The 53662-nt window shown below is 60.9% G+C and carries 58 protein-coding genes and 2 pseudogenes (2 of these 60 only partly in view); 28 read left to right on the top strand and 32 right to left on the bottom strand.

Translation table 11 applies throughout. The features are described 5' to 3' along the window. Nucleotides 1-739, top strand: partial view of a thiazole synthase gene (locus Q1K29_RS06715; RefSeq protein WP_350213432.1) — the 3' portion only. 35 nt of this gene lie to the left of the window's left edge; the window shows 739 of its 774 coding nt (coding positions 36-774); its start codon lies off the left edge, out of view; the stop codon is at nucleotides 737-739. A 3-nt stretch (nucleotides 740-742) separates the two neighbouring features. Here the strand turns inward: Q1K29_RS06715 and Q1K29_RS06710 are convergent, their stop codons facing one another. The 5 genes from Q1K29_RS06710 to Q1K29_RS06690 all read right to left on the bottom strand — a co-directional run bounded on the left by Q1K29_RS06710 (nucleotide 743) and on the right by Q1K29_RS06690 (nucleotide 6782). Continuing rightward, nucleotides 743-1489 (bottom strand): thioredoxin domain-containing protein, encoded by a 747-nt coding sequence (locus tag Q1K29_RS06710; RefSeq protein ID WP_300392336.1) that lies wholly within the window; start codon nucleotides 1487-1489, stop codon nucleotides 743-745. A gap of 116 nt (nucleotides 1490-1605) precedes the next feature. After that, nucleotides 1606-2967: a M48 family metalloprotease gene (locus Q1K29_RS06705; RefSeq protein WP_300392333.1), complete on the bottom strand. Its 1362-nt coding sequence runs from the start codon at nucleotides 2965-2967 to the stop codon at nucleotides 1606-1608. 83 nt (nucleotides 2968-3050) lie between these two features. Continuing rightward, nucleotides 3051-4067 (bottom strand): ABC transporter ATP-binding protein, encoded by a 1017-nt coding sequence (locus Q1K29_RS06700; RefSeq protein WP_300392330.1) that lies wholly within the window; start codon nucleotides 4065-4067, stop codon nucleotides 3051-3053. After that, the gene (locus Q1K29_RS06695; protein WP_300392327.1) at nucleotides 4064-5686 is read right to left on the bottom strand and encodes an iron ABC transporter permease; all 1623 of its coding nucleotides are present in this window, start codon (nucleotides 5684-5686) and stop codon (nucleotides 4064-4066) included. Before Q1K29_RS06695 ends, Q1K29_RS06700 begins: the two co-directional genes overlap by 4 nt. A 7-nt stretch (nucleotides 5687-5693) precedes the next feature. Continuing rightward, the gene (locus Q1K29_RS06690) at nucleotides 5694-6782 is read right to left on the bottom strand and encodes an extracellular solute-binding protein (protein WP_300392324.1); all 1089 of its coding nucleotides are present in this window, start codon (nucleotides 6780-6782) and stop codon (nucleotides 5694-5696) included. A 129-nt stretch (nucleotides 6783-6911) separates the two neighbouring features. Between Q1K29_RS06690 and Q1K29_RS06685 the strand changes: the two genes are divergently transcribed. Then, complete coding sequence (locus Q1K29_RS06685; RefSeq protein ID WP_300392321.1) at nucleotides 6912-7997, top strand: FAD-dependent oxidoreductase; 1086 nt, start codon at nucleotides 6912-6914, stop codon at nucleotides 7995-7997. Between the two features lie 66 nt (nucleotides 7998-8063). Beyond that, complete coding sequence (locus Q1K29_RS06680; RefSeq protein ID WP_300392319.1) at nucleotides 8064-9236, top strand: acyl-CoA dehydrogenase family protein; 1173 nt, start codon at nucleotides 8064-8066, stop codon at nucleotides 9234-9236. Between the two features lie 8 nt (nucleotides 9237-9244). Here the strand turns inward: Q1K29_RS06680 and Q1K29_RS06675 are convergent, their stop codons facing one another. From Q1K29_RS06675 to Q1K29_RS06665, 3 genes are all read right to left on the bottom strand, one after another. Next, nucleotides 9245-9871: a sulfotransferase family protein gene (locus tag Q1K29_RS06675; protein ID WP_300392316.1), complete on the bottom strand. Its 627-nt coding sequence runs from the start codon at nucleotides 9869-9871 to the stop codon at nucleotides 9245-9247. Between the two features lie 86 nt (nucleotides 9872-9957). After that, the gene (locus Q1K29_RS06670) at nucleotides 9958-10605 is read right to left on the bottom strand and encodes a hypothetical protein (RefSeq protein ID WP_300392313.1); all 648 of its coding nucleotides are present in this window, start codon (nucleotides 10603-10605) and stop codon (nucleotides 9958-9960) included. A gap of 45 nt (nucleotides 10606-10650) precedes the next feature. After that, nucleotides 10651-11082, bottom strand: a complete 432-nt coding sequence (locus tag Q1K29_RS06665) for a PaaI family thioesterase (protein ID WP_300392310.1) — start codon at nucleotides 11080-11082, stop codon at nucleotides 10651-10653. A gap of 131 nt (nucleotides 11083-11213) precedes the next feature. Here Q1K29_RS06665 and Q1K29_RS06660 point away from each other — a divergent pair, with 131 nt between their 5' ends. The 3 genes and pseudogenes from Q1K29_RS06660 to Q1K29_RS18485 all read left to right on the top strand — a co-directional run. After that, a complete protein-coding gene (locus tag Q1K29_RS06660; RefSeq protein WP_300392307.1) occupies nucleotides 11214-12374 on the top strand; it encodes an acyl-CoA dehydrogenase family protein in 1161 nt (386 codons plus the stop codon). A gap of 34 nt (nucleotides 12375-12408) precedes the next feature. Further along, complete coding sequence (locus Q1K29_RS06655; RefSeq protein WP_300392304.1) at nucleotides 12409-13644, top strand: serine hydrolase domain-containing protein; 1236 nt, start codon at nucleotides 12409-12411, stop codon at nucleotides 13642-13644. Between the two features lie 48 nt (nucleotides 13645-13692). Next, nucleotides 13693-13761 (top strand): annotated as a pseudogene (locus Q1K29_RS18485) (DUF3253 domain-containing protein); the annotation flags it as partial. A 10-nt stretch (nucleotides 13762-13771) separates the two neighbouring features. Here the strand turns inward: Q1K29_RS18485 and Q1K29_RS06650 are convergent. After that, the gene (locus Q1K29_RS06650) at nucleotides 13772-14560 is read right to left on the bottom strand and encodes an enoyl-CoA hydratase/isomerase (protein ID WP_300392301.1); all 789 of its coding nucleotides are present in this window, start codon (nucleotides 14558-14560) and stop codon (nucleotides 13772-13774) included. A 140-nt stretch (nucleotides 14561-14700) separates the two neighbouring features. On the opposite strand from Q1K29_RS06650, the gene Q1K29_RS06645 reads away from it, so the two are divergent. Next, nucleotides 14701-16137: a coniferyl aldehyde dehydrogenase gene (locus Q1K29_RS06645; RefSeq protein ID WP_300392298.1), complete on the top strand. Its 1437-nt coding sequence runs from the start codon at nucleotides 14701-14703 to the stop codon at nucleotides 16135-16137. A gap of 88 nt (nucleotides 16138-16225) precedes the next feature. Here the strand turns inward: Q1K29_RS06645 and Q1K29_RS06640 are convergent, their stop codons facing one another. Together Q1K29_RS06640 and Q1K29_RS06635 are read right to left on the bottom strand one after the other, a co-directional pair. After that, nucleotides 16226-17770, bottom strand: coding sequence for a DEAD/DEAH box helicase (locus Q1K29_RS06640; protein WP_300392295.1), 1545 nt, complete (start codon nucleotides 17768-17770; stop codon nucleotides 16226-16228). 227 nt (nucleotides 17771-17997) lie between these two features. Next, entirely contained in the window at nucleotides 17998-18603 is a 606-nt protein-coding gene (locus Q1K29_RS06635; RefSeq protein WP_300392293.1) for a superoxide dismutase, read from the bottom strand. A gap of 62 nt (nucleotides 18604-18665) precedes the next feature. Between Q1K29_RS06635 and Q1K29_RS06630 the strand changes: the two genes are divergently transcribed. The 3 genes from Q1K29_RS06630 (at nucleotide 18666) to Q1K29_RS06620 (ending at nucleotide 20138) form a co-directional block, all read left to right on the top strand. Further along, on the top strand, nucleotides 18666-19316 hold the full coding sequence (locus Q1K29_RS06630) for a squalene/phytoene synthase family protein (RefSeq protein WP_300392290.1): 651 nt from the start codon (nucleotides 18666-18668) through the stop codon (nucleotides 19314-19316). 74 nt (nucleotides 19317-19390) lie between these two features. After that, nucleotides 19391-19726, top strand: coding sequence for a metalloregulator ArsR/SmtB family transcription factor (locus tag Q1K29_RS06625; protein ID WP_300392288.1), 336 nt, complete (start codon nucleotides 19391-19393; stop codon nucleotides 19724-19726). Next, the gene (locus Q1K29_RS06620) at nucleotides 19719-20138 is read left to right on the top strand and encodes an SRPBCC domain-containing protein (RefSeq protein WP_300392285.1); all 420 of its coding nucleotides are present in this window, start codon (nucleotides 19719-19721) and stop codon (nucleotides 20136-20138) included. The genes Q1K29_RS06625 and Q1K29_RS06620 overlap by 8 nt, the downstream gene beginning before the upstream one ends. Before the next feature lie 21 nt (nucleotides 20139-20159). On the opposite strand, the gene Q1K29_RS06615 is transcribed toward Q1K29_RS06620, so the two are convergent. From Q1K29_RS06615 to Q1K29_RS06595, 5 genes are all read right to left on the bottom strand, one after another. After that, nucleotides 20160-21053 carry a CHAD domain-containing protein gene (locus Q1K29_RS06615; RefSeq protein ID WP_300392282.1) on the bottom strand — a complete coding sequence of 298 codons (894 nt, stop codon included), beginning with the start codon at nucleotides 21051-21053 and terminating at the stop codon, nucleotides 20160-20162. Between the two features lie 42 nt (nucleotides 21054-21095). Beyond that, entirely contained in the window at nucleotides 21096-22778 is a 1683-nt protein-coding gene (locus Q1K29_RS06610) for a DHA2 family efflux MFS transporter permease subunit (protein WP_300392279.1), read from the bottom strand. A gap of 9 nt (nucleotides 22779-22787) precedes the next feature. Further along, a complete protein-coding gene (locus Q1K29_RS06605; protein ID WP_300392276.1) occupies nucleotides 22788-23957 on the bottom strand; it encodes an HlyD family secretion protein in 1170 nt (389 codons plus the stop codon). Nucleotides 23958-24111: 154 nt separating this feature from the next. Next, entirely contained in the window at nucleotides 24112-24597 is a 486-nt protein-coding gene (locus Q1K29_RS06600) for a gamma-glutamylcyclotransferase family protein (RefSeq protein ID WP_300392274.1), read from the bottom strand. Continuing rightward, on the bottom strand, nucleotides 24587-25090 hold the full coding sequence (locus tag Q1K29_RS06595; protein ID WP_300392271.1) for a hypothetical protein: 504 nt from the start codon (nucleotides 25088-25090) through the stop codon (nucleotides 24587-24589). The genes Q1K29_RS06600 and Q1K29_RS06595 overlap by 11 nt, the downstream gene beginning before the upstream one ends. 156 nt (nucleotides 25091-25246) lie before the next feature. Between Q1K29_RS06595 and Q1K29_RS06590 the strand changes: the two genes are divergently transcribed. After that, nucleotides 25247-25639: a DUF983 domain-containing protein gene (locus Q1K29_RS06590; protein ID WP_300392267.1), complete on the top strand. Its 393-nt coding sequence runs from the start codon at nucleotides 25247-25249 to the stop codon at nucleotides 25637-25639. On the opposite strand, the gene Q1K29_RS06585 is transcribed toward Q1K29_RS06590, so the two are convergent. Next, entirely contained in the window at nucleotides 25636-26313 is a 678-nt protein-coding gene (locus tag Q1K29_RS06585; RefSeq protein WP_300392264.1) for a nitroreductase, read from the bottom strand. The genes Q1K29_RS06590 and Q1K29_RS06585 overlap by 4 nt on opposite strands. 138 nt (nucleotides 26314-26451) lie before the next feature. Between Q1K29_RS06585 and Q1K29_RS06580 the strand changes: the two genes are divergently transcribed. Further along, entirely contained in the window at nucleotides 26452-26853 is a 402-nt protein-coding gene (locus Q1K29_RS06580) for a DUF983 domain-containing protein (RefSeq protein ID WP_300392261.1), read from the top strand. 109 nt (nucleotides 26854-26962) lie between these two features. On the opposite strand, the gene Q1K29_RS06575 is transcribed toward Q1K29_RS06580, so the two are convergent. The 10 genes from Q1K29_RS06575 to Q1K29_RS06535 form a co-directional block, all read right to left on the bottom strand. Further along, nucleotides 26963-27340: a hypothetical protein gene (locus Q1K29_RS06575; RefSeq protein ID WP_300392258.1), complete on the bottom strand. Its 378-nt coding sequence runs from the start codon at nucleotides 27338-27340 to the stop codon at nucleotides 26963-26965. A gap of 48 nt (nucleotides 27341-27388) precedes the next feature. Continuing rightward, on the bottom strand, nucleotides 27389-28717 hold the full coding sequence (locus Q1K29_RS06570) for an SIR2 family protein (RefSeq protein WP_300392256.1): 1329 nt from the start codon (nucleotides 28715-28717) through the stop codon (nucleotides 27389-27391). Between the two features lie 212 nt (nucleotides 28718-28929). Then, nucleotides 28930-29310, bottom strand: coding sequence for a type II toxin-antitoxin system PemK/MazF family toxin (locus tag Q1K29_RS18480; protein ID WP_366524176.1), 381 nt, complete (start codon nucleotides 29308-29310; stop codon nucleotides 28930-28932). Nucleotides 29311-29334: 24 nt separating this feature from the next. Next, entirely contained in the window at nucleotides 29335-30213 is an 879-nt protein-coding gene (locus Q1K29_RS06565; protein WP_300392253.1) for an IS1 family transposase, read from the bottom strand. 253 nt (nucleotides 30214-30466) lie between these two features. Further along, nucleotides 30467-31330, bottom strand: a complete 864-nt coding sequence (locus tag Q1K29_RS06560; protein WP_300392250.1) for a hypothetical protein — start codon at nucleotides 31328-31330, stop codon at nucleotides 30467-30469. A gap of 79 nt (nucleotides 31331-31409) precedes the next feature. Beyond that, entirely contained in the window at nucleotides 31410-31640 is a 231-nt protein-coding gene (locus tag Q1K29_RS06555; protein ID WP_300392247.1) for a hypothetical protein, read from the bottom strand. 388 nt (nucleotides 31641-32028) lie between these two features. Beyond that, nucleotides 32029-33072 (bottom strand): PAS domain-containing sensor histidine kinase, encoded by a 1044-nt coding sequence (locus Q1K29_RS06550; protein ID WP_300392245.1) that lies wholly within the window; start codon nucleotides 33070-33072, stop codon nucleotides 32029-32031. Nucleotides 33073-33198: 126 nt separating this feature from the next. Next, nucleotides 33199-34008 carry a DUF4198 domain-containing protein gene (locus Q1K29_RS06545; RefSeq protein WP_300392243.1) on the bottom strand — a complete coding sequence of 270 codons (810 nt, stop codon included), beginning with the start codon at nucleotides 34006-34008 and terminating at the stop codon, nucleotides 33199-33201. Between the two features lie 338 nt (nucleotides 34009-34346). After that, nucleotides 34347-34910 carry a DUF1287 domain-containing protein gene (locus Q1K29_RS06540; protein WP_300392241.1) on the bottom strand — a complete coding sequence of 188 codons (564 nt, stop codon included), beginning with the start codon at nucleotides 34908-34910 and terminating at the stop codon, nucleotides 34347-34349. Nucleotides 34911-34990: 80 nt separating this feature from the next. Next, nucleotides 34991-35662: a nitroreductase gene (locus tag Q1K29_RS06535; protein WP_300392238.1), complete on the bottom strand. Its 672-nt coding sequence runs from the start codon at nucleotides 35660-35662 to the stop codon at nucleotides 34991-34993. A gap of 131 nt (nucleotides 35663-35793) precedes the next feature. On the opposite strand from Q1K29_RS06535, the gene Q1K29_RS06530 reads away from it, so the two are divergent. Continuing rightward, nucleotides 35794-37056: a SulP family inorganic anion transporter gene (locus tag Q1K29_RS06530; RefSeq protein ID WP_300392235.1), complete on the top strand. Its 1263-nt coding sequence runs from the start codon at nucleotides 35794-35796 to the stop codon at nucleotides 37054-37056. A 3-nt stretch (nucleotides 37057-37059) separates the two neighbouring features. Here Q1K29_RS06530 and erpA read toward each other — a convergent pair whose 3' ends face one another. Then, on the bottom strand, nucleotides 37060-37386 hold the full coding sequence (erpA, locus tag Q1K29_RS06525; RefSeq protein ID WP_300392232.1) for an iron-sulfur cluster insertion protein ErpA: 327 nt from the start codon (nucleotides 37384-37386) through the stop codon (nucleotides 37060-37062). On the opposite strand from erpA, the gene Q1K29_RS06520 reads away from it, so the two are divergent. From Q1K29_RS06520 to Q1K29_RS06470, 11 genes and pseudogenes are all read left to right on the top strand, one after another. Then, on the top strand, nucleotides 37385-38587 hold the full coding sequence (locus Q1K29_RS06520) for a deoxyguanosinetriphosphate triphosphohydrolase (RefSeq protein WP_300392229.1): 1203 nt from the start codon (nucleotides 37385-37387) through the stop codon (nucleotides 38585-38587). The two genes, erpA and Q1K29_RS06520, sit on opposite strands and share 2 nt — an antisense overlap. Before the next feature lie 100 nt (nucleotides 38588-38687). Next, complete coding sequence (locus Q1K29_RS06515) at nucleotides 38688-39533, top strand: SPOR domain-containing protein (RefSeq protein WP_300392226.1); 846 nt, start codon at nucleotides 38688-38690, stop codon at nucleotides 39531-39533. Next, complete coding sequence (gene nagZ, locus Q1K29_RS06510) at nucleotides 39530-40573, top strand: beta-N-acetylhexosaminidase (protein ID WP_300392224.1); 1044 nt, start codon at nucleotides 39530-39532, stop codon at nucleotides 40571-40573. The genes Q1K29_RS06515 and nagZ overlap by 4 nt, the downstream gene beginning before the upstream one ends. Next, nucleotides 40570-41388, top strand: a complete 819-nt coding sequence (locus Q1K29_RS06505) for a ScpA family protein (protein ID WP_300392221.1) — start codon at nucleotides 40570-40572, stop codon at nucleotides 41386-41388. Before nagZ ends, Q1K29_RS06505 begins: the two co-directional genes overlap by 4 nt. Then, nucleotides 41385-42179, top strand: a complete 795-nt coding sequence (scpB, locus tag Q1K29_RS06500; protein ID WP_300392219.1) for an SMC-Scp complex subunit ScpB — start codon at nucleotides 41385-41387, stop codon at nucleotides 42177-42179. The genes Q1K29_RS06505 and scpB overlap by 4 nt, the downstream gene beginning before the upstream one ends. Before the next feature lie 75 nt (nucleotides 42180-42254). Further along, entirely contained in the window at nucleotides 42255-42509 is a 255-nt protein-coding gene (gene tatA, locus Q1K29_RS06495) for a twin-arginine translocase TatA/TatE family subunit (protein WP_300392216.1), read from the top strand. A gap of 23 nt (nucleotides 42510-42532) precedes the next feature. After that, nucleotides 42533-42745: pseudogene (gene tatB / locus Q1K29_RS18475) on the top strand (Sec-independent protein translocase protein TatB); the annotation flags it as partial. A gap of 236 nt (nucleotides 42746-42981) precedes the next feature. Beyond that, nucleotides 42982-43821 (top strand): twin-arginine translocase subunit TatC, encoded by an 840-nt coding sequence (tatC, locus tag Q1K29_RS06485; RefSeq protein ID WP_300392210.1) that lies wholly within the window; start codon nucleotides 42982-42984, stop codon nucleotides 43819-43821. Between the two features lie 88 nt (nucleotides 43822-43909). Then, entirely contained in the window at nucleotides 43910-45532 is a 1623-nt protein-coding gene (gene serS / locus Q1K29_RS06480) for a serine--tRNA ligase (RefSeq protein ID WP_300392207.1), read from the top strand. Then, nucleotides 45529-46290: a 5'/3'-nucleotidase SurE gene (surE, locus tag Q1K29_RS06475; RefSeq protein ID WP_300392204.1), complete on the top strand. Its 762-nt coding sequence runs from the start codon at nucleotides 45529-45531 to the stop codon at nucleotides 46288-46290. The genes serS and surE overlap by 4 nt, the downstream gene beginning before the upstream one ends. After that, nucleotides 46278-46931 (top strand): protein-L-isoaspartate(D-aspartate) O-methyltransferase, encoded by a 654-nt coding sequence (locus tag Q1K29_RS06470; RefSeq protein ID WP_300392201.1) that lies wholly within the window; start codon nucleotides 46278-46280, stop codon nucleotides 46929-46931. Before surE ends, Q1K29_RS06470 begins: the two co-directional genes overlap by 13 nt. Before the next feature lie 9 nt (nucleotides 46932-46940). On the opposite strand, the gene Q1K29_RS06465 is transcribed toward Q1K29_RS06470, so the two are convergent. After that, the gene (locus tag Q1K29_RS06465) at nucleotides 46941-47339 is read right to left on the bottom strand and encodes a Kazal-type serine protease inhibitor domain-containing protein (protein ID WP_300392198.1); all 399 of its coding nucleotides are present in this window, start codon (nucleotides 47337-47339) and stop codon (nucleotides 46941-46943) included. A 109-nt stretch (nucleotides 47340-47448) separates the two neighbouring features. Continuing rightward, nucleotides 47449-48366, bottom strand: coding sequence for an SDR family NAD(P)-dependent oxidoreductase (locus Q1K29_RS06460; protein ID WP_300392195.1), 918 nt, complete (start codon nucleotides 48364-48366; stop codon nucleotides 47449-47451). A gap of 150 nt (nucleotides 48367-48516) precedes the next feature. On the opposite strand from Q1K29_RS06460, the gene Q1K29_RS06455 reads away from it, so the two are divergent. Next, the gene (locus Q1K29_RS06455) at nucleotides 48517-48885 is read left to right on the top strand and encodes a VOC family protein (protein WP_300392192.1); all 369 of its coding nucleotides are present in this window, start codon (nucleotides 48517-48519) and stop codon (nucleotides 48883-48885) included. Nucleotides 48886-48963: 78 nt separating this feature from the next. On the opposite strand, the gene Q1K29_RS06450 is transcribed toward Q1K29_RS06455, so the two are convergent. Further along, nucleotides 48964-49230 carry a hypothetical protein gene (locus tag Q1K29_RS06450; protein ID WP_300392189.1) on the bottom strand — a complete coding sequence of 89 codons (267 nt, stop codon included), beginning with the start codon at nucleotides 49228-49230 and terminating at the stop codon, nucleotides 48964-48966. Between the two features lie 161 nt (nucleotides 49231-49391). On the opposite strand from Q1K29_RS06450, the gene Q1K29_RS06445 reads away from it, so the two are divergent. From Q1K29_RS06445 to Q1K29_RS06435, 3 genes are all read left to right on the top strand, one after another. After that, entirely contained in the window at nucleotides 49392-50675 is a 1284-nt protein-coding gene (locus Q1K29_RS06445; RefSeq protein ID WP_300392186.1) for a nucleoside transporter C-terminal domain-containing protein, read from the top strand. A gap of 82 nt (nucleotides 50676-50757) precedes the next feature. Then, on the top strand, nucleotides 50758-52809 hold the full coding sequence (locus Q1K29_RS06440; protein ID WP_300392183.1) for a TonB-dependent receptor: 2052 nt from the start codon (nucleotides 50758-50760) through the stop codon (nucleotides 52807-52809). A gap of 66 nt (nucleotides 52810-52875) precedes the next feature. Beyond that, entirely contained in the window at nucleotides 52876-53484 is a 609-nt protein-coding gene (locus Q1K29_RS06435; protein WP_300392180.1) for a glutathione S-transferase family protein, read from the top strand. An 11-nt stretch (nucleotides 53485-53495) separates the two neighbouring features. Here the strand turns inward: Q1K29_RS06435 and Q1K29_RS06430 are convergent, their stop codons facing one another. Continuing rightward, nucleotides 53496-53662, bottom strand: partial view of an NAD(P)-dependent oxidoreductase gene (locus Q1K29_RS06430; RefSeq protein ID WP_300392177.1) — the 3' end only. It continues 808 nt past the right edge of the window; only the last 167 of its 975 coding nucleotides appear in the window; its start codon lies off the right edge, out of view; it ends in the stop codon at nucleotides 53496-53498.

The following is a 53662-nucleotide window of genomic DNA, read 5'->3' as shown; positions in this document are numbered from 1 at the left end:
ATATTCCTCGCGCCTGATCATCGGGACTGGCAAGTACAAGTCCTATGCCCAGAACGCCGAGGCTGCAGAAGCGGCAGGGGCCGAAATGGTCACTGTGGCGCTGCGCCGTGTGAACCTCTCCAATCCGGACGAGGACCGGCTGCAGGACCATGTCTCGCCGGATAAATATACCTATCTGCCGAACACGGCGGGCTGTTTTACCGCCGACGATGCGGTGCGCACATTGCGTCTTGCGCGCGAAGCTGGTGGCTGGGATCTTGTGAAGCTGGAAGTCCTGTCAGACCAGAAGACGCTTTATCCCGACATGGAAGAGACGCTGAGCGCCGCCAAGGCCCTCATCGCCGATGGCTTCCAGGTGATGGTCTACTGCTCGGATGATCCGGTCTATGCGAAGAAACTTGAAGAGGCCGGATGTTGCGCCATCATGCCGCTCGGCTCGCTGATCGGTTCAGGGCTTGGCATCCAGAACCCGCTCAATATCCGGCTCATCGTCGAGAATGCGCGTGTCCCGGTTATCGTGGATGCCGGTGTCGGAACGGCGTCCGACGCGGCCATGGCGATGGAGCTCGGCTGTGACGGCGTCCTGATGAACACCGCCATCGCTGAAGCGAAGGATCCGGTGCGCATGGCAAAGGCCATGAAGCATGCCGTCATTGCAGGCCGGGAAGCCTATCTCGCAGGGCGCATGGGCCGTAAGCGCTATGCCGATCCGAGCTCGCCGCTGGCGGGGCTGATCTAGAAATCAGCTTTCCTTCGACAGTTCGTCTTCGATCAGGCGGCTGACCATTTCCTGGTTGGCGCCGGGCACCATGCTTTCGCCGATGAAGAAGGCCGGGGTGCCGTCAACGCCAAGCTTGCGGGCCAGGCTCTTATTGTCTGCGACGACTTTCTTCAGCTGGACGGAGTCCATGGCTTCACGCATCTGTGCGACGTCGACACCGGCACGCTCTGCTGCGGCATCGATGTCCTCCGGGTCAAAGCCCGTGGCGTTGTCCATGCTCATCAGCTCGCGGTGCATCTCGGCATACTTGCCCTGTTGTCCGGCGGCGAGGGCGGCAAGGGCGGCCTTCTCGCTCTCGGGGCTGAGAATCGGCAGTTCCTTGAAGACGACGCGGACATTGCCGTCATGCGCCTCCGGCAGGGCCAGGGCCCAGTCCATTGAGCGCTTGCAGTAGCTGCAGCGGTAATCGAAGAATTCCACAACCGTGACAGGCGCGTCTTCCGGCCCGATACCATAGTCGAATTCGCTATTGTAGATCGCATCCATATTGGAGCGGATCGCTTCCCGCTTGGTGGCGGCATCACGCTCGTCGGCCTGCTGGGAAAGCTTGATCAGGGCTTCCTCGATCACTTCCGGATTCTCGATGATGTAATCGTGCACAATCTGCTCGATCGCGTCCTTGTCGGTCGTATCCACGTCGCCCTGCGCGCAGGCGGAAGCAGCAAAGACAAGGGCACAAAGCAGGCCAGGCTGGAATCGTTTTGCCATGATCACTCCTGAAAATGAGATCCGGATTTCGGGGTCACCTAGACCAAAAAGCTTTCTTTTGCATCAATAGGATGCGCTGAGACGTCTGACATTGCTGTGAGTGGCCCTCGCCGTGTCTAGCCGCGGCGGCGCCAATAGACCTCGTTCTCCGGCAGGGCCGGATCGGTGACATTGCGGATATCGTTGGCACGTCGCGCATCCGGGGTGTTCGGCTGAAGATCCTTGGCCGCACGGCCTGCGAAGATATAGGCCCGCTGATAGTCGCCGATATGATAGGCGGACTCGGCTGTAGCGAGTTCGGCTTCGGCCCGCCGGCCCTGTTTTTCCAGTGCGATGGCCAGCTGGGACCAGGCGAAGGAGTTGTTCGGCTCCTTGATGAGAGCATCGCGCAGGGCCTCTTCGCCATCCTCGAGGTCGCCTTCATCGCCGCGTGCGATGACCGAACGGGCATAGTTGATCAGCAGCAGCGGGTGGCCCGGCAGGAATTCCAGGGACTTGGCGTGTGGCTCGACCGAGGCGGCAGGCTTGCCCATCTCGAACAGGGCCTGGCCCTTGAGCTCCCAATAATACGGGTTCTCGGGATACTCCTCGAGTAGCGAGTCGATTTCCTTCAGCGTGCCCGACAGGTCAGATGACTGCATCGATGCGATGGCACGAGCATAGCGGGCGGCTTCACTATCATCGCCCGGCGGGTAAGTCTGATAGACACGGGCAAGCGGTTCGATAAAGCCAATCAGCTTGGCCTGCATCAGGTCGAACTGGCGTTGCACATTCGGATCGGTCGGCTTGTCCATCATCCCGGTTTCCTGGGCGAGCTGGCGTGTCGTGCGGATCCGGTCAGAGGCGAGCGGGTGCGAGCGGAAATAGGGATAGCGGCGCGCTTCCGAAAGCACTTCCTGATAGCGATACTTCTCGAAGAAGGTCACGAGCCCCTTCGGTGACCGGCCAATGTCCGACAGATACGAAACGGCGGCCGCGTCCGCCATGGCTTCTTCGGCCCGGGTATGGACGAAGAAGTTGAGCGCGGCGAACTGCTGCGAGCTGGCGATAAGCGCGGCACCGGCATCTCCGGCCCCTGCAGCAATGGCAAGCACGCCGAGACCGATCGAGACCAGGGCCGGGCGCGAAGCGACATCCATGGCGCGTGTGCGCGAGATCGTATGGCCGCATGCAATGTGGCAGGTCTCGTGCGCGATAACGCCCATGATCTGCTCAGGCGTTTCCGCTGCGATCAGCAGGCCGGTATGCAAGTGAACTCTCTGACCATTGGCCACGAAGGCATTCAGGCTCGGATCGTTGATGATGTAGAGGTCCACATCTTCATGGTTGAGCCCGGCGACATCGAAGATCGGGTCGGACCATTCGCGAAGGGTGTTCTCGATTTCCGCGTCCCGAATCAGACCCTGGGCCGAAGCTGTCGCGGCCATTGCGAGACCGAGCAGAGCGGCGGCAATGGGTTTCAGGAAGGATAGTGTCATGATCGACCTGAGTGTTGCTGATCATGACCGTAGTGAAAGATTACGGCAAAGGCGAGACGGCGCATCATCGCATGACTGAAATGTCAGGGTGCCTCTGGCGGCAGGCAGAAGACGAACTCCGGTGACAGGCTGACTTTTACCGTGTCGCCCGGCGATGGCCTGTGTGCACCGATGCCGACGCCACGCAGTGTGGCGTGACCGTTGAGCTTCAGCTCCAGTTCGATGATCGTCGAGGTGCGCTGTGCGGAGACGACCTGCATGGGCATCCCTTCGTCGTTGGACATCCGGATCGCTTCCGGGCGCAGACAATAGGTTTCGGCTTTCGGCAGGCTTGCAACCCATTCGGCGGGCATGTCGGCGCGCGCTATGGACTGCAGGGAGCCGAGGGCCCGCGCCACCGGCAGCGAGGTCGGCTTGAGATAGAGCATTTCCGGCGTGTCTTCCTGCAGGATGACGCCTTTCTTCATCACCGCGATCCGGTCGGCGTCGCGCATGGCTTCGGAAGCGTCATGGCTGACGAGAAGAGCCGGGATGCCGGCTTCCGAGACGGCTGACAGCGCGATCTCGCGGACTTCCGATTTCAGTGTGACATCCAGGCCCGAGAAGGGCTCGTCCATAAGAATGGCCACCGGTTCTGCGGCCAGGGCCCGGGCAATCGAGACACGCTGCTGCTCGCCGCCTGAAAGCTGGTGAGGATAGGCTTTCGCGCGGTGCGAGAGGCCAAGGCGTTCCAGCCACTCGGCCGACCGGTTCCGGCGCGCCTCCTTCGCCATGCGCTTCAGGCCGAAGCCAACATTGTCCAGCGCATTGAGATGCGGGAAGAGGGCAAAATCCTGAAAGATCAGGCCAATGGACCGGCTCTCTGCGGGGACATGCGTGGATGTCGAGGACAGGACGCGATCACCCAGCAGGATTTCTCCGGCATCGACGGGTTCAAGACCGGCAAACAGCCTCAGGAGCGTAGACTTCCCCGCACCCGACTGGCCGAGCAGGGCGGTGATCTTGCCGGGCTCAAGCGTCAGGGAGGCTTCGTTGACGACCGGCGTGCCGTCATAGACGCGAGACACGCCCACGGCCTTTAGCGGAAGATGCTTGCTCATCCAGCTGCCCTCGACTCACCGGCTTTCGTAAGTTGCAGTGACAACAGGATGACCGGCCCGAGTCCAGCGAGTGTGATGAGCAGCGAGGGAAGTGTCGCAGCCGCGAGCCGTTCATCGCTGGCATAGGCATGCGCCTGTACCGCCAGCGTATCCCAGTTGAAGGGCCGCAACATCAGCGTTGCCGGGAGCTCTTTGAGCATCTCCACGAACAGGATGATGGAGGCGGCAGCCGCGCCCGACATGGCGACAGGCAGGTCGACGCGCACAAGCCGTTGGAAACGGTTGGCCCCGAGGCTGCGCGCGGCATTGCCGAGACTTGCTGGGGCCCGCGAGAAGGCAGCGCTTAGCGGTTCGGCGCCGGCGGCGGTGAAGCGGCTGGCATAGATCCAGACGAGGAAGACGAGCGCGGCAGGGCCGGCTACGGAGAAACCTGTCCATGACAGGATGAAGAGCGCGCCCAGCGCGAGAACGATGCCAGGCGCGGCATAGCCCGCGCCAGCCGCGAGCCTTCCGACGATCTGGCTGAACCGGTTCTGCCGCGCGCCGATCACGACCGTCACGGCAAACACGAAGGCCAGCGCGGAGCCTGCGAGGGCAAGGGTCAGCGAATTCAGGAAGGGCCGCCAGATCGACTTCTGGCCGATACCCGTCTCGAGGCTCACCCAGATGAGCCGTGTAACGGGAAAAACAAAAGCGAGCAGGAGCAGGGCGGTGCAGCCCGCCGCTACGAGCCATCCGGCCCTTCGGCTTAGCTGGCGGCGCTTCGGGGTGCGCCAGCGCGTCGCCGTCTGTTGCGTGCCGCCGCGTCCGCGCGCCTGGCGCTCAATCAGTTGCAGGCCGAAGGCGATCAGGATGAGCAGGAAAGCAAGCCGGGCGGCCACGGCAGGCTCACTGAAGCTGTGCCAGGCGCGGAAGATGCCCACGCTGAGGGTCTGCACACCGAGATAGCTGGCAGCACCATAATCAGCGGCGGTTTCCATGAGAGCCAGCGCAAGACCCGCGAAGATGGCCGGACGGGCGGACGGGATCACGACATTGAAGAAAATGCGCCGCGGTGAGGCCCCGAGGCTGCGGGCGGCTTCCATCGTGCAGAGCGACAGGTTGGAGAAGGCCGCGCGCGAGGTGAGATAGGCATAGGGAAAGAGCGCACAGGCCATCACGAAGGACAGGCCCGGCACGCTGTAGAGCCCCGGAAACCAGTAGTCGCGCGCCGAAAGCCCCGTCATGTCACGGATAAAGGATTGCACCGGCCCGGCGACATCCATGATGTCCGCCCAGGCATAGGCGAGCACATAGCCCGGCGCCGCGAGCGGCAGGATCAGCGCCCATTCGAAGAAGCCCCGTCCCGGAAAGTCGAATAGGCTGACAAACCAGGCCGACGGAACAGCGAAGAGCAGGATAAAGACGGTGGTCAGAAACAGGACGCCGAGCGTCGTCAGCGTATAGCCCAGCAGCTGGGTGGAGACGATATGCGCCCACGCATCGCCGCCGCCGCCGAACAGCCCCGTCATCAGCGCAACCAGAACCGGCGCGCCGATCAGCAGGGCGGCGGCGAGCGTCGTCAGGGCCGCCGTATTCAGGCGGATGGGAAGGAGACGAGGCGCAAGTCGCTGCTGCATGGGGACGTTAGTTCCAGCCGGCCTCGTCAAAGATGCGCTGGGCTTCGGCCTGATGTTCGCCGAAGGCGCTCAGCCGCATGTCGCTTTCGCCGACCTCGGGAATACGGTCCAGACCTGCCGGGCGCTCCGCCTCCGCATTGACCGGAATTTCCTTGGTCTCGTCGACCAGCATGGCCTGGCCTTCCGGGCTCAGGAGCCATTCGATGAACTGCAGCGCCTGGTCATGATTGGTCGCGTTGGCCGCGAGCGCCGCGCCTGTGATGTTGATGTGGTGCCCGGTGCCTTCCCCGAAGGTCGGGAAGCTGAGCGTCGTTGCCTGCGCCGCTTCGCTGAGCGAGCCCGAGCGGCTCTCGGCCATGCGGACCCAATAGTAGTGGTTGGTGATGGCGATGCCGCAAAGCCCTGCGGCGACGGCTTCGATCTGCTGTGTATCACCGCCCTGGGGCTGGCGCGCCATGTTGTTCACGACACCTTCGGCCCAGGCTTGCGCCCTTTCCGGACCCCAGCGTTCGATCATCTCGCCCATCAGGGAGAGGTTGTAGATATTGGTCGAGGACCGCACGCAGATCTCGCCCTCAAGCGACGGATCGGCGAGGTCTTCCCATTCGTCCACCTGGTCCGGCTCAATGCGCGCGGGATCATAGGCTACCCCGCGCACGCGACGGGCCAGGCCGACCCATTGGCGCTGGTCGTCCAGAAGGCGGTCGGAAAGGCGCTCTTCGAACTCGCCCTGGGGCAGGGCTTGCGTCAGGCCGGCATCCTCGAAACGCCAGAGCGCGCCTGCATCCGAAGCGATGATCAGGTCGGACGGGCTGTTCGCACCCTCGGCCTTCATGGTTTCCAGAAGCTGGTTCGCGCCAGCCTCGCGATAGAGCACGCGGATACCGGTCTGGTCCTCAAAGGCCTCGTACATCAGACGGTCGGAATCATAGTGGCGTGCGGAATAGATGCGCAGCGTCCCGTTCGTCTGGGGCTCCACAGCCGGCGTTTCCGCCTCCTGGTTGTCAGAGGCGGAGTCGTTCGGAGTCGAAGGAGAGCAGGCGGCGAGAAGGCCGGCCACGGCGAAACAGGAAATTGTCTGGATGAGATGAGGCATGAGCAGGCTAAATCACAAATGAGAAGCAATCGCAACTAGGCGGGTCAGAGTGTCTCAGATGTGGTGCCGGGTGCGCTTTGCAAGCCCGGCAATCTGTTCAAGCCCAATCGGTTCGCCTAAACAGCGCGAATGAGCGCATTCTCGCAGACTGGGGCGGCAGGCAAGGCCCGGATCGCTGTGGCCGGAGGCGGGGTCATCGGCATGACCTGCGCCTTCGAGCTGTCGCGTCGCGGGCAATCAGTGACCGTGTTCGATCCCGGCACGCCGAGCCAGTCCACAAGCTGGGCCGCTGCGGGCATGATCGCCCCGGCCTATGAAGTCATGCTGGACGGGGGCGGCGCCGATACACCGCTCGCGCGGCTCTGCTTCGAGAGTGCCGGCTTATGGCGCGACTTTGCCTTGGCGGTTCAGCGAGCGAGTGGCATGCCTGTCGGCTATCACACGGCCCCGACCCTGGCGCTGGCCCGCTCTCCCGAAGAACAGGCGCGGCTCGAAGCGCTTCATGCCGAGCTGGAACAGACGGCCCACGCGCCCCGCTGGATCGATATCGTCGACCATCGCGTCCGGCTTGGGTTTTCCGGAAAGGTCTGCGCCGGCCTTGTCCTGCCCGACGATCATCAGACGGACAATCGCCGCCTCATGCAGGCCTTCCAGCAGACTTCAGGCGCAGGACGCTTCGATCGCATCGCGCGGGCCCTTACCAGCAAAGCCGACCTCGAGGGAGAAGGCTATGACGTCATCGTCTGGGCGCGTGGCGCGCAGGAGTTTGGCGTCGATACGCTGGTGAAAGGTCAGGCGCTCGCCCTTGAGCCGCTACCGAATATGCCGGAGCAGGTGCTGCGTTTTGGGTCCGGATATGTCGTTCCGAAGCCGGACCGGATCGTCATCGGGGCGACGAGTGAAGCCACCTATGCCCATGCGGGCGTCCGGGAAGACGTTACGCGAGCGCTTCTGGATGCGGCGATCGGCGTGCTGCCGATGCTGGCGAAGGCGGACCTCATGGAGGTTTGGACAGGGCTCAGGCCCAAACGCGACAGCGGCCTGCCGCTTATCGGAGAGATCGCGCCGGGCGAGTTTGTTGCCGCAGCCCATCATCGCAACGGCATCCTGCTCGCACCGGCAACCGCCCGGCGCATCGCTGACATGATCGACGGTCGTGCCGGTCATGCGGATGCGGCTGTCTTCGCACCAGACAGGGTTCGCGCTGCGACATGATCGGCTAGCGCTGGATTTCACAAGATGAACGGCCTAGGTCTTGGCCGGTACAGGAGGATTTTGAGAATGCATTCGATCGGCCAGATGACGGAAGACCAGCTTGCAATCCAGGACGCCGTCGAGCGGACCTGCCGCCAGTTCGACGAAGAGTACTGGGCGAAGACCGACGAGACCGGCGACTGGCCGGAAGCGTTCTGTGATGCCATGGCCGAAGGTGGCTGGCTCGGCGTGGCATTCCCGGAAGAATATGGCGGCGCGGGCCTCGGCCTCACGGAAGCCGCGCTCGTCATGCAAACCGTGACCCGCTCCGGTGCCGGCTATTCCGGCGCCTCGGCGATCCATCTCAATATCTTCGGGCCGAAGCCGCTGGAGAAGTTCGGCAATGCCGAGCAGAAGCAGGAAAACCTTCCGAAAATCATCTCCGGCGAGGAGAAGATGTGCTTTGCTGTGACCGAGCCGAATTCAGGGCTCGACACCTCCAGCCTCGAGACCAAGGCTGAGCGCACCAATGCCGGATACACCATCAATGGCCGCAAGATCTGGACGACGGGAGCCCAGCGCGCCGACAAGATCCTGATCATTGCGCGGACCACACCAAAGGAAGAGTGCTCAAAGCCGTATCTCGGCCTGTCGCTCTTCTACACTGATTTCGACCGCAACAAGATCGACGCCAAGCCGATCCCCAAGATGGGCCGCAAGGCTGTCGAATGTAACATGCTCTATATCGATGGGCTGGAAGTGCCAAAGGAGCATCTGATCGGGGAAGAGGGCGCGGGCTTCAAATACCTGCTGCAGGGCCTCAATCCCGAACGCGTCCTGTTCGCTGTCGAGTCCGTCGGTCTTGGTTTCGCGGCCCTCGAACGCGCGGCGACCTACGCCAAGGAGCGCGTCGTTTTCGGTCGCCCGATTGGCCAGAACCAGGGCATCCAGCACCCGCTGGCGAAGAGCTGGGCGGAGCTGAAGGCAGCTGAACTTCTCGCCTACAAGGCCGCTGGCCTTTACGACGCCAACCAGGATTGCGGTGCCGAGGCGAATGCCGCGAAGTATCTCGGCACTGAAGCTGGCTTCAAGGCGTGCGAAACGGCTGTACTGACCCATGGCGGCATGGGCTATGCCAAGGAGTACCACGTTGAGCGTTACATGCGCGAAGCCATGCTGGCGCGCATCGCGCCGGTCAGCCGGGAGATGATCCTGAATTTCATTGCTGAGCGTGTGCTGGGCCTGCCGAAGAGCTACTAGGCTCAGGCCTACATATCGTCGGCGTCTTTCATGTGCTGGAAGAACTCGTCACGGTTGTTTGTGCGGGGGTAGGGGCCGTCCGGTACGGGCACGCCGAGGTGGGCGCAGAGCGGCTCCCAGCCATCCTTTGCACTATGAACGAGAAGGCGATCGTCCGGGAATGCCGCTTTCACGCTGGCTTCATGAGCTTCGAACGCCTTGATCAGTGCGTCCTTGTCTCGCGCATCTCCGAAGCTGCGCTCAAGCACCTTGGTCACCATGTTGAACCACTCAACCGCCTGAGGCGGCCAGGTCTCCGGCTTCCAGACCGTGGCGAGAATCGTCTCGGAAATACTGGCATACCAGCTCTCTGGTGACCGTGTGGACAGGATGATCTTCGCGTCTGGATAGGCCGCTGCTGTCTCTTCCCAAAAGGCCGCTGTCGGCCAATCCACTGCAGAATGATATCCGTCATAGATCGCCGCATAGTCCGGCTTTCCCGCCAGCGCTGCATTCCACAGCGGCACCTGCGTCTCTCCATTGTGGATCACTTCGATCATGTGATGACACGGCCCGAAGCCTAGCTGCTCCAGTGCCAGCTTAAGCGACATCGTACCTGTGCGCCCGAATCCGGCGCTCATGACTGTAAGTGACATGTTTCCCCCTCCCGAAACTGCTGATCATGGAAAAGCAGGAGAGAAGGCTAGCACGGGCGGTGACGGCCCGACAGTGTTTTGTCGGCCTATGGCGTGCCGTTCCCCTTGTTGCGACAGGAGTCGATCTGCTGGTCGAGCTGGGGGTCGCCCGGCACGATGAGCGGCGGCTTGCCTTCAGCGAGCACACCAATCTTGTCGGCGCCCATCATCGCGGTGAAGACCGGGCTTTCGGCGTAGATTTCCAGATCGGCGGCTGGTAGCTCTGCGTTTTCCTGCGCTTTCCAGTAGCCGCGTTCCGTCTCACCGCCTGCGGTAATGACGGCTGGCGCCGGTTTTGCGGGATCGATATCGACCATGCGGGTCATACGGATCATGCCGTATTCGGCGCACCGGACCATGAAGGAGGCTTCGCTGTTTTCGGGGCCAAAGCCCGTCCAGTTGGGCTGGGTCACCCAGGTGCCTTCAGCCGCCGGTTCTGACATGGCGCTTTCGATGTCGATATCGACGCCGCCGGTATAGGTCGGATCGGCGTCCGGATAGGCTTCGCCGGACGCGCCATCGCCTGCGTCCTGTGAGCTGCTCATACTCGCATCGGACGACATCCCGGCGGAGGTGCTCGCCCCGGACGTGGCTTCGGGGTCGACCGGTGGCGTCGGAACAGGCTCAGGCTCGCCCGGCCCGCAGGCGGTCAGCAGGGCGGCGGCAGATATGGCGGCAAAGGCATGTTGTCTCATGAAAGACACAACGACCGGTGCGCGGTAGCGTTCCGCGAAGGACGGTCAGTGGCTTTTCGGACGGCGCATGATCGTGCCGGAGAAGTTCAGGCAGGCCTTGCCATCTCCGGTGATGATGCCGCGAACGAAAATGATGGACCGCCCCGCGCGCAGCACCTCGCCGCGTGCCTCGATATAGGCGCCCTCCGGCGGACCGGAGAGGAATTCCGAATTGAATGCGACCGTGACGCCATACTCGCCTTCGATCTGCTCATGCGCAATGGCGAAGAGGGAGAAGTCGGCGAAGGCCATGAGGCAGCCCCCATGTACCACGCCGCCCGCATTCATGTGTTTGCGCTGGGCACGGAAAGCGGCGACCGGGCCCTGGTCATCGACACGGAAGTAGAAAGGGCCTGCGGTGTCATGTTCGAACGGCTCCTCCGGCCAAGTGTACCATCCTTCGAACTCTCCGCTGTCGACGCGATTTTCCGGAACCATGCTGCCTCCCTTTTCCTTCTGGGCCTTCGTCTAGCCTGCCTGCGACCATGCTGACAACGTCGTCAGCCTTGCCCTTCGACATAATTCCACGCAAAGCGTATGCTGAAATGAGATAATGATAGGAGGCTCTCATGGCATTCGATGCCGAAATCCGTCAGGCGCTGATCGAACAGGTGCGCCGCTTCGTGAATGAGCGTTGCATCCCGATCGAAGCGCAAGTTGGCGAGACCGATGAGGTGCCCCAGGATATTGTCAATGAAATGAAGGAGCTGGGCCTGTTTGGTCTCGCGGTTCCTGAAGAATATGGCGGCCTCGGTCTCGATATGGAGACCGAATGCCTCGTGGCGCTTGAACTCGGTCGCACGTCTCCGGCTTTCCGCTCGGTGGCCGGCACGAATATCGGCATTGGCAGCCAGGCGCTGGTCCTGTTCGGGACCGAAGAGCAGAAGCAGAAATACCTGCCGGGCATCGCTTCGGGTGACCTGATCGGCAGCTTCGCCCTGACAGAGCCGGGCGCGGGCTCTGATGCAGCCGGCCTCAAGACGAAGGCTGTGCGCGACGGCGATCATTACGTCCTCAACGGCACCAAGCGCTACATCACCAATGCCAACAAGGCGAACGTCTTCACCGTCATGGCGCGGACCAATCAGGATGAACCGGGGGCAAAGGGTGTCTCCGCCTTCGTCGTGGAGCGGGACCTGCCGGGCCTCAGCGTCGGCCAGCCGGAAAAGAAGATGGGCCAGCAGGGGGCGCATGTCTGCGACGTCATTTTCGACGATGTCCGTGTGCCCGCCGAAAACATGCTCGGCAATGAAGGCGAAGGCTTCAAGGTCGCCATGAGTGTGCTGGACAAGGGCCGCCTGCATATTTCCGCTGTCGCAACCGGCGCTTCCGAACGACTCATCAAGGAAATGGTCGAGTACGCGATGGAGCGTGAGCAGTTCGGCAAGCCGATCGCCCAGCACCAGCTGATCCAGGCGATGATGGCCGATAGCCAGGCGGAGACCTATGCCGCGCGCTGCATGATCCTCGACGCTGCGCGCCGCCGCGATGCGGGCGAGAATGTCACCATGCTCGCCTCGTCCACGAAACTCTTCGCTTGTGAAGCGACCGGCCGCGTGGCCGACCGCGCGGTGCAGGTCTTTGGCGGGGCCGGCTATATCACCGATTATGGCATTGAGCGCTTCTACCGTGATGTCCGCCTGTTCCGGCTCTATGAGGGCACGTCCCAGATTCAGCAGATCGTGATTGCACGGGAGTTGATGAAGGCGGCCAATGCTGGTTCGCTCTAAAGACTAGAAAAATTACCGGAGGGCTGAGGGCACCATGACGATCCAGGATGATATTACCGCCAGCGATGTCGGCATGAACGAAACGCGTCTCGCCCGCATTCCGGGCTATTTCGGCGCAAACTATCTCGACACCGGCAAGCTGCCCTGCATGGCGACGCTGGTGTCGCGCAATGGCCAGGTCGTGCATGAGGCCTATCGCGGCAAGACGCAGCTCGATGGTGGTCAGCCGATCAATGCCGACACCATCTTCCGCATCTATTCCATGACGAAGCCGATCACCTCGGTTGCGGCGATGATGCTGTTCGAGGAGTCGAAGATCCGGCTGGACCATGAGGTCTTCCGCTACATTCCGGAATTCGAGAACACAGAAGTCTGGGTGAAGGGCACCACAGACGATTACGAGACCCGCAAGCCGACCCGGCCGATGCAGGTGCGGGACCTGTTCACCCACACTTCGGGCCTGACCTATGGCTTCCTCTACCAGCACGAAGTCGATGCGCTTTACCGCAAGGAAAAGATTGCCCGGCCGGATGAGACGCTGGAAGAGATGTGTGCCAGGCTCGCCGGACTGCCGCTCCTCTTCTCACCCGGAACGCGCTGGAATTACAGCCACTCGACAGATGTCCTCGGGCGGGTGGTCGAGGTGGCTTCAGGGCAGACGCTGGATCAATTCTTCCGTGAGCGGATTTTTGGGCCGCTGAACATGGTCGATACGGATTTCTACGTTCCCGAAGACAAGCTGGGCCGCCTGATGGCTTGCTACAACAGGGACGCGGTCACCGGAAAGGTGACGCAGAGCGATGGCGCTGGCGAGGAGTCGAAACAGTACCGCTCACAGCCGCCGCTGCTCAATGCTGGCGGCGGGCTGGTCTCGACACTGCGGGATTATCACCGTTTCTGCCTGATGCTGCTGCATGGCGGCCGCCTGGATGGCGAACAGCTGCTCAGCCCGAAGACGGTCGAGTTCATGCGCCAGAACCATCTGCCGGAGAACAAGACAATCCGCCAGATGGGCGACAAGACCTTCTCCGAGGCCCGGATGGACGGCAATGGCTTCGGTCTCGGTGGTTCGGTTGTCACCGACGTTGCGGAGACGATGCAGCCGGGCTCGCTCGGCACGTTCAGCTGGGGCGGCCTCGCCAACACTTTCTTCTGGATCGACTATGAGGAAGAGCTGATCGCGATACAGGCCACCCAGATGATCCCGTCCGGTTGTTACCCGATCCGCCCGCAATTCCAGCAACTGGTCTATGCGGCGATTGACTGGTGATTGAATTGCCTGAGGTCTTTGCGTTTGCAGCAATAGTCCTCGTTCACCCGAAAAGAAAAGCCGGTAGACCCCGATAATTTCAAGGGCGTCTACCGGCTCGGATTAGTACGCGACTAAGCGCGCCAGATCAGACCTTCTTGAAGTCAGCCGGGCGCTTTTCGAGGAAGGCTTTCACGCCTTCGGCGAAGTCTGGCGAGCGGCCGGCCGTGCGCTGGGCGAAGCGTTCCGCCTGAAGCTGGGCGTCGAAGTCATTGTCTTCGGCCTGCCAGATCAGGTCGCGGATCAGGGCAAGCGCCGTGGTCGGGCCCTCGGCAAGCTGTTTGGCGTAGTTCTTCGCCTCGTCCATCAGCTTGTCATCGGCGACGACGCGATTGACCAGGCCCCATTCATGCGCCTGGCTTGCCGGGATCTTTTCGCCGAACAGGGTCATCTCCATGGCGCGCGCCCGGCCGATGGCGCGGGTCAGCAGGTAGGTGGACCCGCCATCCGGCACCAGGCCGATCCGGCGGAAGGCCTGCAGGAAGTAGCTGCTCTCGGCCGCCACGATGAAATCGCCGGCGAGCGCAATAGAGCAACCGACACCGGCCGCCGCGCCGTTTACGGCCGTGATAACCGGGTGGGGATGTGTGCGGATGGCCTTGATGAAAGGGTTGTAGAGCCGGTCGAGTTCCCGGCCTGCATCTGGCTTCCGCTCGGATTTTCCGCCGCCCATATTGCCTGACAGGTTGGCGCCGGAGCAGAAGCCGCGGCCATTGCCGGTGATGATCGTGCAGCGTGCTGCGTCGCCGGCCTTCTCGAGCGCCAGGCTCATTTCGTCGACGGTATCGACCCCGGCAGCATTCATCGTCTTCGGGTCGTTGAAGGCGATGACGGCAATGTCGTCCTCGACGGTGTAGGTAATCTTTTCGAAGCTCATCAGGGCGTTTCCTCTGTGCAATTTCTCGGGGAATGTACCCGCTTCTCGCCCTGTGAAAACCGTGACGTGGCGACAATCTTTGGATTGGGTCGATAATCCGGTAGAGTAAGGTGAGTTATACAATTTCTGGGAGGTTCGACATGGCTCTTGATGGTGCAAGCCCCGATCAAATGAGCTCCATTCTCGCAAAGCAGAAGGCCGCCCATCTGCGCGACGGCATTCCGTCCGCGGAAAAACGCGAGGAGTGGCTCGACAAGGCGATCGACCTCCTGGTCACCCACCGCACCGCGCTGAGCGAGGCGATGAGCGCCGATTTCGGCCACCGGTCCATCGACCAGTCGGACTTCACCGACATCGCAGGCTCCATCGGTGCGTTGAAATTCGCGAAGAAGAACCTCAAGAAGTGGATGAAACCGGAAAAGCGCTCGACCGAGTTCCCGCTCAACATGTTCGGCGCCAAGGCCCGCATCCACTACCAGCCGAAGGGCGTGATCGGGGTGATCAGCCCGTGGAATTTCCCGGTGAACCTGACCTTCACGCCGCTGGCCGGTGTGTTCGCCGCGGGCAACCGCGCGATGATCAAACCGTCGGAGTTTACCGAGCAGACCTCGGAGCTGATGAAGAAGCTGTTCGCGGAGTATTACACTGAAGAGGAAGTCGCCGTTGTGACCGGCGGCCCCGACGCCGGCGCCGCCTTCACCAAGCTGCCCTTCGACCACATCATCTTCACCGGCGCGACGTCGATTGCCTACCACGTCATGCGGGCCGCCGCCGACAACCTCGTGCCGCTGACGCTCGAGCTCGGCGGCAAGTCGCCGGTAGTGCTCGGCGAATCGGCCGATCTCGAAAAGGCCGCCAAGCGCATCATGGCAGGCAAGACGCTGAATGCCGGGCAGATTTGCCTCGCACCCGACTACGCTTTCGTGCCCAAGAACAAGACGAAAGATTTCGTCGCTGCCGCGACCAGCGCCGTCGAGACGATGTATCCGAGTGGTCTGAAAGACAATGTCGACTACACCTCCGTGATCAACCAGCGCCATTATGACCGGCTCCAGGGGTATCTTGAGGATGCCAGGTCGAAAGGCGCTGAGATCGTCGAGATCAATCCGAAGAACGAGCATTTCGACCAGCAGCCGCACCACAAGATGCCGCCGACCCTCATTGTCGACCCGACCGACGACATGAAGGTGATGCAGGACGAGATCTTCGGCCCGATCCTGCCGATCAAGTCCTACACCTCGACGCAGGATGCGGTGGCGTATGTGAACGCGCATCCGCGCCCGCTCGGCCTCTACTATTTCGGTGAGGACGCGAAAGAGCGCGACTATGTGCTGAACAACACGACCTCAGGCGGCGTCACCGTGAACGATGTGATCTTCCACGTCGCCCAGGAAGACCTGCCCTTCGGCGGTGTCGGCCCGTCCGGCATGGGCAGCTATCATGGCGTCGACGGCTTCAAGGAGTTCAGCCACCGCAAGTCGGTCTACACCCAGATCGGCGCCGACCTGCTCGCCATGGTCCGTCCGCCCTATGGCGACAAATACCGCAAACAGGTCCAGGGCCGCATCAAGAAGTAGGCTGGATTTCAATCCGGTTCAAAAAAAGAGGCGAGACACTCAGGTGTCTCGCCTTTCTTTATTGTCTCAAGTGCCGTGTGCGTCAGCTCTACCGCTTCAGGAAATCCGGAACGTTGTCGCCGAAGCCGCGGACGGCGTCGGAGGCTGGCGCCAGTTCGTCCTTGCCGCGCTTCTTGTCCCGTCCGGATCCTTTCTTGGCGCCGCCGCGGGATGATTTTGGCTTGTCGGATCTGGGCTTTTCGGCTGGCTTGTCGTCGGACTTGGCCGCCGGTTTCGTCTCTGTCTTGCTCTCGGTATCCTTGGCCTCGGCGGGCTTGCTGTCGGACGTGGTCTCGTCCTTGGCCCGGCTTCGGCTGCGTCCGCCGCGCGAGCGGCCACCCGAGCGGCTGTCGTCGCTGCCACGGCCACCGCGGCTGCGACCGCGCCCACCTTTGCGGCCACCTGTGTCCTCGGGCAGGTTCTCGATCTCTTCGGCGAGCCCTTCGGGCATCAACTCCTCGACATCGGTCTGAATCATCTTGACCACACCGGCCCACGACTTTTCGTCGAACGGTCCGACAATGGTGACACTTTCGCCCTTCTTGCCGGCACGGCCCGTCCGGCCGATGCGGTGGACATAGTCCTCATCCTTCGGGGGCGGGGCATAATTGAAGACGTGGCTCACATCCGGCACGTCCAGACCGCGGGCGGCCACATCGGAGGCGACCAGCAGCTTCAGGTCGCCATCGCGGAAGCGGTCGAGTGTCTGTGTGCGATAGGCCTGCGGCAGGTCGCCATGGATCGCGGCGGCATCGAAGCCATGTTTGATGAGCGATTTCGTGACGACATCAACTTCCCGCTTGCGGTTGCAGAAGACGATCCCGTTCTTCACTTCGCGTGCCTCGATCACCCGGCGCAGCGCAGTGCGCTTGGCCTTGTCATCGTCGCGCGAGAGTTTGACGACAAATTGTTTGATCGTCTCGGCTGTCTGCGCCTGGCGGGCAACCTCAATCTTCTTAGGCTGATTCTGGAAACGCTGGGCGAGCTTGTTGATCTCCGGCGGCATCGTTGCGGAGAAGAGCAGGGTCTGGCGGCGTGGCGGGAGCAGCGCGCAGATTTTCTCGATGTCCGGGATGAAGCCCATGTCGAGCATGCGGTCGGCTTCGTCGATGACGAGGATCTCAACACCTGTCAGCAGGATCTTGCCGCGTTCGAACTGGTCGATCAGGCGGCCTGGCGTCGCGATCAGAACGTCGACGCCGCGCATCAGCTTCTGCTCCTGCTCCTTGAAGGAAACGCCGCCGATCAGCAGCGCCATTTCAAGCTTCAGGTTCTTGCCATACTTCTCGAAGTTCTCCGCGACCTGCGCGGCAAGTTCGCGCGTCGGAGCAAGGATCAGCGTGCGCGGCATGCGGGCGCGGGCACGGCCCTGTTCGAGGCGGTGGATCATCGGCAGGACGAAGGCGGCGGTCTTGCCGGTGCCTGTCTGCGCAATGCCGGTCACGTCGCCGCCGAGCAGGACATGCGGAATCGCTTCGGCTTGGATCGGGGTCGGCGTGTCGTAGCCCGCCTCGTCGATGGCCTGGAGGAGTTTTGGGCCAAGGCCCAGGGCAGCGAAGGTTGTTTTCGGTGTGTCGTCTTGTTTGTCGGTCAAGTGGTGTGCTTTCGGGATGGTTTCAGGAATAACGCTCGGAAAGCCGTCCGGATGACGGCAGGCCCGGGCGCTTCCATGCCCGGAAGAACATATTGGCGCCGCCATAGCTGAATTTTTGCACATGCGAAAGAGGGCTGGACAGTCTGCCAGTATTGGAAGCGCCGCCTAAAGAAAGGGCCCGCCTTGCGAAAAGGCGGGCCCTTATGGTCTCAGCGTGTTGGTAACGCCTAGCTTGCGTCGGCCAGATTCTGGTTCACGAAGTCCCAGTTTATGAGATCGTCGAGGAAGGCCTGCATGTAGTTCGGGCGCGAGTTCTGGTAGTCCAGATAATAGGCGTGCTCCCACACATCCATGGTCAGCAGCGGCGTTGCACCCGGCTCGGTCAGCGGGGTTTCTGCGTTCGGCGTCTTGCGGATGCCGAGCTTGCCATCCTTCAGGACAAGCCAAGCCCAGCCTGAGCCGAACTGGCCGCCACCGGCTGCCTTGAACTCGTCGGCGAATTTCTCATAGGAGCCGAAATCGGCGTCGATCTTGTCGGCAATGGCGCCCGACGGCTTGCCGCCGCCACCCGGCTTCATGGAGTGCCAGTAGAAGGTGTGGTTCCAGACCTGGGCAGAATTGTTGAAGATGCCTGCCTTGGAGGAATCCTTCGACGCGGCGGCGATGATCTCTTCCAGAGACTTCCCTTCAAGCTCGGTGCCTTCAATCATCTTGTTGAGATTGTTCACATAGGCCTGATGGTGCTTTCCATAGTGGAAATTCAGCGTCTCTTCTGAGATGGCTGGAGCCAGCGCATCGCGGGAATAGGGAAGGGGGGGTAGTTCGAAAGCCATAAGGGTCGCTCCTTGCGTTGATGTGTCTAGGTTTTTAGCGCGTCGCAGTTCATATGGGTTCCATGCCACAGACTACTACCCTCACAAGTCCTGAAATTTGGGCAAGTCTCGATGAGAAAGTTCAGGCTGGCGACGAGGACCGCTGGCTGTCCTCTCGTTACGCGCCCAAGCCTGAACGCCGGGCCCTGATTGCGCTTTATGCCTTTGCCTATGAACTTGCACGCGTACGCCTCGTCGTGACCGAGCCGGGCCTTGGCGCGATCCGCTTCCAGTGGTGGCGTGAAGCGCTGGAAGAAATCGAGCAGGGCGAGACCCCACGGGCTCATGATGTCGTCGGCCCGCTTGCAGAGATGCTGGCGGAAAAGCGCTATCGCATCGATGCGCTAAAGCGGCTTGTCGACCAGTTCGAGGACGCCTTCGAGGATGCCGACCGCACCCAGCAACCGGAAGCCCTGCTGACGGCAACCGCCGCCCGTGTCCTGGCTGATGCGCATGGGTGGGGACAGCATATCGCAACGCTCGCCCCGCATGTGGCCGCAATGCGCCGGGGCGAATCGGTCGGGTATGGACCTGTCGTTCCGCGCGCGCCGAAAGCCATCCGCCCGGCTGTCGCGCACCTGCGCTTGCGCCGCCTCTATGGAAAGCAAAGCGAAGCCGGCAATCTTTCGCGGCGCCTCTGCGTCATGCGGGGCGTGATGAGCGGCAAGGTGTAGTCCGCGCAGTCAATACACGTGGCTTGACAGGAAACCGTAAAGTTTCCTAATAAAAGGAAACCAAGAGGTTTCCTATGGCTGATGCTTTGCAGTCTTCTCTTCATGCGCTGGCCGATCCGACGCGGCGTGAGATCATCTCCATCCTGACCGGCGGCGAAGCCCGGCTCGGCGAGATTGCCGAGCGGTTCGACATGACCCGCCCGGCCATCGCCAAGCATCTCGGTGTGTTGAAGGCCGGCGGCCTGATCGAGGTCGAGGCGCGCGGCCGCGAGCGTATCCACCGCCTGAAGCCGGGCGGGCTCGCGCCCGTGCTCGACTGGGTCGGCTATTACAGCGCCTTCTGGGATCACAAGCTCGACAGATTGAAACAGGCCATCGAGGCCGATGATGAGGAGACCGGTCATGAGTGATACCGCCATCGAGAAGACGATTCACCTGAAGTCACCGATCGAGAAGGTGTGGGCCTTCCTGACCACGCCGGACAAACTCGCCCGCTGGTTTCACGAAACCGACCAGCCTCTCGACAAGGCTGGTGTGGACTTCATCTGGCTGCGCCACGACACCGATGCCGGAGATCGCAAGCTGATGTGGGGGAGGGTGCTTGAAGCCGATGCGCCAAACCGTCTGGTGCACACGTTCACGCATCAGTGGATCGATGGGATGGAGACGACCGTCACCTGGGAACTCACAGCTATTGGTGACGGCACGCGACTGAAGCTGACCCATGAGGGCCTCGACCAGCGCGAGAATCCGATTGAGGAACTCGGCAGTCACGACAAAGGGTGGGATGCTCACCTCTATCGCCTGCGCGACATCATCTAGGGAGATCTCGCCGGCGCGCGCTCACTCCGCTTTGAAGGCCGTGTCCCACCAGGTCGCCCAGCGTTCTGCGAGCTCGTCTGGGCTGTCGGTGAAAAGCTTTTCGCCGCGCGCCAGGCAGGTCTCTTCAATGCTGGCCTGCCGCGCGGTGGCGAGCCCATCAATGAGTTCTGCGGTGTCTGAATTGGCGCCCAGCAAGTCGGCGGCCGTCGCACTCAGGACAGCGAGATCGTGGTGTTCGCCCAGCTCGTCCGAGAGCGTATCTGCCTGGTCGACATAGCCCTTCATGACCGGCGGCCAGATCCGCTTCAGCAGGCGCAGATGGTACCAGTGGTACTTCACCCGCTTGCGCCATTCATGGAAGTCTTCCGCCTTCCCGGACTTACGGGCGGTGGCCATCGCTTTCTGCGCACGCTTGTAGGTCTTGGCCGCGCCCGGTGCGAAGGCGTCAGCGCCTTTCGCATCAAGTGACCAGTCCTCGACGCGGTCCAGCGCCTCCCGGAAAACCAGACGCATATCCGCCAGCCGCTCCTCGACTTCGCTCTCATCGAGATTGTCCCGGCGTTTCTCCAGCGCCGCACGAAGCGGCTTCAGGGCGGCTTTCTTCAGTTCGTCGCTGAAATGCGCTTCGACCTCTTCAAGCGATTCCAGAACGGCCGTCGCATCACGTATGGACGAGAGCGTGCGCGCGGCATCGCGGAAGGCCGTGTTCTCCTCGGAGTAGCCACTGAAAGATCCGCGCACCAGCCGCAGCAGCCCGCGCAGCTTCTTGCAGCGTTTGCGAGCCTGGTGCACGCGTTCGGCCTGGCTCAGCTCTTCATCGCGCAGCTCCGCGAGGCCCGTCTCGAGCTGGCTCACGGCGATCCTGCGCAGGCCGGTATCGATGCTCTGGTCTGTCAGTTTAAAGGAATAGGCCAATCCGCGGTCTCCGCTTGTCTGCTGTTGCTACGCGCGACACGCTCAGGCTGTTCCTGATGTCTCGGCTGGCCGGACCGCAGGCGGCGCAGGCCGGGCCTGAAGGTTTGGCCGTGGCATCAGGGTCAGAATGAACATGACAAGCATGAACCAGATTGCGATGACGAGGAAGCAGTCGCGAAAGGCAAAGACGCTGGCTTCGGCGGAAATCTGCTTTCCGAACTCGCCAAATGCCGTCTGGAAGGCCGGCATGGGTGGCATGCCGGCGACCTCATATTGCTGCGCATGCTGGAAATGCTCATAGGCAAGCTGGGGGTTGGCCTCGTTCAGTCCGGCCGCCAGGTGGTCACCATGGAAAATCAGCCGCCGCTGCAGCAGGATGGCGAGCAGGTTCACCCCGAAGGCCCCGCCCACCTGCATCAGGAAAGACGCGCCGCCGGTCGCCGCTGCCAGCAGGTGCGGCGGGGCGGCGCGAACTGCCGTCGTATTGGCGGGCGGCATACAGAAGCTGATGCCGACACGGCTGAGCACGATCATCCAGACCAGCGGCCAATAAGGCGTCAGCATGCTGATATGCGACAGAAACCAGGCGGACAGGGTAAAACAGATGATGCCGAAGCCGAGCAGGAGGCGCGCATCTACCTTGTCTGTCAGGTTCCCGGCAATGGGAAAACCTATGACCATGGCAAGGCCTGCCGGAATCATCATCACGCCCGCAGCGGTCGGCGAGTAGCCCTGAACAAGCTGGACGAAGAGCGGGATGAGATAGGTCGAGCCATAGATGGCAATACCTGTCGCGGCGATGATCATCCCGGCCGACCAGAATTGACGGTATTTGAAAATAGCCGGGTTCAACGCCGGATGAGGGTGGCGCAACTCCCACAGGATGAAGCCGACAAGGACCACCGCGCCGAGCGTGAACTTGATCAGCGAGAGATCGGAGTCCCAGCCATCCCGGTTGCCGCCGGCAAAGCCCGACAGTAGCGACACGATGCCGATGGTCAGCAGGCCCAGACCCACCCAGTCCAGCGGGCGGCGTTCGGCCTGCTGCTCCGGGTCGGCCTCCGGCATCAGGAAGTAGGCCGCCCCCAGCGCCACAATGGCCAGTGGTACGGTCGCGACGAAGACCAGACGCCAGCTTGCCAGGTCGACCGCCACGCCCCCGAGCGCAGGGCCGAAGGCCGGGGCGAGGACAACGCCGATGGAGAAGATACCAATGGCTGTGCCACGCTGGTGATCCGGGAAGGTCTGGAAGATCAGGAACATCGACATGGGCTGGATAAGGCCGGCCGCCACACCCTGCATCGCCCTCGCAAGAATCAGCAAGGCCAGCGAAGAACTGACCGCGCCGAGCAGTGAGCCCGCCACAAACATCAGCATGGCGAAGATGTAGGTGAAGCGTGGGCCGTGGTTCGACATGGCCCAGGCGTTTGCGAGCATCGCAATGGTCGAAGAGGCGAGGAAGGCCGTCGACATCCACTGGGCCTGATCCTGTCCAAGGCCGAAGGCGCCGATGATAGCGGGCAGGGCGACATTGATCGTCGTTGCCGCCAGCAGCGTACCCATCGAGCCGGTGAGCATCGCGAAGAGAAGCAGCCAGCGGTAGATGCTGCCGAACTGGGCGAACCGGTCGCGCACGGCCGGGTTTGCGAGTGGCGGAATGTCATCAGGCAGCGGCAGGGGCGCCTTCGGGGCCCTCTCTGCGCGCGGACTGCCTGAGATGCTCATAAGCGGCTTTTATCCTGCCTCATCGGGAGGCTGTTTGCGGATCTGTGCCCGTACCATGGTGCCGGGCCGCAACGGCACGTCTGCCTCCTCAATGTCGATGCGGATCGCGATGCGCTGGGTAATCTTCGTGAACACGCCATTGGCATTGGGGTTGGGCATCAGCGCGGCCTCGCCAATCGTGGCATCATGGACCTTTGTGACCCGGCCCCTGATCTCCTCGCCGGGATAGGCGTCCGCCTTGATTTCCACCGGGGCGCCGGGGCGGACATGGCGGATATTGGTTTCCTTGATGTTGGCTGAGACCCAGACGCTTTCCGGATCGTGGAGCAGCGCCATACGGAAGCCGCGTAGCGAGTGTTCGCCGACATCGTAGAAGATCTCGTCCACGATACCGTCGATCGGGCTGCGGATGGTGTGCTGGTCGACGACCACCTGCTGGGCCTCGACGCGCGCTTCAACCTGCTTCAGGGCCGCGCGCAGGACAGGCAATTCAAGCTCGATCAGCTCGACTTCCTGACCACCGATATTGGCCGTGCGCTGCTCGGCGACAGCCCGGTTGCGGTCAGCCTCGGCACGGCGCAATTGCTGTTCGGCGGTTTCCAGCGCATTGGTCGCCTGGTCGAGCGCAGCCTGCGAGACCCGTCCGCGGTCAAACAGGTCCCGGGTGCGCTCATAGTCGCGCTGTGCTGTGGCATAGTCCGAACGGGCTGCCTCGACAGCAGCGCTCGCTGACTGTGTGCCAGCGGTACGCGCATCCACTTCACTGCCGGCTTTGGAGGTGGCGAGCGAGGCGCGGGTTTCCTCGCGCGAAATTTCCGCGCGCAGGCGTTCAGCGTCGGCTTCATATTCCGCGAGCGTGTAGGCGGCCTCGCGGTCATCAATGGTAAAGAGCACGTCGCCGGCCGAGACCCGCTCGCCCTCGCCAACAGCAACACCGGTGATGCGGCCGGAGATATCGGTCGAGACGGCGATCATGTCGGATGCGATGCGGGCATCGGCCGTCGAGACATAGGCAGCGCGGTGAATGAGGAAGCGGGCGATCAGGAAAACAGCGATGAGCGCAATCAGCAGGCCGCCGATCAGCCGTGCGCGGCGCTTGAGCACGCCACCGACGCGCCGCATGCGGGTCGCAGGTCCGGCCTCCGACTGAGCCGGAGAAGATGCGATCGTTCCGTCCATGTCTTCTACGCGCCCCGACGAGGGCGCACGCCTTTCCTCCCTGCCGGTTCAATGACCGCCGGATACGTTGTCCGGAGCCCGACTATGCCACTTTCGAGCGTTTGTTCGAGGGCTGACGTTGAGGCAACCCTATCACTGATCGGTCAGACCGGGATCAGGCAGCTTCCTGCAACACCTGTCGCCGGCCAAGGGCGCGCACATAGTCTGAAGGCAGCCCATGTTCGCGAGCCCCTTCACGGATGATGTCGAGATAGGCGGGGCTCGGGGGAAAGTACCCCTGTGGGAACGCCACATACGTCTGGCATCGCAGAGGCTTGCCATCCTCCGTGGTTACGGTGAGGGGAACCCGTTCATAGGCTGCCGGGTCTTCGATCTCGTCGAGTTTGGAAAAAGCCTCTTCACCCAGTTTGAAGACGACACCGTAAACGGTGGAAGCCTTGTACGGCTTGATGCTGGCGACGCCGCCCGGCCGGTAGGAGCCTCTACGGTTAAAGACGAGCTTGTAGTCGTCCAGACGGGCCAGCGCGACCGGCTCGACAGGGCCGACCCGCTTTTCGAGTTGCTCGGTCTTCAGGTTCGACCCATAGGCAAAATAGAGGCGAGCGGCTGGTACGTCCTGCATTGCAGTCTTAGTCGACATCGAAATTCCGCTTGGTCCGGAGGAACCATCGCAGATAACGATAAAGCTTCACAGGCGGAAGCCCGGCCTGCTCGTTGACTGCAGTCAGCCGTGCCTCGCGGGCGGCGACGTAGTTCCTGACCACGATATAGGCGCGCTCCATCCTGCCGCCGGATTCCTGATTCAGCAGGTTGGCATCGACGACGCCCCGATAGGCGCCCTCACAGGTGAATTCATAGAAGTCGATCAGGTACATGATGACGCGGTCGGTCTCGTCGTCCTCGATCACGTCATCTTCAATCGTCTTTCCCGAGGCGATCCAGCGCGCCATCGTGATCCGGGCTTCCGAGACCGGCCCTGGCTCGAAGATACGCGACAGCAGCTGAAAGGTCGTCTGCCGGCGTTCATTCAGATTGTCGCGATAATTACGATAGAGAAAGGTGAGAATAGCGAGCAGGACCGACAGGCCGGTTATGGCATCGCCTGCGGAGATATTTCCGGACCAGTTCAGCATACCTTTTCCCCCGCATTGCCTGCCGCGAGCTTAATCGGCCAGCGCCGCCCGTCTAGGCCGTATCGTGCTCAAAGCCGTGCCCTGTCGGTTCAGACGCAGGGCGTGCGGCGCTGACGACTATTGGCAGACGGGTCTGCGCATGCGCATAAGCCCGCAATGTTCTCTCAGCCCGCCGCCGAGCTATCACTTGCAACCGCCCTCCGGCGCGGCCTTAGCCTCCGCTGCCCGCGCTGTGGAGAGGGTAAGCTCCTCATCGGGTATCTGCGTCAGGCGCCGGCGTGTTCCCATTGCGGGCTGGAGACTGGTGCCATTCGGGCCGATGACGGGCCGCCATGGCTGACCCTGCTGGCCACCGGACACCTGCTCGCGCCTTTCATGATCATCGTTTTCATGAGTACGAAACTGCCCGTCTGGGCGAGCACGATGGTGATGGCGCTGGTGGCGGCCAGCCTTTGCGTGGCCCTGTTGCCGCGGGCCAAGGGGCTGTTTATCGCCGCGATCTGGAAGCTCGGCGCGCAAACCTCAGCGAGCCCCGACGAGACGGGCTAGTCCTCGAAGCCGAGGAAGGTCGCCGCTTCATCCACGGTCTTGCGTTTGGAGACGACGGAATTTGCCGGGAAACTGTCATCCGGCCAGCCCATGGCGATACAGGTCTGGATGACCTGGTCGTCGGGGATCTTCGCATGCTCGCGCACGACCGGGCTTTGCATGATGCCCTGAGAGTTGATAACGCAGCCCAGCCCGCGATTCCAGGCCGTGTTGACGATGCAGTTCACCACCCCGCCGCAATCGAAAGGCGCGATGTCGCTGCCCTGGATCGACTTGTCATAGGTGATGACGATGGAGACCGGCGCATCGAACTGGCGGAAGCCGCGCAACACCCAGTCCATCCGCGCCTCCTTGTCATGACGCTCGATGCCCATGACGCCGAAAAGCTGTTTCGCGATCTCGATCTGGCGCTCGCGATGGACACCTTCATAGCCCGGCCCCATGCGGAACTCGCGCGAGTCCGGTACACCGGCGACATTGCGCTCGACATTGCCTTCGCGAATCCTGTCCAGCACGTCGCCGGCGACGACATAGAAATTCCACGGCTGGGTATTGAGCGAGGTCGGCGCGCGCATCGCGATCTCGAGAATCTCGCGTACCAGCGCCTTCGGCACCGGCTTGTCCAGATAGCCGCGAATGCTGCGGCGGCTTTTGACGACCTCTTCGAATTCCATGTCTTTCTCCCGGCATGTCTTTTACCGGGCGGAAGCTAGAGGGCTGCCGCAGCGGCAGCCAAGTGAGAAAACCGTGAGCGGCTGATGCGATCACCCGCCGCACTTCCTTCCGTGCGGGGCCGTGCGCATCTAGCAGCCATGTACGAAGAACCAATCCGCCGGGGGCTGAAGCTCCGTTGCGCGCGCTGCGGCGAGGGCAAGCTGTTCCGCGCCTATCTCAAATTCAACGACGAATGTCCGGCCTGCGGGCAGGACTTCACTGTCGCCGATACAGCTGACGGCCCGGCTTTCTTCGTCGGCTTCCTGGTGATGATCCTGTTTGCGCCCTTCTACTTCATCCTGCCGATGCTGCCCTTGCCGCTTCCGCTGATGATCGGGTCGTGGGTCCTGCTGCTCTCGATGATGATCGGGCTCGCGCTGTTCCTGCTGCCGCCCTTCAAGGCGGTGCTGTTCAACCTGCAGGTCCGCAACCGCGCCGAAGAGGCCCGATGGGAAAGCACCGGCAAGCACGGCAGTCCGCCGAAACACTGGAAGCACTAGCCACTTGGACCGCTCACCCCGGCGAAAGCCGGAGTCTCAGCAATTGAAGCGCCAGGCTTACCGCAGGAAGTCCCGGCTTTCGCCGGGATGAGCGGGGCCTGAGAGAGGGTTACCGGTGCCGTTTCGGCCCGAGCATGTCGCGAAAGGCCTCGAACGTCCCACGCGCGACCTGCGTCACCGTCGGCTTGCGGCCATGGGCGTGGCGGACGAAGTGGACGCAGTTGGACCCGGTGAGGTGATAGTCATGCCCGATCCGGCGGCGCGCCCGCTCGGTGGCAAGAAAGTCCCCTGCAGAATCGCCGGGGCCATGATTGATCACAGGGCGTCCGCGGGCAAAGGCGGCGACAGATTGTGTCACCACCCCGCCATACCGCCCATTGTTCGACACCACCCGGCCACCCCAGGTCACCACACCATAATGGCGAAGCACCCCGCCAAAGCGGACAGAGACGACATCCCCGGGTCGCAGATCATTTTTATCGTTCATCGATAAACGATATGATGAAAAGAAGTTTAGGTCAAGCGGATCAGGGGGCTAGCCCCATGCGCTATGCTGGGGCACAAATTTTTGATCGCTTGGCCAACGCGAAACAAACTTCTCGCATTCCCTGAAAGCTGCTTTGTGTAAGTCTGGAAGAAGCTCCAGTTGCGAAACAAATTCATCGCGATCCATTTCGTTGCAATGCGCAAAAAAGTATCTTGGAGGTGACGGCAGCCAATCGCTATGAAGAGCTTCTGCGAATGCTATCAGGACGTTTTGAAAGCCCCGGAAATAGGCGACATCTGAGTATGATTTTCGCCTTCGGTATTCTTTGATTTTGTCTTCATACGCAAAAATTCGCCGTCGAAGCGCGTGGACATCGGAAAATTTGCCAGTAGCTCTAACGTCTCGTGCCATTTGAAGTGCGTGAATTAGACCATCTTGATACATGCCCGAGAGTATGACTTGCGGGTTTTCTTGAAGATCGTACGAGTCCCACAAATCTTGATGTTCATGTAGAACTTCGATGAGTTCCTCCTCAGCTGCATCATAAACCCAGTCTTCAAGGAAGCAGTATTTGTTACACATGTGTTCTTTTACTGTTTCTAAAAAGAACGTTCCGTCTGTGTGAATCTTTTCTAAGAGATCGTCCTCAGATTTTTCATCAAAAGGAGATACGAAGTAGTGTGTTTTTGGAAACTTGCCGTGTGCCTGTTTTACGAATTCATATATGTCTAGGAAGTCGTCATCCTGAAGTGAATATCCTACAAAAACACAAGTTTTAGTTGTCAGGAGCTCTTTTAGTTTTCCCCCGATTAGAGACGACGGAAGACGGTTCCTACACTCTTCATAGTCTGTGCGGCTGGCGATGATTGACGAGTAATCGTCAATGGTACCGTGAATTTTTAGAACCTTACGGCCTGTGACCTCCCAAAACCGCATATCGGAATCGTATACATAAGGCTTTGCAGCGCAAATATCTTCAAGATAACGATCCCAATTGGTCGTAATAAAAGTTTCAAAATATGGCATTGTAGCCAGCTCTTTGAAAAACCTCGTTGCACGATTCCGTAAATCTGAGAATTTCTGAATATAATCAAACCGATGCTGGACTTTTTGCATGAAGTGAAAGCGGCCGTCAGGTTTTGCGCAGGCTTTCTCTACAACGTCAGGAAAAGGAAGATCAGAATTGTTCAACCCTGCTACGCGGGCGATCTCGACATACAATGAGTGAGGCGCGCTAGTCTTGTTCTCCGTGCTTACTCCCGCTCCGATAAAGAGAACAACATTCTGCGCTTCGAGCTCGTCGAACAAGAACTCATCGATTTCGAATTCGAAGCGGCCTGCGCAATAGGGGCATTCGCAGTAGTTTTCGTTGCTCAAGTGTAGTACCCAGTCAGCTTAAATGAAGGTAGTGTCTCAGTTTGAAATTTCTTTCAGCTGAAATACAAAAGCCCCGCACAAGGCGGGGCTTAGGGACAGTTTGACAGTGTCTAGGCTACTCGAAACTTGTCATCGCTCCTCGGAGTAGCCTGCCTAGTACTCTAGGTCTTAGATCCCGACTCAGCGGGAAGGTACAACGTTTATATATCGCCTCAGTTGCCCGAAATCAATGAATGAAGTCCTAAGCCGTGCACAATCGCGAGCCGCACGCCTTTTATATCTGTGGCGCCTAGGGTTGGATAAACATATTTCCGCCTATCTGTTTTGAATGGCGATAGCCGTTGATAAGACACGCTCATCACAAGGTCTGCCTTTGCCCAGCAATCAAGATCATCGGGTTCTTCAGGGTGATAGTTCTTGGACAGCTTGTAGCAGAAAGGGTGCTCATGGATTGGCGCAGTAGTGCTGATCGGCACCACGGTAGCCAGCTCCGGCCTATGAGGCAGCCTGGGTGCGATCACAACGACAGGGCGGACCTTCCCAATTTCAGGGTGGACCGCATTCTTGAGGTTGCAGACAAAAACCTGGCCCACCTTGGGGGGAAATCTTAGCGCCAATTATCCAGCCTTCTTCTTATATGATCCGCGCTTCTTCGGCGTCGGGTTGGCCGCATCAATCAGGCCCACAATCCAAGCCATGTCATGCTTTTCATCCGTCAGACCGGCGGCGACTGCGGGCGTCGTTCCGAGCGTCTTATGTTTGCGGCAGAAATTATAGAATACGAAATAGAGCGCAAGCGCGTGGCAGTGGTTGTCGAACTTCTTTGAGAAGGCATTCGTCAGGCGCGTGAAGCGGCGCATGGACATGCGCATGGTGAGGTTCTGGCGCTCAACGTAGGACGTTGAAATCTTGCTCTTGTCCGGCGTGCCCGTCTGAACTTTTTTCTTGATGCCGGTGCATTCGGCAGGACTGTAGCGCGTCGTCTTGCCTTGCGGCTGATTACCGTAGAGCTTCACAAGCTGGGCATAGTCGATCTCATTGCCGAATGCCTGATCGATGGCGTTCAGGTAGACCTTGTGGCCGTCCGTCGTCATCTGCACGCGGTTATCGAGGCGCGATGCAAGGTCCTGCATGAAGTGGTTAGCAAACTCCGCGTCACGGCCACCGACAAACCAGTTACAAATGAGCTTGCTGTCGGCATCAATCGAGGTCCACGTCCAGACATCACCCGCGAAGTCCGGCATGTCAGCAGCGTCGGCCTGCTTCTGCTTGGCGTAGCAGAACGACCAGATTTCATCACACTCGACGCGCTCGCTCTTGAGGCCGCGCACATTCTCGTCATGGAAATCCAGGCAAGCTTCGCCAGCGTCCACGAGCAGTTTCGTCACCGTGTTGATGGAGCAGCCTGCAACCCGGCTGATCGAGCGCATAGAGCTGCCCTCAACAAGCATGTTGAGGATCATGACGCGCTTTTCGAGGGGAAGGACATTTGCCATGCCCTTTTGATATGAACTTTTATGCTTAGCGTCAAGCATTATTTTCAATCCAATGCGCCGAGTCATTGACTTTTGGGTCAATTTCGGCTTTAAGACGCACTGAAGCAGCCGGGTTTTGGAGACCCAGCCACTTCAGCTCCTACCCCTTTTGGAAGGGGGCGGTGAGTGTGCCGCTAGAAGCGGCTATCCGGCAACAACCGGGTGGGATGCCAAGCCACGCTAACCTCCTTTCTTCTCTGGGTTTGCGCAGGAGTCATAGCAGTGCTCCATTTGGAGCAGTGCTACCGTTAAGCGAGGCGCTATCCTCGCCAACGTACGGGCCGGTCTTTTGCGAGACCGGCCCGATCTTTTGCGGCTCTTCTCCTTCGATGTAGAGCCGGTATGTCTTATCTTTGGCGTTCTTTACAATGCGATGCTGCTTCACCAGTCGGGACAGCACATTGTAAGCGCTGGTGTTGTTGCGCTCGACAGGCCCCCGAACCTGCGGCATTTCAAGAAGTTCACCAATGACTTCTCGCCCTGTTAGAGGGCGGTCGCTGCGCTCTAGAACTTCGATAACAGCATCAGTAATGGGCGAACCAGCCGATACGCGCTTGGGGCGCACATCAGGGCGCCTTCCTTCATTAACCGCGGTCATGTGCTGATCAAAAGCTTCTGGTGTGAAAGCATGCGCATTGTGGCGAACGACAAGCCCTTGGCTCTCTAGCTTTAGAAGTGCTCCGTAGAAGCTCTTATCAGACTGCTCCAACGCGGGCCCTAGCGGTCCCTCCGTTAGAGCCGCCTTCATGTCTGCATACGAAACCACGCCTTCGGGCGCTTCTTGTACCAGAAAAAGGATTTCTGAGGTCCAAGTGCTTTTCTTTACCCGGTTAGACGTCGAACCCGCAGCCCTGGGCGAAGGATTCCTGAAACCCTTCAGGGCGGGAAGCATTTCTTTAAGAAGTTCAATCTTTTTGAAATCGCTATTGGCCTCGGCTCGCAGAGTCTCGGCTCGCTTTTCCAGATCATCCGCATGGCGCAGCTTATCGTGCGCACGATTCTCAAAATCGGCGATATCGCCCATCGTAAATGCAGGCGTATCCGGGGACGGCCCCTGCGAAGGAGATTCTTTACTCATTTCTCCCTCCTGCACTATGAAGGCGATAGGCGCAACAGATAGGAGTGCAATGGGTGAAAATCGGAACGGAAGGAGAAAATTATCCCTTTTTCCAGCGTTTAGCAGCAGCCTTCTTCGCAATCTCCGACCGCTGCTCCTTCGTCAGCTTCTCGGCGCGCGCCTTCCCGCCCTTGCGCCCCATCTGAGCCGCAGCGGATGAAACCTCATCCTTGCTGTCGTCTTCTTCCTCGCCAGTGGCGATCTTTGCCACCTTGATAGCGGCGCCAATCACATCGGCGGGGCGCTTCTCGCCCTTCGGTCCTTTAGGCATTCTTGGCCTCATGCTGCTGTATGATCGTCTTCAGCTCCACAATTCTTTGCTTTCTGTCGAGAATGGTCTCTGTGGTGGTGTCAACCTGCTTTCCATCGCGCCGCTCTCCTGTGGTCATTCGGCCACTTTCCATGAGCGCAATAGATCTTTCCCAGTCCGCGCATTGTCTGCGAGCCCACTCTATTACACGGTTTGACATGCCTAAGCTCCTATTGCTTAACGCTAAGCATATAGGAAAGAGGCCGACCGTTCAAACGGCTTGAATTTCAAACTGAGACACTACCTAAATGAACGTTATCATACTCTATGATAGCTTATTCGCGACGAGGCTTCATCCCACCATCAGTGTCAGCAGCGCACATCTCGTCTCCACCCTCTTGGACGAACCTCAAGCTGGAATATCCAGCCTGAAGCATGTCTCGCCATTTGCTGAGGTCACATCCAGTGTTCCTTCATGCGCGGCGGCGATCTGGTGGGCGATGTAGAGGCCGAGGCCCAGGCCGTGGCGGCTGTCGCGCACGCTGCCCCGGAAGAAGGGCTGGAAGAGCTGTTTCATCGTGGCCTCCGGGATCGGTGCCCCGCCATTGGTCACGCTGATCGTCAGCCGCCCGTCGGCATGGGCTGCCTGCACATCGACCGGGCTGGCCGGATCGCCATGCGTGATCGCATTGGCAAGCAGGTTGGATAGCAGCTGAGCGACCCGAGAGGCATCGCAGACCACCTCGCCCTGAATGTCGATTTTCGTGCGGATGTCGAACTCATCCGTTGTCAGCCGGATTTCGTCGATCACCAGCGCCAGATTGTCGGGCAGGGACGAGGTCGCCTCCCGTTCAATGGCGATGCCGCTGCCAAGCCGGTCGCGGGCGAGATCCATGAGATTGTCGATCAGCTCCGTCATCCGCGCCGCGCTGCCCTGCATCTGCCGCGCGATTTGGAGCACTTTCCCGTCATCTGCCTTGCGCTCGATAAGGCGCGTGCCGGCCTCCATGGCCGCCAACGGATTGCGCAAGTCGTGGCCGAGCACGGCAAGAAACAGTTCGCGCAGTTCGGCTTCCGCATCCTTCTGCTTGATCAGTTCGATCCGGTGCTTGTCCTCGGTGACATCGCGGACCGTGCAATAGAATCTCTCGCCCTCCGGCACGGCAACCCAGGAGAACCAGCGATAGTCGCCGTTGCGGTGGCGGTAACGGTTTTCGAAGCGAAGCACAGGCTTGCCCGTCTTGACCACCTCGAACGCCTGAATGGAGGGCTCAACATCATCGGGATGCAGGAAGTCGATATAGGGCTGCCCCAGCATTTCATCCCGCGTCCAGCCAAGGGTCGGCTCCCAGGCCGGATTGACGGCGACGAAGCAGCCCTGCCGATCCAGTATGCACATCATGTCGGGTGTCACCCGCCAAGTGCGGCTTGCCTGCTGCAGCTCGTTCGTCATTCATGGCCTGCATCTGATTGAGCCTGAAATCTAGACAAATTCCGGCGAAATCAAAGAGGCATCTGAAATTCCCGCAGGGAAGACCGCCCTGTGCATCACTTTTGGCCCTGGCCTGAGCCGTTTTACTCACTCCACCATCAGGGTCAGCACGGTGGTATAGCTGCGGACATCCGTCGCCGCGCCCTCGGGCGAAGGAGCGATATGGCGGATCATGAGGAGGTGGGGGCCGGGCTCTGTGAGGTCGAGGGTGAGGGCACCGGACGTGTCCGTCATGAGGCTGGTATCGGCGGCGTCTTCCTGGCCGCTGTTTGACGGGGTGAAGAGACTGGCCGGCGCTTCGGCGAGGGGCGTCCCATCGAACAGGACCGTCACCGCCAGCCTGTCCCCGGCCGCGAGTGTCGACGGATTAGCGCCGGGCACGAGGGCCAGCCTGCCGATGCGTGTGTCGAGCACCTCATCGCTTGGCGCCCCGCGAGTAAGATAGAGGTCCGACACGGTCGCCGTCTGAGAGGTCAGCACCTCGGTGTCGTCGGCAAGCCCTGCGCCTGCGAGCCCGTCTGCGTCGAGGCGGATATAAGCATTGCCCACCTTCGCGACCTTGCCGCTACGCCCGAGCCGTTCGCCGGTCGAGACGCGGTAAGTGCCCTCCGCTTGCAGCGTCGCCTGCAGGATGGAGCGGGTCCTGGTTTCTGCGATGCGGTCGAACGCCAATTCCTCTCCATCCGGCGTGATGATGGTCCAGCTGTCTGTCTTCAGCGCGATTTCCTCAACCGGGAACCTATCACTGAAGCTCGCCATGAGGATGATTTCACCCGATGTGTCGGTGTCATCGGAGACCGGCATGAGGAAGCCCGCATGCGCCGCCGCCGGCAGGGCAGGTGCGAGCGCCAGGGGCGTGAAGAGAGCGAGTGCAGCGAGACAGGTCTTGAGGCGCATGAAGCAGGATCCTTTTTTGTGGGCCGGGAATGGCGCCGGAGTTGGGGATGCATCCGGGACGAAGACCGGCCCGTCCAATACGCCGAGCTCCATCCGGCACGCACCGACCCGCTCAACCGGGTCCCGTTCGCCCCGGACCTGTCCACCTGGGGCCATCGCCCCGCCGGACATCATCCTTTTCATGACGGCTAGATTAAATGCGAATGAGACGCAAGAGCGAAATTGGGCGCTGCTTGTCCGAAAGCGCTCCGGAAGTGGGCTGATTCTGGGCTGGAATTGGGCTGTTTCTGGAATGCCCAAAATCCCGGTCTGTGACCGCTAAGCTGCGGGAGACATTTCTACGCCTGTGGGGGATAGAACCGGAAGCGGCGTTCGTTGCTGAAGCGTCCGATAAGGCGCTCCTCGCGCGCGCCAAGCCCGATATTGTGAATCACATAGGGCTCGCCCCACTCGGTGCGCCGGTCCGAGATGATGGCGACATGCGGCAGCGAGGCATCGACCCGGCAGGTCAGAAGATCCCCGGCTTTCCAGTCCTCTGCCGGCAGCTCCATGGCGTTGCGGACAAGCCAGGTTTCGAGGTTCGGCACGCGGCGGTGGTCGATGTTGCGGTCGGGCCGCGACAGGCTCCATGTCCTTGGATAGGCAGAGAAATTTGCGCGCATGTCCTCGTGAATAGCCTTCTGGAAATCGAAGTCGAAAGCATCGCGATAGGCGCGCACGATAACGTCGATACACACCCCGGTCTCGCGCGGAACATCCCCGCCGGGATAGGCGAGCCGGACATAGGCCGGGTCATAGTCCACCGTCACGCCGATCTGGCGCCTTGCCGCCGCGATGAGCTGCGTCGCTTGAGGAAAGACCTGCCAGCCGGCATTGGTCGCCGCGAGCGGTAGAAAGGCCATGCCGGTCATCATCTCTCTCCGTGTCATGGGAAACGAGACTGAGCGGCGCTTGAGGCGCGATTGTGGCGCGCGCGCGGCCTTTAGAAGCCTTTCAGTTCGGCGACTTCATCGACCGTCGCGCGCTCGGCATAAAGCTTGTTGACCGGGTGGTCCTTGTCCGGCCAGCCGACGGCCATACCGCAATAGACCATTTCGGTCGGACCCAGCTTGAAGTGATCGTGCAATGTCTGCCGCAGGATGCCCCAGCATTCCTGCATGCAGGTGCCCCAGCCGCGCTCCTCGGCGAGCAGGGCCAGCGTCTGCATGTACATGCCGGTATGGGCCCACTGGCCGTGACCCATGCGTTCGTCGATGATGAAGAAGACCCCCAGCGGGGCGTCGAAGAATCGGTAGTTGCGGGCAAACCATTGCAGCCTGGCGGCCTTGTCCTCGCGTGGAATGCCGAGCTCGGCATACATCATTTCGCCCACCCGGAAGCGGCGTGACTTGTGCGGTTCCCAGAGATCGGCGGGATAGATCGGCCGGTCGGTAGGTTCGCCACGCGGGTTGCTGGCCAGTGTCTTCTGGGCGAGGTCGATCACCGCCTGCTTCTCCTCGCCGGTGACGACGATCACCCGCCATGGCTGCAGGTTCCCGCCCGACGGCGCGCGCTGCGCCCTATCCAGCCAGTCACGAACCTCTGATTTGCCAATCGGCTTGTCGAGAAAGGCGCGCGTCGAGATGCGCTGCTTTACGGCCTGGCTCACATCCATATCACTCACTCCATGGCTATTGGAGCGATCTAGTGTGCCGACCTTGGGGAAGGGAAGGGGCGATTTCGGATCGCCTGCGTAGCCAGGCCGCAGTGGGCACGGCCCCGTTGGCGTGCTAACAGCCCGTTTTTATGCGCAAGCCAAAAATTCTGACGACGATCAGGGAGTATTCCTGGTCTCTGTTTTTCGCCGACCTGATGGCCGGGCTCACCGTTGCCATGGTTGCGATGCCGCTCAGCCTTGCCATCGCCATTGCCTCGGGCGCCGATCCGGCCACCGGGCTGGTTACAGCCATCGTGGCGGGCTTCATGATTTCGCTGCTTGGCGGGTCGCGCGTACAGATCGGCGGGCCAACGGGCGCCTTCATCGTCGTTGTTTTCGGCGTGATCGCCGAGCATGGCTATGACGGGCTGGTGCTTGCGACCTTCATGGCGGGGTTCATTCTGCTGGTTGCAGGCTGGTTTCGTGCCGGTCGCCTCATTGCTTTCGTGCCGGAGGCGGTCGTCAACGGCTTTACTATCGGCATCGCCGTCATCATCGCGACGAGCCAGCTCAATGACTTTTTCGGACTGACGCTCGATCATGTCCCGGCCGATTTCATCGAAAAGCTACCGGCCTTGTGGGAGGCCCGCGACACATTTAACGCCCAGGCGCTAATGATTGCCTTGGTGACGCTGGTTCTGATCATTGTGTTGCGAAGGGCAGCGCCGAAATATCCCGGCCTGATCGTCGCGGTGGGAGCAGGCTCTGCCGCCGTAGCATTAATGAATCTGCCCGTTGAGACGCTCTATTCGCGTTTTGGAGCATTGCCGAACCAGCTACCGGTGCCGCACCTGCCGGAGATGGGATGGGCGCGGCTGGTTGAACTCCTTCCCTCGGCGATCATCATTGCTTTTCTGGCCGGAGTGGAGTCGCTTCTCTCGGCCATGGTGGCCGACCGGATGATCGGCGGCCAGCATCGCCCGAATGCCGAGCTGACAGCACAGGGTGCGGCGAACATCGCCTCATCGCTTTTCGGTGGCCTTCCGGCGACAGGGGCCATTGCGCGTACCGCAACCAATGTCCGCGCCGGTGGCAAGACCCCGGTTGCCGGTATCGTCCACGCGCTCGTGATCCTCGTGATCATGCTGGTGGCCGCGCCACTGGCCGGTTATCTCGCCATGCCGGCGCTGGCGGCGCTTCTGGTGATGACCGCCTGGAATATGAGCGAGCCGCACAAATGGGGCGAATATGCGCGGGGAAGGGCAAGCGACCTGGTCTTGCTGGTCCTGACGCTCGTGCTGACCGTGCTGGTCGACCTGACTGTAGCCATCGGCGTGGGTGTCGCTGTCGGACTTGCCCTGCGCCTCAGCCGGCGTTCCCCCGAAAGCGACTGGAAGACGCCGAAGCGTTAGGCCTTAAAGTGAGAAACTCGTGCCGCAGCCGCAGGCCGCCGTTGCGTTCGGGTTGTTGACCTTGAAGGCGGCGCCGATCAGTTCTGTCGAGAAATCGATCTCGGAACCGCGCATGAATTCCATGCTCATCTCGTCGATCAGGACGCGCGCACCGTCTTTTTCGACGATGATGTCGTCATCATTCTTCGTGTCGTCGAGGTCGAACTTGTAGGAAAAGCCCGAGCAGCCGCCGCCTTCGACGGAGACACGAAGGAAGTCCTTGCCGGACTGCTTGGCCAGAATCGCATTAATGCGCTTGGCAGCATTGGAAGAAAGGGTGACGTCGGTCATGTCCACCAAGATAGGAAAGCCTGTGCTTCCAGAAAAGCCCGCCGTGTACACAACCCGCTGGCAGGCGAGCCGCGGGCGCTTTCACAATGAGCCTGAATCGGCCACACGCACGCCGTTTCAGCGCGACCGTGACCGGATCATCCATTCTTCGGGCTTTCGCCGGCTGAAGCAGAAAACGCAGGTTTTCGTCGCGCATGAGGGCGATCATTATCGCACGCGTCTGACACACTCGCTGGAGGTCTCGCAGATTGCACGCTCCGTGGCGCGTCGCCTTGGCGTGGATGAAGACCTCGCCGAAGCCATGGCGCTTGCCCACGACCTCGGCCACCCGCCTTTCGGCCATGCCGGCGAGGACCAGCTCGATGCGAGCATGGAAGGCTATGAGGGCTTCGACCACAACGCACAGACACTACGTGTCGTGACCCGTCTGGAGCAACGTTATCCGACATTTGACGGGCTGAACCTGACCTGGGAAATGCTCGAAGGGCTGGTCAAACATAACGGTCCGCTGATCACGAAGGACACGCCGATCTCGGCATTGCCGGCCGCGTTCCGTGACTTTCCGCATCTCGAAAAGCTCGAGCTTGACCAGTTCGCCGGCCCCGAAGCCCAGATCGCTGCCCTGGCGGACGATATCGCCTACAACAATCACGACATCGATGACGGCATCGCGGCAGGGCTGTTTTCCATTGACGACATGCTGCACCTGCCAGTGGTGGGCGATGTCTTCCGCTCGGTGCGGTTGGAGTATCCGGTGCTGGACCAGCAGCGCACCGTCTATGAGGCCGTGCGCCGTCTCATCGGACTGTGGATCGATGACCTGGTACAGGAGACCGAACGGCGTGTAGCGCAGTATAAGCCCCAGTCTGCCGCAGAGGTTCGTGCGCTGCCGGAGCCGCTGGTTGCCTTCTCCGAAGACTTCGACCAGCAGCAGAGGGCCCTGCGCGCTTTCCTCTTCGAGCGGATGTACAAGCATTACAAGGTCAACCGCATGCGCAGCCAGGCCAAGCGTGTGTTGAAGGAGCTGTTCGACCTTTTCCTCGAAGAGCCCGACATCCTGCCGCCACCGCTGCGCCAGGATGCAGAACAGGCGCCGCAGGATCGCCGTGCGCGTCTTGTTTGCGACTATATCGCCGGCATGACGGATAATTATGCCATCGATCTCCACCGCAAGGTCTTCAATCTCGAAAGCATGATCTGATCGCGCTGGGTCTCTGCGGCCAGAGCGATTCAATGATCGTTAACGAAGCGCCCCCTAATCTTAACCAAAATCGAGATTCATCAGGGGCAGATGACTTAGAATGACTTATCGCAACCGTGAGACCGATCTTGGGCCTTATGAAGAAGAATATCGCGGGTTTGAAATCCGCGATGACGAAACCGCGCGTGGACCGCTGATCCTGACACTGGCAATCGGCGTGCTGATCGTCTTCGCCGCCGTTGTCTGGAATACATACCGGCAGGGCGTTCGCCCGCAGGACGGCGCGCTGCCGATGGTGGTGGCCGAGGCCCAGCCCTATAAACGCGTGCCGGATGATCGCGGTGGGGTCGAGATCGATGACCTGGACCGCATGCTCTACGACGTGATCGACGGCAGCGAGCGTGCGCCGAAGACGGCGCCGCAGCAGGTTTCCAGTCGTAACGATGGCTATCTACGGGGTGGTCCGCCACAGGATCTTCGTCCCTCATCGCCGCAAGGCGAGGCGTCTACGCAGGCAGCACCAGCAGAAGACGAGCTGGCGTCCGGCCAGCGCATCGTGTCCGAGACCCCGGCTTCCTCGCAAGAGGCGCTCCCGCCTGTGGAGTCTCAGCCGGAACAGCGCCCAGTGGCGCAACCCGAACCCGTCAGCCCTGCGCCGCCACCTGCATCGCGCTTTGCGTTTGCCCCCGGAGGCGACTATCTTGTCCAGATATCGGCGCTTCGCAGTGAGGAAGCTGCAACTGCGGCCTGGCAAAAGGCGCGCCGGTCCAACCCGACAATCTTCGAAGGAGCCAGCATGTCCATCGAACGGGCCGATCTTGGGGCAAAAGGGGTCTACTTCCGTCTGCGCGCGGGCGCTTTTGGCACGCGTGAAAGCGCCTCCGATTTCTGTGATGCCTACAAGGCAGAGGGTGGAGACTGCATCGTCGTTCGCGGGACTGCATGAACAACAAGGCCTGTATCCTGAGCGTCGCGGGCGCCAACCTGCTGCGCGACGAGGCGGCGCTCCTGTCAGAGCACAAGCCCTGGGGCGTCATCCTGATGGGACGTTCCTGCCACTCCAAGGTGCAGGTCAGCCGGCTGGTTGAAGATATCTGGAATGCGGTCGGCCGTGAGATCCTGATCTTTATTGACCAGGAAGGTGGACGCGTTGCACGCCTCAAGGCACCGGAATGGCCGCTCTTCCCGCAGGGGCAGGTCTATGGCGACCTCTATGATGCCGATCCCGAAAAGGGGCTTCAAGCGATCTGGCTTGGTCACCGGCTGATCGCCCATGAACTGGCTGCCATTGGCATCCATGCTGACTGTGCGCCGGTCTGTGATCTGCCACAACCCGGCGCGCATGATGTCATCGGCGACCGGGCCTTCGGGACCGATCCCGACAAGGTCGGCGCGCTGGCAAAGGCTGCGCTCCAGGGCCTTGAGGATGGCGGTGTCGCCGGCGTTATCAAGCACATTCCCGGCCATGGCCGCTCCATGGCCGATAGCCACCTCGAGCTGCCGCGCGTCACAGCGGGCGACAATGAGCTCACCTCCGACTTCTCCGCCTTCATGCATGTCACGGACGCACCGATGGCGATGACGGCGCATATTGCCTACGACCATTTCGACCCCGGCAAGGCGGCAACCGTTTCCCACAAGATGATTCAGGAAGTCATTCGGCACCGAATCGGGTTTGATGGCCTCCTGATGACAGATGATCTCGGCATGAAGGCCCTGGGGGGCTCTCTGACAGACCGTGCGCACGCCTCGATCGAGGCGGGGTGCGATGTGCTGCTGCATTGCTCGGGGTTCTTGAGTGATGCCGACGCCATCCTCGCCGAAATGACGGAAGTGGCTGAAGCTGCCCCTATGCTCGATGGACGTGCGCTTGAGCGGGCCGAGGCTGCAGAGGCCGCCTCGAAGCGGGCCACGGCGTTCGACTCAGAGGCGGGCTGGGAGCAATTCCGCGCGCTCATCCCGCATTTGGGAGTGGCCGGCGCATGAGCCTTGAACTCGTTTCCACCGATCTCGTCGAGCGCGAGGACATCGAAGCGGAAGACATGTTCTCCGTCGATATTGACGGTTATGAGGGCCCGCTTCACCTGCTGCTCGACCTTGCCCGCAAGCAGAAGGTCGACCTGCTCAAGGTCTCCATGCTGGAGCTGGCAACGCAATATCTCGGCTTTATCGAGGATGCCCGTAAGAAGCGAATAGACCTCGCCGCCGACTACCTCCTCATGGCTGCATGGCTCGCCTTCCTGAAGTCGCGCCTGATGCTGCCCAAGCCTGAAAAGGCCGACAATGACGAGATGGATGGCGAGGAGATGGCCGCCCGGCTGGCCTTCCGCCTGAAACGGCTCGATGCCATGCGTGAGGCTGGCGACCAGCTCATGGAGCTCGGCCAGCTCGGTCAGGATGTTTTTGTCCGCGGCGCGCCGGAAAAGCCGCGCGTCATCAAGCAGACCGAGTATGACACAACGCTCTGGCACCTGATGCAGGCCTTCGGCTCGATCCGCCAGCGCCGCGAAGAGGCCGCGCCACACAAGATCGAGCACCAGTTTGTCCTGCCGCTCGAACATGCGCGCGACTCGCTGAAGAGTCTGTCGAAACTGATTGATGAATGGGCGAGCCTTGATGAGTTGCGCGCCCGCATGAAGGACATTGCCGGTGACATCCCGCCGCGCTCTGTCATGGCCAGCGTTTTCTCCGCTGCGCTCGAACTCGCCCGCGATGGTGATGTCGAGCTTCGGCAGGACCAGCATTTTTCGCCGCTCTATCTGCGCGGCAACCAGGAAGAAAGGGGAGGGCTCACCGCATGAATGCGATACCCCAGATGAAAGATGAGGCCATGGACGACGAACCGGATGACATCCGCAACGCCGTGCGTCAGCTTTCCTTTGCCTACCGTCGCTCTGCCGAGGCACTCTCCGAGACCGGCGGCGGGGAAGTCGATGAAAGCGCAGAAGCGCTGCGCCGCGCCGAGGCAGTCCTCTTCGCTGCTGGCGAGCCGCTGTCGGCAGAGCAGATCGCCGAGGTCCTGCCTCAAGGTGTGGACGCCGCTCAGGTTTTGATGTCGCTGAAAGCGGCTTATGCCCATCGCGGGGTGAACCTCGTCGAGGTGGCCGGCAAGTGGCGTTTCCAGACGGCTGAAGATCTTTCCTATCTTTTCGTGGAAGAGCGCCATGAGCAGAAGAAGCTCTCCCAGGCCGCGCTCGAGACGCTGGCCATCATCGCCTATGGCCAGCCGGTGACCCGTGCCGAGATCGAGGCGGTACGCGGGGTCGCCGTCTCCAAGGGCACAATCGACCAGCTGATGGAAGCCGGATGGGTGCGAATCAAGGGGCGCCGCAAGACGCCGGGCCGCCCGGTCACCTATGGCACGACCGATGATTTCCTTGAGCATTTCGGGCTCGAGAGCCTTGAGCTGTTGCCCGGCCGCGCTGAACTGGAAGCCGGCGGTCTCCTGTCAGACGTTGTTCCGGATGATTTCGATCCGAGCGAGGTCGAACTGCCGCTGCGCGATCTGGACGACACCTCATCACGCGAAGAAAGCGCTGAAGACGCTGCCTTCGTGACAGATTTCATGGACTCCGAGAGCGAGGACGACTAGGGCAAAGTCAGGCGCGCCCATTGAGCCGCGCCCGGCTCAGCGCTATCTGTGCTGATGTAAACTCGGAGTACGGCCATGGCCCCCAGCTGGATGCAGCTTCTCATTGTCCTTGTTGTCGCCCTGCTTCTGTTTGGCGGGCGCGGGCGGATTTCCTCGATCATGGGTGATATGGCGAAGGGCATGCGGTCCTTCCGCAAGGGCCTGAACGACGATGACGATGATGAGGATGAAGAGGTCAAGAAGAAGGACTCTTCCTCAGGCAAGTCGCTCAGCGACGACAAGATGGTCAACGTCACCCCTGAAAAGGACAAGACGAAGTCGTCCAGCTAAGCTCTGAGGAAGGCGACTGATCCATGCTTCCTCAATTCGGATTCACGGAATTCCTGCTCGTCGCGATCATTGCCCTGATCGTTGTCGGCCCGAAGGACTTGCCCATGATGATGCGCAAGCTTGGCCAGTTCGTGGCCAAGGGCCGGTCCATGGCGCGCGAATTCCAGTCCGCCTTTGACGATATCGCCCGCCAGGCCGAACTCGACGAACTCCGTAAGGAAATCGAGGATCTGCGCCGCGACAATGAGCTGACCCAGGCCGTTGACGATCTCAAGCGCACCGAGGCCGACATCAATCGCAAGGTCATGATGGAAAACCCCATGCCGGAAACCGGTATGGAGGGTGGTCCGGCTGCGATTCCGGACGATGCTTCCGAAGAGACTCCCACGCCAGCGGAAGAGAAGGTGCCGGAGGAGTCCCCTGATATCGCGCCTGAAGAGACAGACCCGTCCGAGAAGAAGGCCCGGTCTACATGAGCAAGGATATGCGCGCTGACGAGCGCCCGGACATCACCGATGACGACGAACTGGAGTCCTCGCGGGCGCCATTGCTTGATCATCTGATCGAGCTGAGGTCGCGTCTGATCTGGTCCATCGTTGCCCTGGCCGCTGCAACAATCGGCTGCTTTTTCGTCGCCAGGCCGCTCTACAATATTCTCCTCGGGCCACTCGTCGCTGTGGCCGAGCTGGAACGGCAGGATGCCAATTTCGAGCTGATCTACACCGCGCCGCTGGAAGTCTTTTTCGTACAGCTCAAGCTGGCGCTCTTTGCCGGTGTTTTCGTCGCTTTTCCGATCATTGGCTGGCAGATGTATTCCTTTGTCGCGCCAGGGCTTTACCGGCGTGAAAAAGGCGCCGTCCTGCCTTTCCTGATCGCTGCGCCCGTGCTCTTCGTGATCGGCGCGCTCTTCGTCTTCTTTGTCATGCTGCCGCTGATCTCGCGCTTTGCGCTGTCCTTCGAGCAAATGGGCGGCGAGGGAATTGCTGCGATCACACCACAGATCAAGGTGTCGGAGTACCTCTCGCTGGTCATGGCGCTGATGCTTGCCTTCGGGCTGTCCTTCCAGCTGCCCGTGATCCTCAGCCTGATGGGGCGGGCGGGCATCATCGGGTCCGATACGCTGCGGTCTGGACGCAAATACGCGGTGGTCGCGATTCTTGTGTCAGCCGCTTTCTTCACGCCGCCAGACCTGATCTCGCAGGTCATGCTCGCCGTGCCTGTCTACTGTCTCTATGAGATTTCTATCTGGTGCGTCGCCATGATGGAGAAGAAGGCTGCCGAAGAAGAAGCGGCGAGAGAGGCAGAAGACTAGGGTTTGCCGTCATCTGCCCGGTTCCGCTTCGCGGCCAATTCCTCTACAGGGGTGCCCGTACCGTTGTTCCGGAATTCAGAGAGACGACATGTTCGACATCCGCGCGATCCGCGAAAACCCAGACGTCTTCCGCAATGCCTGGAACCGGCGCAAGCCGGGGCTGGGCGAAAAGGTCGACGAGATCCTTGCGCATGACAGTGCGCTCCGCAAAGCCGTCACCGACAAGCAGGAGGCTGAAAGCGCGCGCAATGCCAACTCCAAGCTCGTCGGCCAGGCCAAGGCCAAGGGCGACGAGGCGGAGTTCGAACGCCTGCGTACGGTCGTCTCGCAAGCCAAGGACACGATCGAAGCCGCCGGCGAGCAGGAAGCGGCGGCCCGCGAGGCGCTGGACGACCTCCTGCTCGGCCTCCCCAACATCCCGCTGGCCGATGTGCCCGAAGGTGAGGATGAAGAGGCCAATGTCGAGCAGAAAAAGGTCGGCACGCCCACGGCGCTGAGCTTTGCCCCGAAGGATCATGCTGACCTCGGCGAAGCCCTCGGCATGATGGATTTCGAGACGGCGGCGAAAATGTCCGGCTCACGCTTCGTGCTTCTGCGCGGCCAGCTGTCACGGCTCGAACGCGCGCTGGCGAACTACATGCTGGACGTCCAGACCGGCGAGCATGGCTATGAGGAGACGAGCCCACCTGTCCTAGTGCGGGATCAGGCGCTTGTGGGGACAGGTCAGTTGCCAAAGTTTGCTGAGGATCTGTTTTCGGGAATCTTTGGGATTAAGCCTATTGTTCAAGTCGGGAACGTTAGGCTCAGAGCGCTGACTTATCTGATTAGCCTGTTTGAAAGTCTTCGTAACGTCGATGAGACGGTTGATCGCCGCTCAATTGCCGCAGCAATGGATAGAGTGCATATCGAAGATTACATGGACTCATCCATGTTGCAGATGAAATTGCTGAACCAGCAATTCAGGCAGATCGTGGAGAAGGCGGCAACTGCCTATATCGACTACAATTCCGAGGAAGCGCTTCAGGAAATCAAATCGACCCGAAATAAGCTTGCTCACGATCAAGATTCGGTCATGCGTGAGCTGACGGATAAACTTTGGTTGACGCCGACTGCTGAAGTCGCGCTCACCAATACCGTCCGCGAATCGATCCTCGACGCCGACACCCTGCCGCGGCGCCTGACCGCGCACACGCCGTGCTTCCGTTCCGAAGCCGGCAGCGCAGGCCGCGATACGAAGGGCATGATCCGTCTGCACCAGTTCAACAAGGTCGAGCTCGTTTCCATCGTGCGCGACGAAGTGGAGGGGCTGGAAGAGCTTGAGCGGATGACGCGCTGCGCCGAGACCATCCTTGAGCGTCTCGAGCTGCCATATCGGCGCATGCTGCTCTGTACCGGCGATATGGGGGCAGGGGCGCGCAAGACCTATGACCTCGAAGTCTGGCTACCGAGCCAGGACACCTATCGCGAGATCAGCTCATGCTCCTATTGCGGGGACTTCCAGGGCCGCCGCATGAATGCCCGCTGGCGCCCGGCACCGACCGAGGAAAACCCCAAACCGAAGCCGGAGTTCGTCCACACACTGAACGGTTCCGGTCTGGCCGTCGGGCGTACGCTGGTTGCGATCCTCGAGAACTATCAGCGCGAAGACGGCACGATTGATGTCCCGGCTGTGCTGCAGCCCTATATGGGCGGGCTTGAGGTGATCGGATGAGAATCCTCCTGACCAATGATGACGGCATTCACGCGCCCGGGCTTTCCGTCCTCGAAAGCATTGCGCGCGAGCTCTCTGATGACATCTGGATCGCGGCACCGGAGGTCGAACAGTCCGGCCAGTCGCGCTCGATCACGCTGACCCAGCCGGTGCGTACGCGAAAAGTACGTGAGCAGTGCTGGGCGGTTATGGGCACGCCGACCGATTGCGTCCTTCTTGCCGTCCACGACCTCATGGACGAGAAGCCGGACCTGATCCTGTCGGGTGTCAATCGCGGGCAGAATATCGCCGAGGACACCAGCCTTTCCGGGACGATTGCCGGTGCCATGTTCGGGATGCATCTCGGTGTTCCGTCCGTTGCCCTCAGCCAGGCGCAGAGCTTTCGCGAACGTGGATCGTTGCCTTGGGAGACATCGAAACAGTGGGGCGCGAAAGTGCTAAAGCCGCTGATCGAGAAAGGCTGGCCCGATGATGTCGTCATGAACATCAATTTTCCGGACCGCGAGCCTCAGGATGTCGCCGGTGTGGAAGTGACCCGGCAAGGCTTCCGCGACGAACAGATCATTCACACCGAACGGCGCGAAGATCTTCGCGGCAATGATTATTACTGGATCGGCTTTCGTGGGCGGCTTTCAAAGCCGGATGAGGGCACCGATCTGCGCGCGATCTATGAAGGGCGCGTTTCGGTCACGCCGTTGCATGTCGACCTGACGCATAATCGCTACCTCGAGGAGCTGAAGGCCTCATGGCGGACCTGATTGCCGATCCGTTCCGGGCCGCGCGCCTGGTGCTGCTGCTTCGCCGGCAGGGCATTCGTGACGATGGTGTGCTGTCGGCCATGGAAACGATCGACCGGGGTGTCTTTGTCGAACCAGGGCTTGCAGAGCTGGCCTATGAGGATACCGCCCTGCCGATTCCTTGCGGGCAAATGATTCCCAAACCGGTTGTCGTGGCCCAGCTGCTGGGTGCCCTGAAAGCGACGCCGGGCAAGGAAGACCGTATCCTCCTGATCGGTGCTGGCAGCGGCTATATGCTGGCGCTCCTCGCGCAGATCGGTCGGCATGTCTGGGCCATCGACCGCTATCAGAAACTCGTCACCGATGCGCGCGCCCGTATGCTCGAGCTGAAGGTCGAGAATGTGACGCTGAAGCATGGTGACGGCCTGGATGGCTGGCCGGAGCACAAGCCATTCGACCGTGTCCTGCTGACAGGTGCGGTGTCCGGGATTCCGGAGGGGCTGCTGGGGCAGTTGGCCAAGGATGGTGCGCTTGTTACGCCGTTCAACGAGACGGGCAAGGACCAGGTGATCCGCCGCGTCACCGGCAAGGGCGAGCAGAGTGATTTTCAGATACTGGAACCGCTACCGCTTCTGCGGGCCGGTAAATCGGCTGCGCTCTAGGCGGCTGCGTTACTCTACATCTGCCCCGGCGCACTCGCCTTCGGCAGCAACGCTGGCGCCAGCTGCTGCGGCTTCACAGGCATTGCCATAGGTCTGGCCATCGCACCCGCAGACGGGCGCGTATTCCTGCGTGCAGACCTCCGGGAGGGGCTCGCATGTGCCGCTGCCGTCCATGATTTCGAGACACTGGCCGTCCGGTTGCTTGCAGTAGAGCCCGGCGGGGCAGGCAATACCGGCGACGCCGCCGCACATGGCGCCTTCAGCATCCGGTGCCGGAGCGGGGGCGTCCGGGATGGCGTCTTCAGTCGATGTCTCTTCCGCCGGGGCGGAGTCGGCCGGTTGGTCTGCTGTCTGCTCCTGACAGGCGGCCGCCATCAGGACAGCGATAGCTAGGATAAGGATACGCATGCTCAGACCCCCGCCTGTGAATGTTCACGCCATTAGGTGCATGACGGGCCCGGAATGACAAGGGACGCCATTCCGGGCCAGCCTGGAATTGTGGTCGGCTGACCGGAAATCAGTCTTTCTTGCCCTCGGCCAGGCGGGCGAAGATGTTCTGGCCATGCTCGCCGCCCATGTTGAAATGGGTCTGCACCGACTTGTCGGTGATCTTGTCCCAGGCGGCTTCGACGGCTTCGGCGGTCAGCTCGTCGCCCTGACCGACATAGGTGCCGTTGGTCTCGACAATCTCGGCCATGGAGAAGGCGCCAGCGCCTGCTGACAGAACCATGCCCGTGGGAGCCTCCTTCTTGACCAGGTTCATCACGCCCGGCGTTACATATTCCGGCTTCAGCTGTTCGAGCACTTCTGGCGACATCAGGCCTTCAGTCATCCGCGTGGCGGCGACCGGGCAGACGGCGTTTATCTTGATGTCGTTCTTCGCGCCTTCGATCTTCAGCGTGTTCATCATGCCGACGAGGCCGAGCTTTGCAGCGCCGTAGTTCGCCTGCCCGAAATTGCCGTAGAGGCCGGTTGAGGACGTGGTCACGACGATACGGCCGTAATTCTGTTCCTTCATGATGTCCCAGGCCGCCTTGATCGGCTTGAAAGAGCCCATGAGGTGGACATCGACGACGAGCTGAATGTCTTCCATCGTCATCTTGGAGAACGACTTGTCGCGCAGGATGCCAGCGTTCGCGATGAGGATGTCGATGCGGCCCCATTTGTCCATGGCGTCAGAGATCATCTTCTTCACGCCGGCATCATCGGTCACCGATGAGCCGTTTGCGATGGCTTCGCCGCCGAGCGCCTCGATTTCCTTCACGACAGCATCGGCCGCTTCCGAGCTGCCGCCGGAGCCATCCATGGACGCACCAAGATCATTGACGACCACCTTGGCGCCGCGGCGTGCAAGCTCGAGCGCGTGGCAACGGCCAAGACCGCCGCCGGCGCCGGTGACAATGGCGACCTGACCATCAAAACGGATATCGGACATGAGTAAGCTCCTCAGGATACTATGGATTCTTGTTGCTGAGCCTTGCAGCACCGGTTCACGCGATCGTCAAGCATTGGCGCAAGGTCATCGCTTGCACAGCGCCTTTCGCCATGCTGCATGTGATGCCTCAATACAGGAGGAAACCCGATTATGCTGGCCTATGTGACACTTGGTTCGAATGACACGGAAAAAGCGACCGCTTTCTACGATGCGCTGATGCCTGAGCTTGGCGCGAAACGCTTCTTCGACAATGGCCGTCTCTATTTCTACGGCACCGGTCCCGGCCAGCCCATGCTAGCGGTTGGCGGCCCCTATGACGAACAGACCGCTTCGGCTGGCAATGGGGTCATGGCCGCGCTTGCTGCGCCGGATAACGACACAGTCGACCGCGTTTACAAGAAGGCATTGGAGCTGGGCGCAGCGGATGAGGGCGAGCCGGGCAACCGTATGCCGACCTTCTATGGCGCCTACTTCCGCGACCCGGATGGCAACAAGATCTGCGTCTGCAAGCTGGGCTAGCCCCCAAACGCAACGTCAAAAAAAGACCGCCAGTCACATAACTGGCGGTCTTTCTCATTTCTGGCTCAAAGGCCGTGCTTAGGCGACTTCGACCTCTTCCAGGTCACCCTGACGCAGCATGCGCAGCATACCGTCATCAATGTAGCGCAAGAGCGGGGCACCATCGGTTTCCTTCTGGCGGTTGGCCCACTCGGCATGCTGCTGGCGCAGATCGCGCAGCTTTGCCATCCGGACATCAAGGGCCTCCGAGGAGTTCTGGACCGCATCGACCTGATCAGTCGTGACCGGGCGCGGTTCCATGACGACCGTCTGTTCTCTCAGGGGGACGAATCTTTGACGTTTCATATGTCTCTCCTTTCAGACGTTAACTCACACATCAGTAACGGACGGGCCTCTCCCTCGTTCCAAAGGAAGGCTGCGCCGGCTGACGTGGCCTGAAGAAGAGGGGTAGAGCGCTTGGCCGTCGCAGGCTAAGGCTGAATCATCCGTGGCGAGAGGAGATGGGCATGGAATGGGGCTGGGACAATGCGCGCGCGTTGATTGGTATCGCGCTGATTTTCGGCATTGGCTGGATCCTGTCCGAACGCCGCAAGGATTTTCCCTGGCGCATCGTACTCGGCGCCGTCGCGATCCAGTTCGGCTTTGCGCTTATCCTGTTCGGTCTGCCGCCGGTCCGCAACATCCTCTTCAAGGCGAACGTGATTGTCGATGGCCTGCAGGAAGCCACCCGGAACGGGACGAGCTTCGTCTTCGGCTATGTCGGTGACAACCAGGCCGCCAGCGAGATCATGACGGGCGACGCCCCGCCGCTCTTCTTTTTCCAGATCCTGCCGGTCGTCATCGTGGTCGCTGCGCTCTCGGCAATCCTCTGGCACTGGCATATCCTGCGCTGGATCACCAAGGGCTTCGCCTTCATTTTCCGCAAGGGGATGGGTCTGGGGGGCGCGACGTCGCTTGCCGTATCGGCCAACGTTTTCATGGGCATGACCGAAGCCCCTGTGCTCATCAAGCCGTATATCCGCGGCATGACCCGGTCTGAAATCTTCATCCTGATGACCGCCGGTTTCGCGACCATCGCAGGCTCTGTCCTCGTCATCTACACGACTTTCCTCGAGGGCGTCATGGCCAATCCCTTGGCGCAACTCCTGACCGCTTCGATCATTGCAGCACCGGCCGCTGTCGCCATGGCGCTCACCATGATTCCGGAAACCGTCGACGAGCACCAGCGCGCTCACGAGCCGGATTTCGAATACAATTCCACCATGGATGCATTCGCGACGGGCGCGGCAGATGGTCTGCAGATCGTCCTCAACATCGCAACCATGCTGATCGCCGCCCTGGCGCTGCTCTGGCTTGCCAATGCCGGGCTGGGCGCCTTGCCAGATGTCTACGGTGAGCCGCTCTCCATCCAGCGCATCCTCGGCTGGATCTTTGCGCCGCTGATGTACATGATCGGCGTGCCCTGGCAGGAGGCTTCGCTGTCGGGCTCGCTCATGGGCATCAAGACGGTGCTGACGGAGTTCGTTGCCTTCATCGAGCTCGGCAACGTTCCCGCAGACGCCATGGACCCGCGCACGCGCATCATCACGGCCCACGCCATTTGCGGTTTTGCGAATTTCGGCTCCATCGGCATCCTGATCGGCGGATTGAACATCATTTGCCCGGAGCGCCGCTCTACCTTCCTCGAACTGGCCTGGAAGACGCTGATCGCAGGCACGCTTGCGACCTGCCTGTCGGGCGCCGTCGTTGGTGCGCTTCCCGTGCAGCTCTTCATCGGCTCTGCAGGCTGACGCAGCGAGGGGACTCGTCAGGGCAGGGGCAGCGGCCTAGAACGCGGGTATCAGACACTTCCTCCAGTTTACGGGTGAATTCATGCCGCTCCGCGCCTTGCTTGCGACATCTGCCAGTCTTGCCTTGGTATCGGTATTTGCAGCCGCAAATGCCCAAAGCGGAGACGGTGCGTCGCGACTGGAGCCGGTAACTGTTTACGGTGACCGCCTTGTCACCCAGCCTGGTAGTGTTGCGACACTTGAAGCGGATACGATCGATGAAATCGATGCTGACCATCCCGCCCAGATCCTGAACGAACTTCCCGGCGTGAACATCCAGATGAATTCCGGTCAGGAGCATCTGATAGCCCTTCGTTCACCTGTCCTGACGGGCGGTGCGGGGCAGGGGAGTTTTCTGATTCTAGAGAACGGGCTGCCGACACGGTCACCGGCCTTTGGCAATGTGAACTCGCTGTTCGAAATCCATCACGAAGTTGCCGAGGCCATCGAAATCGTGCGTGGGCCGGGCTCTGCCAAATACGGCTCGAACGCCGTCCATGGACTGATCAATGTCATCCTCGGAGAGCCGACGCCGCGCGACTATCTCGATATGCGCCTGTCGGGCTCGACGCTCAATCGCTACAAAGCCGATCTGACAGGCAATCTCGATGACACGGCCCGCCTCTCGCTGTCGCTGCAGGATGATGCCGGCTGGCGCGACAATACAAGCGTCGAACAGCAGAAGCTCTCCGGCAGCTATGCCTTCGACGCCGCAGGCTGGGATGGCCTCGCCTGGATCAGCGCGTCGAACCTCAACCAGGAAACCGCCGGCTTCCTCGAAGGCTTCAAGGCCTATCGCGACGATGATACGGCGACGACCAACCCCAACCCGGAAGCCTATCGCGATGCGCAGTGGGCAATGGGAGCCGTGCGGCTGACCCGCTGGCTCGGTCCGGGCAAGCTGACGCTGACGCCTTACTATCGCTGGCAGGAAATGGCGTTCGCCCAGCACTTTCTGCCGAATGGCGGCTTGGAAGAGAACGGCCATGACGCTTTCGGCCTGCAATCGAAATACGAGATGAAAGCCTCTGACGCGGTCACGCTGCGCATCGGTGCTGATGTCGATGTCGCCTCAGGCTGGCTCAAGGAAACGCAGCTGGAGCCGTTTGGCTTCTTCCCCGGAGATACCCGTTTCCCGGTTGGCGTGCACTATGACTACACTGTCGACACGACCATGCTCGGTCTCTGGACGGAAGCGGAGTGGGCTGTCTCCGACACCGTCACCGTGCTCGCAGGCCTGCGCGGCGAGACGCATGACTATGATTACTCGACCGATGTTCCGCCCGGCCCCAATGGCCGCTTCCTCGTACCGGATGACCGCGAAGACAGTTTCGACCTGCTGACGCCAAAGCTCGGCGCCATCTGGACGCCGCGCGGCAGCGCTGTCAGCTATTACGTCAACTATGCCCGCGGCGAACGCGCGCCGCAGGCTTCTGACCTCTACCGTCTTCAATCCCAGCAGGGCATCGCCGAGGCCGATGTCGAGACGATGGACAGCATCGAGGCCGGGGCCAGGGGCTCGGCCTTTGATGGCCAGCTCGTCTTCGATGTCGCCGCCTATTATGCCGAGAAGGAGAATTTCTTCTTCCGTGATTCTGATGGTCTCAACGTGACGGATGGCTCGACCCGGCACCAGGGAATCGAGGCGAATGCATCCTGGGATATCCTGGATGATGGCCGTCTGACCTTGTCGGGCACGGCCAGCTATGCCGAGCATACCTATACGTTCGACCGTGTCGTGGCGTCCGGCTCCGAAGTCATTCGGTCGGGCAATGAGGTTGATACCGCGCCCAACTGGCTTGGCGACCTTCGTCTGACATGGCGTCCTACCGACGCTTTCGAAGCGAGTGTCTCGGCGGAATATATCGGCGAATACTATACCAATCCGGGCAACACGCAGACCTATCCCGGCCACACCGTAACTCAGGCGCGGGCGTCCTATGCGTTTACCGACGATCTCGAAGCCTTTGTCATCGTGCGGAACCTGTTCGACCTGAACTATGCCGACCGCGCCGATCTTGCCTTCGGCGCGAACCGGTATTTCCCGGGCGAACCGCTGAATGCGACGGTCGGCATCAAGAAGCGGTTCAACTAGCGCAAGGGAAAGCCTTTCGCGCAGCCGACGCCCTGCGCTACACCTCCGTGCAAACAGGAGGATCCCATGAAGCTCTATCACAGCCCCCAGGCGCCGAACCCGGAACGCGTCACCAATTTCCTCAAGGCCAAGGGAAAGCTCGGCGAGGTGGAGATCGAGGAAATCTCCATCATGAAGCAGGAGCACAAGGCGCCAATGTATCGGGAAGTCTCGCCGTTCGCGCAGGTGCCGGCACTTGTCCTCGATGATGGCACGAAGCTCACCGAGAGCCGCGCGATCTGCACCTATTTCGAAGGCGTCTTCCCGGAGCCGAACCTGATGGGCAGTGACCCGAAGGAAAAGGCCCTGATCGAGATGTGGGACCGGCGCGTCGAGCTGATGTTGTTCCTGCAGTTTGCGACCTGGTTCCGAAACGCGCACCCGGTCATGGCGCCGCTCGAAAATCCGCAATCACCGGAATCGGCCGCCAAGGGTGAGAAGAACGCCAAGATGTTCGCCAAGAAGATCGACGAGCGCCTCGCCTCGACGGACTGGGTCGCCGCCGACCGCTTCTCCATCGCCGACATCACGCTTTATTGCGCCTGTGGCTTTGCCGGGGTGATGAAATGGAAGCCGGCCGAGGAATTCGAGAATATCGGCAAATGGATGCCGCGCGCGAAAGAGAAGATCGGCTGAATGCTGGGTCTTCAGCCCGGATGGATGAGTTTCGCCCCGGTCACGCTCGGGGAGGAATAGGCGGCATCGTGCGCGAATGGCAGATCGCTGCCGGAGCGAAGTGCATCGAGAATAGCGGCGAAGTCGGTCTCACACCGAAAACCGAGGTCGTTTTCCAGGGCTGAGGAATCATAGATCC

The sequence above is a fragment of the Henriciella sp. genome (assembly GCF_029937755.1).
Lineage (GTDB): Bacteria > Pseudomonadota > Alphaproteobacteria > Caulobacterales > Hyphomonadaceae > Henriciella.
This window is presented reverse-complemented; position numbering and strand designations above follow the sequence as displayed.

Bases quoted from the DNA above. Each gene is read 5' to 3' on its own strand.
- Q1K29_RS06435 (WP_300392180.1), top strand. From the start codon at position 52,876: ATGAAGCTCTATCACAGCCCCCAGGCGCCGAACCCGGAACGCGTCACC.
- Q1K29_RS06700 (WP_300392330.1), bottom strand. From the start codon at position 4,067: ATGAGCAAGCATCTTCCGCTAAAGGCCGTGGGCGTGTCTCGCGTCTAT.
- Q1K29_RS06635 (WP_300392293.1), bottom strand. From the start codon at position 18,603: ATGGCTTTCGAACTACCCCCCCTTCCCTATTCCCGCGATGCGCTGGCT.
- Q1K29_RS06580 (WP_300392261.1), top strand. From the start codon at position 26,452: ATGTACGAAGAACCAATCCGCCGGGGGCTGAAGCTCCGTTGCGCGCGC.
- Q1K29_RS06690 (WP_300392324.1), bottom strand. From the start codon at position 6,782: ATGCCTCATCTCATCCAGACAATTTCCTGTTTCGCCGTGGCCGGCCTT.
- Q1K29_RS06530 (WP_300392235.1), top strand. From the start codon at position 35,794: ATGCGCAAGCCAAAAATTCTGACGACGATCAGGGAGTATTCCTGGTCT.
- scpB (WP_300392219.1), top strand. From the start codon at position 41,385: ATGAATGCGATACCCCAGATGAAAGATGAGGCCATGGACGACGAACCG.
- Q1K29_RS06540 (WP_300392241.1), bottom strand. From the start codon at position 34,910: ATGGCCTTTCTACCGCTCGCGGCGACCAATGCCGGCTGGCAGGTCTTT.
- Q1K29_RS06625 (WP_300392288.1), top strand. From the start codon at position 19,391: ATGGCTGATGCTTTGCAGTCTTCTCTTCATGCGCTGGCCGATCCGACG.
- Q1K29_RS06515 (WP_300392226.1), top strand. From the start codon at position 38,688: ATGACTTATCGCAACCGTGAGACCGATCTTGGGCCTTATGAAGAAGAA.
- Q1K29_RS06575 (WP_300392258.1), bottom strand. From the start codon at position 27,340: ATGAACGATAAAAATGATCTGCGACCCGGGGATGTCGTCTCTGTCCGC.
- Q1K29_RS06605 (WP_300392276.1), bottom strand. From the start codon at position 23,957: ATGGACGGAACGATCGCATCTTCTCCGGCTCAGTCGGAGGCCGGACCT.
- Q1K29_RS06680 (WP_300392319.1), top strand. From the start codon at position 8,064: ATGCATTCGATCGGCCAGATGACGGAAGACCAGCTTGCAATCCAGGAC.
- Q1K29_RS06585 (WP_300392264.1), bottom strand. From the start codon at position 26,313: ATGGAATTCGAAGAGGTCGTCAAAAGCCGCCGCAGCATTCGCGGCTAT.
- Q1K29_RS06705 (WP_300392333.1), bottom strand. From the start codon at position 2,967: ATGACACTATCCTTCCTGAAACCCATTGCCGCCGCTCTGCTCGGTCTC.
- erpA (WP_300392232.1), bottom strand. From the start codon at position 37,386: ATGACCGACGTCACCCTTTCTTCCAATGCTGCCAAGCGCATTAATGCG.
- Q1K29_RS06590 (WP_300392267.1), top strand. From the start codon at position 25,247: ATGTTCTCTCAGCCCGCCGCCGAGCTATCACTTGCAACCGCCCTCCGG.
- Q1K29_RS06535 (WP_300392238.1), bottom strand. From the start codon at position 35,662: ATGGATGTGAGCCAGGCCGTAAAGCAGCGCATCTCGACGCGCGCCTTT.
- Q1K29_RS06675 (WP_300392316.1), bottom strand. From the start codon at position 9,871: ATGTCACTTACAGTCATGAGCGCCGGATTCGGGCGCACAGGTACGATG.
- serS (WP_300392207.1), top strand. From the start codon at position 43,910: ATGTTCGACATCCGCGCGATCCGCGAAAACCCAGACGTCTTCCGCAAT.
- Q1K29_RS06595 (WP_300392271.1), bottom strand. From the start codon at position 25,090: ATGCTGAACTGGTCCGGAAATATCTCCGCAGGCGATGCCATAACCGGC.
- Q1K29_RS06695 (WP_300392327.1), bottom strand. From the start codon at position 5,686: ATGCAGCAGCGACTTGCGCCTCGTCTCCTTCCCATCCGCCTGAATACG.
- Q1K29_RS06710 (WP_300392336.1), bottom strand. From the start codon at position 1,489: ATGGCAAAACGATTCCAGCCTGGCCTGCTTTGTGCCCTTGTCTTTGCT.
- tatA (WP_300392216.1), top strand. From the start codon at position 42,255: ATGGCCCCCAGCTGGATGCAGCTTCTCATTGTCCTTGTTGTCGCCCTG.
- Q1K29_RS06555 (WP_300392247.1), bottom strand. From the start codon at position 31,640: ATGCCTAAAGGACCGAAGGGCGAGAAGCGCCCCGCCGATGTGATTGGC.
- Q1K29_RS06655 (WP_300392304.1), top strand. From the start codon at position 12,409: ATGACGATCCAGGATGATATTACCGCCAGCGATGTCGGCATGAACGAA.
- Q1K29_RS06440 (WP_300392183.1), top strand. From the start codon at position 50,758: ATGCCGCTCCGCGCCTTGCTTGCGACATCTGCCAGTCTTGCCTTGGTA.
- Q1K29_RS06665 (WP_300392310.1), bottom strand. From the start codon at position 11,082: ATGGTTCCGGAAAATCGCGTCGACAGCGGAGAGTTCGAAGGATGGTAC.
- nagZ (WP_300392224.1), top strand. From the start codon at position 39,530: ATGAACAACAAGGCCTGTATCCTGAGCGTCGCGGGCGCCAACCTGCTG.
- Q1K29_RS06600 (WP_300392274.1), bottom strand. From the start codon at position 24,597: ATGTCGACTAAGACTGCAATGCAGGACGTACCAGCCGCTCGCCTCTAT.
- Q1K29_RS06620 (WP_300392285.1), top strand. From the start codon at position 19,719: ATGAGTGATACCGCCATCGAGAAGACGATTCACCTGAAGTCACCGATC.
- Q1K29_RS06660 (WP_300392307.1), top strand. From the start codon at position 11,214: ATGGCATTCGATGCCGAAATCCGTCAGGCGCTGATCGAACAGGTGCGC.
- Q1K29_RS06445 (WP_300392186.1), top strand. From the start codon at position 49,392: ATGGAATGGGGCTGGGACAATGCGCGCGCGTTGATTGGTATCGCGCTG.
- Q1K29_RS06650 (WP_300392301.1), bottom strand. From the start codon at position 14,560: ATGAGCTTCGAAAAGATTACCTACACCGTCGAGGACGACATTGCCGTC.
- surE (WP_300392204.1), top strand. From the start codon at position 45,529: ATGAGAATCCTCCTGACCAATGATGACGGCATTCACGCGCCCGGGCTT.
- Q1K29_RS06630 (WP_300392290.1), top strand. From the start codon at position 18,666: ATGCCACAGACTACTACCCTCACAAGTCCTGAAATTTGGGCAAGTCTC.
- Q1K29_RS06520 (WP_300392229.1), top strand. From the start codon at position 37,385: ATGTCCACCAAGATAGGAAAGCCTGTGCTTCCAGAAAAGCCCGCCGTG.
- tatC (WP_300392210.1), top strand. From the start codon at position 42,982: ATGAGCAAGGATATGCGCGCTGACGAGCGCCCGGACATCACCGATGAC.
- Q1K29_RS06685 (WP_300392321.1), top strand. From the start codon at position 6,912: ATGAGCGCATTCTCGCAGACTGGGGCGGCAGGCAAGGCCCGGATCGCT.
- Q1K29_RS06455 (WP_300392192.1), top strand. From the start codon at position 48,517: ATGCTGGCCTATGTGACACTTGGTTCGAATGACACGGAAAAAGCGACC.
- Q1K29_RS06460 (WP_300392195.1), bottom strand. From the start codon at position 48,366: ATGTCCGATATCCGTTTTGATGGTCAGGTCGCCATTGTCACCGGCGCC.
- Q1K29_RS06645 (WP_300392298.1), top strand. From the start codon at position 14,701: ATGGCTCTTGATGGTGCAAGCCCCGATCAAATGAGCTCCATTCTCGCA.
- Q1K29_RS06610 (WP_300392279.1), bottom strand. From the start codon at position 22,778: ATGAGCATCTCAGGCAGTCCGCGCGCAGAGAGGGCCCCGAAGGCGCCC.
- Q1K29_RS06450 (WP_300392189.1), bottom strand. From the start codon at position 49,230: ATGAAACGTCAAAGATTCGTCCCCCTGAGAGAACAGACGGTCGTCATG.
- Q1K29_RS06565 (WP_300392253.1), bottom strand. From the start codon at position 30,213: ATGGCAAATGTCCTTCCCCTCGAAAAGCGCGTCATGATCCTCAACATG.
- Q1K29_RS06470 (WP_300392201.1), top strand. From the start codon at position 46,278: ATGGCGGACCTGATTGCCGATCCGTTCCGGGCCGCGCGCCTGGTGCTG.
- Q1K29_RS06550 (WP_300392245.1), bottom strand. From the start codon at position 33,072: ATGACGAACGAGCTGCAGCAGGCAAGCCGCACTTGGCGGGTGACACCC.
- Q1K29_RS06465 (WP_300392198.1), bottom strand. From the start codon at position 47,339: ATGCGTATCCTTATCCTAGCTATCGCTGTCCTGATGGCGGCCGCCTGT.
- Q1K29_RS06670 (WP_300392313.1), bottom strand. From the start codon at position 10,605: ATGAGACAACATGCCTTTGCCGCCATATCTGCCGCCGCCCTGCTGACC.
- Q1K29_RS06505 (WP_300392221.1), top strand. From the start codon at position 40,570: ATGAGCCTTGAACTCGTTTCCACCGATCTCGTCGAGCGCGAGGACATC.
- Q1K29_RS06560 (WP_300392250.1), bottom strand. From the start codon at position 31,330: ATGAGTAAAGAATCTCCTTCGCAGGGGCCGTCCCCGGATACGCCTGCA.
- Q1K29_RS06545 (WP_300392243.1), bottom strand. From the start codon at position 34,008: ATGCGCCTCAAGACCTGTCTCGCTGCACTCGCTCTCTTCACGCCCCTG.